47 protein-coding genes, 1 tRNA gene and 3 pseudogenes (1 of these 51 running past the window's edge) are annotated in these 57,671 nt (G+C 70.2%); 33 read left to right on the top strand and 18 right to left on the bottom strand.

Translation table 11 applies throughout. The features are described from left to right. Positions 1-118, top strand: the 3' portion of a protein-coding gene (locus tag KXC43_RS11960) for a hypothetical protein (protein WP_221376084.1). The gene continues 314 nt to the left of window position 1, outside the view; the window shows 118 of its 432 coding nt (coding positions 315-432); its start codon lies off the left edge, out of view; the stop codon is at positions 116-118. 245 nt (positions 119-363) lie between these two features. Here the strand turns inward: KXC43_RS11960 and KXC43_RS11955 are convergent. The 3 genes and pseudogenes from KXC43_RS11955 to KXC43_RS11945 form a co-directional block, all read right to left on the bottom strand. After that, positions 364-1,604 (bottom strand): annotated as a pseudogene (locus KXC43_RS11955) (IS3 family transposase). 588 nt (positions 1,605-2,192) lie between these two features. Next, entirely contained in the window at positions 2,193-3,407 is a 1,215-nt protein-coding gene (locus tag KXC43_RS11950) for an MFS transporter (RefSeq protein ID WP_221376083.1), read from the bottom strand. Positions 3,408-3,694: 287 nt separating this feature from the next. Continuing rightward, positions 3,695-4,840, bottom strand: coding sequence for a S8 family peptidase (locus tag KXC43_RS11945; RefSeq protein WP_221376082.1), 1,146 nt, complete (start codon positions 4,838-4,840; stop codon positions 3,695-3,697). A gap of 118 nt (positions 4,841-4,958) precedes the next feature. Here KXC43_RS11945 and pdxR point away from each other — a divergent pair, with 118 nt between their 5' ends. Beyond that, positions 4,959-6,365, top strand: a complete 1,407-nt coding sequence (gene pdxR / locus KXC43_RS11940; protein WP_221376081.1) for a MocR-like pyridoxine biosynthesis transcription factor PdxR — start codon at positions 4,959-4,961, stop codon at positions 6,363-6,365. Here pdxR and KXC43_RS11935 read toward each other — a convergent pair. Next, positions 6,251-7,544 (bottom strand): annotated as a pseudogene (locus tag KXC43_RS11935) (amino acid permease). The gene pdxR and the pseudogene KXC43_RS11935 sit on opposite strands and share 115 nt — an antisense overlap. Positions 7,545-7,609: 65 nt before the next feature. Continuing rightward, on the bottom strand, positions 7,610-8,221 hold the full coding sequence (locus tag KXC43_RS11930) for a TIGR03085 family metal-binding protein (RefSeq protein WP_221376080.1): 612 nt from the start codon (positions 8,219-8,221) through the stop codon (positions 7,610-7,612). A 111-nt stretch (positions 8,222-8,332) separates the two neighbouring features. Between KXC43_RS11930 and KXC43_RS11925 the strand changes: the two genes are divergently transcribed. Continuing rightward, positions 8,333-10,132 (top strand): ABC transporter ATP-binding protein, encoded by a 1,800-nt coding sequence (locus KXC43_RS11925; RefSeq protein ID WP_221376079.1) that lies wholly within the window; start codon positions 8,333-8,335, stop codon positions 10,130-10,132. Beyond that, entirely contained in the window at positions 10,129-11,886 is a 1,758-nt protein-coding gene (locus KXC43_RS11920) for an ABC transporter ATP-binding protein (RefSeq protein ID WP_221376078.1), read from the top strand. The genes KXC43_RS11925 and KXC43_RS11920 overlap by 4 nt, the downstream gene beginning before the upstream one ends. 320 nt (positions 11,887-12,206) lie before the next feature. Here KXC43_RS11920 and rpsD read toward each other — a convergent pair whose 3' ends face one another. Next, complete coding sequence (gene rpsD / locus KXC43_RS11915) at positions 12,207-12,815, bottom strand: 30S ribosomal protein S4 (RefSeq protein WP_221376077.1); 609 nt, start codon at positions 12,813-12,815, stop codon at positions 12,207-12,209. A gap of 92 nt (positions 12,816-12,907) precedes the next feature. On the opposite strand from rpsD, the gene KXC43_RS11910 reads away from it, so the two are divergent. Further along, entirely contained in the window at positions 12,908-13,633 is a 726-nt protein-coding gene (locus tag KXC43_RS11910) for a DUF2470 domain-containing protein (protein ID WP_221376076.1), read from the top strand. A 218-nt stretch (positions 13,634-13,851) separates the two neighbouring features. On the opposite strand, the gene KXC43_RS11905 is transcribed toward KXC43_RS11910, so the two are convergent. From KXC43_RS11905 to KXC43_RS11890, 4 genes are all read right to left on the bottom strand, one after another. After that, complete coding sequence (locus tag KXC43_RS11905) at positions 13,852-14,463, bottom strand: TetR/AcrR family transcriptional regulator (protein WP_221376075.1); 612 nt, start codon at positions 14,461-14,463, stop codon at positions 13,852-13,854. A gap of 10 nt (positions 14,464-14,473) precedes the next feature. Further along, positions 14,474-15,211 carry an ABC transporter permease gene (locus tag KXC43_RS11900; protein WP_221376074.1) on the bottom strand — a complete coding sequence of 246 codons (738 nt, stop codon included), beginning with the start codon at positions 15,209-15,211 and terminating at the stop codon, positions 14,474-14,476. 46 nt (positions 15,212-15,257) lie between these two features. Continuing rightward, entirely contained in the window at positions 15,258-15,980 is a 723-nt protein-coding gene (locus KXC43_RS11895; RefSeq protein WP_221376290.1) for an ABC transporter ATP-binding protein, read from the bottom strand. A 111-nt stretch (positions 15,981-16,091) separates the two neighbouring features. After that, positions 16,092-17,609 carry a hypothetical protein gene (locus KXC43_RS11890; RefSeq protein WP_221376073.1) on the bottom strand — a complete coding sequence of 506 codons (1,518 nt, stop codon included), beginning with the start codon at positions 17,607-17,609 and terminating at the stop codon, positions 16,092-16,094. A gap of 358 nt (positions 17,610-17,967) precedes the next feature. Here KXC43_RS11890 and KXC43_RS11885 point away from each other — a divergent pair, with 358 nt between their 5' ends. The 4 genes and pseudogenes from KXC43_RS11885 (at position 17,968) to KXC43_RS11870 (ending at position 22,272) form a co-directional block, all read left to right on the top strand. Continuing rightward, positions 17,968-18,387 (top strand): hypothetical protein, encoded by a 420-nt coding sequence (locus KXC43_RS11885; RefSeq protein ID WP_221376072.1) that lies wholly within the window; start codon positions 17,968-17,970, stop codon positions 18,385-18,387. A gap of 1,250 nt (positions 18,388-19,637) precedes the next feature. Continuing rightward, positions 19,638-20,084: pseudogene (gene hisI, locus KXC43_RS11880) on the top strand (phosphoribosyl-AMP cyclohydrolase); the annotation flags it as partial. 107 nt (positions 20,085-20,191) lie between these two features. Beyond that, positions 20,192-21,724, top strand: a complete 1,533-nt coding sequence (locus KXC43_RS11875) for an anthranilate synthase component I (protein ID WP_221376071.1) — start codon at positions 20,192-20,194, stop codon at positions 21,722-21,724. After that, entirely contained in the window at positions 21,721-22,272 is a 552-nt protein-coding gene (locus KXC43_RS11870) for a Trp biosynthesis-associated membrane protein (protein ID WP_221376070.1), read from the top strand. The genes KXC43_RS11875 and KXC43_RS11870 overlap by 4 nt, the downstream gene beginning before the upstream one ends. Before the next feature lie 14 nt (positions 22,273-22,286). Here the strand turns inward: KXC43_RS11870 and KXC43_RS11865 are convergent, their stop codons facing one another. After that, the gene (locus tag KXC43_RS11865) at positions 22,287-22,538 is read right to left on the bottom strand and encodes a hypothetical protein (RefSeq protein WP_308129053.1); all 252 of its coding nucleotides are present in this window, start codon (positions 22,536-22,538) and stop codon (positions 22,287-22,289) included. Between the two features lie 371 nt (positions 22,539-22,909). Here KXC43_RS11865 and trpC point away from each other — a divergent pair, with 371 nt between their 5' ends. The 8 genes from trpC to KXC43_RS11825 are packed head-to-tail and all read left to right on the top strand — an operon-like array spanning position 22,910 to position 29,160. Next, complete coding sequence (gene trpC / locus KXC43_RS11860; RefSeq protein ID WP_221376288.1) at positions 22,910-23,713, top strand: indole-3-glycerol phosphate synthase TrpC; 804 nt, start codon at positions 22,910-22,912, stop codon at positions 23,711-23,713. After that, positions 23,710-24,951 carry a tryptophan synthase subunit beta gene (gene trpB / locus KXC43_RS11855; protein ID WP_221376068.1) on the top strand — a complete coding sequence of 414 codons (1,242 nt, stop codon included), beginning with the start codon at positions 23,710-23,712 and terminating at the stop codon, positions 24,949-24,951. Before trpC ends, trpB begins: the two co-directional genes overlap by 4 nt. Beyond that, positions 24,948-25,757, top strand: a complete 810-nt coding sequence (gene trpA, locus KXC43_RS11850; RefSeq protein ID WP_221376067.1) for a tryptophan synthase subunit alpha — start codon at positions 24,948-24,950, stop codon at positions 25,755-25,757. The genes trpB and trpA overlap by 4 nt, the downstream gene beginning before the upstream one ends. A gap of 59 nt (positions 25,758-25,816) precedes the next feature. Further along, entirely contained in the window at positions 25,817-26,986 is a 1,170-nt protein-coding gene (lgt, locus tag KXC43_RS11845; RefSeq protein ID WP_308129052.1) for a prolipoprotein diacylglyceryl transferase, read from the top strand. Between the two features lie 5 nt (positions 26,987-26,991). Next, the gene (locus KXC43_RS11840; protein WP_221376066.1) at positions 26,992-28,164 is read left to right on the top strand and encodes an FAD-dependent oxidoreductase; all 1,173 of its coding nucleotides are present in this window, start codon (positions 26,992-26,994) and stop codon (positions 28,162-28,164) included. 44 nt (positions 28,165-28,208) lie between these two features. Beyond that, on the top strand, positions 28,209-28,520 hold the full coding sequence (locus KXC43_RS11835; RefSeq protein WP_221376065.1) for a hypothetical protein: 312 nt from the start codon (positions 28,209-28,211) through the stop codon (positions 28,518-28,520). Next, positions 28,490-28,810, top strand: a complete 321-nt coding sequence (locus tag KXC43_RS11830) for a hypothetical protein (protein ID WP_221376064.1) — start codon at positions 28,490-28,492, stop codon at positions 28,808-28,810. The genes KXC43_RS11835 and KXC43_RS11830 overlap by 31 nt, the downstream gene beginning before the upstream one ends. Beyond that, positions 28,744-29,160 carry a hypothetical protein gene (locus KXC43_RS11825; protein ID WP_221376063.1) on the top strand — a complete coding sequence of 139 codons (417 nt, stop codon included), beginning with the start codon at positions 28,744-28,746 and terminating at the stop codon, positions 29,158-29,160. The genes KXC43_RS11830 and KXC43_RS11825 overlap by 67 nt, the downstream gene beginning before the upstream one ends. Here KXC43_RS11825 and KXC43_RS11820 read toward each other — a convergent pair. Further along, entirely contained in the window at positions 29,155-30,021 is an 867-nt protein-coding gene (locus KXC43_RS11820; RefSeq protein ID WP_221376062.1) for a GNAT family N-acetyltransferase, read from the bottom strand. The two genes, KXC43_RS11825 and KXC43_RS11820, sit on opposite strands and share 6 nt — an antisense overlap. 192 nt (positions 30,022-30,213) lie before the next feature. Here KXC43_RS11820 and gltB point away from each other — a divergent pair, with 192 nt between their 5' ends. Next, positions 30,214-34,764 (top strand): glutamate synthase large subunit, encoded by a 4,551-nt coding sequence (gene gltB, locus KXC43_RS11815; RefSeq protein ID WP_308129051.1) that lies wholly within the window; start codon positions 30,214-30,216, stop codon positions 34,762-34,764. Continuing rightward, a complete protein-coding gene (locus KXC43_RS11810; protein ID WP_221376060.1) occupies positions 34,757-36,229 on the top strand; it encodes a glutamate synthase subunit beta in 1,473 nt (490 codons plus the stop codon). Before gltB ends, KXC43_RS11810 begins: the two co-directional genes overlap by 8 nt. 27 nt (positions 36,230-36,256) lie before the next feature. On the opposite strand, the gene KXC43_RS11805 is transcribed toward KXC43_RS11810, so the two are convergent. From KXC43_RS11805 to KXC43_RS11795, 3 genes are read right to left on the bottom strand one after another with little or no spacing between them, the layout of a single operon-like run. Next, positions 36,257-36,685 carry an NUDIX domain-containing protein gene (locus KXC43_RS11805; RefSeq protein ID WP_255643934.1) on the bottom strand — a complete coding sequence of 143 codons (429 nt, stop codon included), beginning with the start codon at positions 36,683-36,685 and terminating at the stop codon, positions 36,257-36,259. Next, positions 36,682-37,152, bottom strand: coding sequence for a hypothetical protein (locus KXC43_RS11800; protein ID WP_221376058.1), 471 nt, complete (start codon positions 37,150-37,152; stop codon positions 36,682-36,684). The genes KXC43_RS11805 and KXC43_RS11800 overlap by 4 nt, the downstream gene beginning before the upstream one ends. Next, positions 37,149-40,235: an HD domain-containing protein gene (locus KXC43_RS11795; RefSeq protein ID WP_221376057.1), complete on the bottom strand. Its 3,087-nt coding sequence runs from the start codon at positions 40,233-40,235 to the stop codon at positions 37,149-37,151. Before KXC43_RS11795 ends, KXC43_RS11800 begins: the two co-directional genes overlap by 4 nt. 282 nt (positions 40,236-40,517) lie before the next feature. Between KXC43_RS11795 and pyk the strand changes: the two genes are divergently transcribed. Next, positions 40,518-41,957 carry a pyruvate kinase gene (gene pyk, locus KXC43_RS11790; protein ID WP_221376056.1) on the top strand — a complete coding sequence of 480 codons (1,440 nt, stop codon included), beginning with the start codon at positions 40,518-40,520 and terminating at the stop codon, positions 41,955-41,957. After that, complete coding sequence (locus KXC43_RS11785; RefSeq protein ID WP_221376055.1) at positions 41,954-42,838, top strand: acyl-CoA thioesterase; 885 nt, start codon at positions 41,954-41,956, stop codon at positions 42,836-42,838. Before pyk ends, KXC43_RS11785 begins: the two co-directional genes overlap by 4 nt. A gap of 81 nt (positions 42,839-42,919) precedes the next feature. On the opposite strand, the gene KXC43_RS11780 is transcribed toward KXC43_RS11785, so the two are convergent. Continuing rightward, entirely contained in the window at positions 42,920-43,603 is a 684-nt protein-coding gene (locus KXC43_RS11780; protein ID WP_255643933.1) for a DUF308 domain-containing protein, read from the bottom strand. A gap of 115 nt (positions 43,604-43,718) precedes the next feature. Here KXC43_RS11780 and KXC43_RS11775 point away from each other — a divergent pair, with 115 nt between their 5' ends. Next, positions 43,719-44,261 (top strand): RNA polymerase sigma factor, encoded by a 543-nt coding sequence (locus tag KXC43_RS11775; protein ID WP_221376054.1) that lies wholly within the window; start codon positions 43,719-43,721, stop codon positions 44,259-44,261. A gap of 4 nt (positions 44,262-44,265) precedes the next feature. Further along, positions 44,266-45,171: a hypothetical protein gene (locus KXC43_RS11770; RefSeq protein ID WP_221376053.1), complete on the top strand. Its 906-nt coding sequence runs from the start codon at positions 44,266-44,268 to the stop codon at positions 45,169-45,171. 84 nt (positions 45,172-45,255) lie between these two features. Here KXC43_RS11770 and KXC43_RS11765 read toward each other — a convergent pair whose 3' ends face one another. Together KXC43_RS11765 and KXC43_RS11760 are read right to left on the bottom strand one after the other, a co-directional pair. After that, complete coding sequence (locus KXC43_RS11765) at positions 45,256-46,014, bottom strand: helix-turn-helix domain-containing protein (protein ID WP_221376052.1); 759 nt, start codon at positions 46,012-46,014, stop codon at positions 45,256-45,258. A gap of 37 nt (positions 46,015-46,051) precedes the next feature. Then, positions 46,052-46,138: transfer RNA gene (locus KXC43_RS11760), tRNA-Leu, on the bottom strand. A 126-nt stretch (positions 46,139-46,264) separates the two neighbouring features. Here KXC43_RS11760 and KXC43_RS11755 point away from each other — a divergent pair. The 10 genes from KXC43_RS11755 to polA all read left to right on the top strand — a co-directional run bounded on the left by KXC43_RS11755 (position 46,265) and on the right by polA (position 57,567). Next, complete coding sequence (locus KXC43_RS11755; protein WP_221376051.1) at positions 46,265-46,888, top strand: ANTAR domain-containing response regulator; 624 nt, start codon at positions 46,265-46,267, stop codon at positions 46,886-46,888. 208 nt (positions 46,889-47,096) lie between these two features. Beyond that, positions 47,097-48,263, top strand: coding sequence for a branched-chain amino acid ABC transporter substrate-binding protein (locus KXC43_RS11750; protein ID WP_221376050.1), 1,167 nt, complete (start codon positions 47,097-47,099; stop codon positions 48,261-48,263). 82 nt (positions 48,264-48,345) lie between these two features. Next, positions 48,346-49,296 (top strand): branched-chain amino acid ABC transporter permease, encoded by a 951-nt coding sequence (locus tag KXC43_RS11745; protein ID WP_221376049.1) that lies wholly within the window; start codon positions 48,346-48,348, stop codon positions 49,294-49,296. Then, on the top strand, positions 49,293-50,399 hold the full coding sequence (locus KXC43_RS11740) for a branched-chain amino acid ABC transporter permease (RefSeq protein WP_221376048.1): 1,107 nt from the start codon (positions 49,293-49,295) through the stop codon (positions 50,397-50,399). Before KXC43_RS11745 ends, KXC43_RS11740 begins: the two co-directional genes overlap by 4 nt. A 73-nt stretch (positions 50,400-50,472) precedes the next feature. Continuing rightward, on the top strand, positions 50,473-51,366 hold the full coding sequence (locus KXC43_RS11735; RefSeq protein WP_255643932.1) for an ABC transporter ATP-binding protein: 894 nt from the start codon (positions 50,473-50,475) through the stop codon (positions 51,364-51,366). Then, positions 51,356-52,066, top strand: a complete 711-nt coding sequence (locus tag KXC43_RS11730) for an ABC transporter ATP-binding protein (RefSeq protein WP_221376047.1) — start codon at positions 51,356-51,358, stop codon at positions 52,064-52,066. Before KXC43_RS11735 ends, KXC43_RS11730 begins: the two co-directional genes overlap by 11 nt. Positions 52,067-52,093: 27 nt before the next feature. After that, a complete protein-coding gene (locus KXC43_RS11725) occupies positions 52,094-52,999 on the top strand; it encodes an ABC transporter substrate-binding protein (RefSeq protein WP_221376046.1) in 906 nt (301 codons plus the stop codon). 7 nt (positions 53,000-53,006) lie between these two features. Then, on the top strand, positions 53,007-54,011 hold the full coding sequence (locus KXC43_RS11720; protein WP_221376045.1) for an amino acid ABC transporter permease: 1,005 nt from the start codon (positions 53,007-53,009) through the stop codon (positions 54,009-54,011). Beyond that, positions 54,008-54,772 (top strand): amino acid ABC transporter ATP-binding protein, encoded by a 765-nt coding sequence (locus tag KXC43_RS11715; RefSeq protein ID WP_304522855.1) that lies wholly within the window; start codon positions 54,008-54,010, stop codon positions 54,770-54,772. The genes KXC43_RS11720 and KXC43_RS11715 overlap by 4 nt, the downstream gene beginning before the upstream one ends. A gap of 98 nt (positions 54,773-54,870) precedes the next feature. Beyond that, positions 54,871-57,567 (top strand): DNA polymerase I, encoded by a 2,697-nt coding sequence (polA, locus tag KXC43_RS11710; protein ID WP_221376044.1) that lies wholly within the window; start codon positions 54,871-54,873, stop codon positions 57,565-57,567. Positions 57,568-57,671 lie beyond the last annotated feature (104 nt).

Below are 57,671 nucleotides of genomic sequence, written 5' to 3'. Positions count from 1 at the left end.
GCAGACCCAGCTCAACCGAAGCGCCGGCGCACCCGGCGACGCCGACTGGGCGCTCGACGAGCAGGCGTACGCCCAGGCCGTACGCGAATATCGCCACCGCCTCGCCGACGACCGCTGACCCTGCCGTCCGCTCGGCCGCGCCGTCCGCAGGCCACCGTTCGCTTGGCAATGCCGCACGCCCCCAGCCTTCGTTTGGCCGTGCCCGTGCGTGCCCGCTGTTCGTTTTGGTCGTGTCGCGCGCACCCCGCTGTTCGTTTGGCCGTGTCGCGCGCACCCTGCCGTTCGCTTGGTCGTGTCGCGCGCACCCCGCTGTTCGTTTGGCCGTGTCGCGCGCACCCTGAACCGCCCCGGGTTTAGTAGCGGCTAGGTGGGTTGGGACATCGCCCTGGTCGGGCGGGGTTTGGTGGGTTGGTGCAGGGTTTCGAAGTCGGCTGGTGATAGGTCGGCTGCGCCGCTGTGCAGGCGGCGGTGGTTGTACCAGTCGACGTATTCCAGAGTGGCGATCTCGACCTGGTCGCAGGTCTTCCACGGGCCTCGGGGTTTGATCAGTTCGGTTTTGAACAGGCCGATGGTGGACTCGGCCAAGGCGTTGTCGTAGGCGTCGGCGACCGTGCCGACGGACGAGTCCGCACCGGCTTGGGTGAGGCGGTCGGTGAACGCGATCGAGGTGTATTGGCTGCCGGCGTCGTTGTGGTGGACCAGCCCGGACAGGTCGGTGGCCCCGTGCCGTCCACGGGCCCAGATCGCCATTTCGAGGGCGTCCAGGACCAGGGCGGTTTTCATGCTGGTCGCGGCCCGCCAGCCCAGGATCCGGCGGGAGTAGACGTCGATCACGAAGGCGACATAGGCGGTGCCGGTCCAGGTCGGCACGTAGGTGAAATCAGCGACCCACAACCGGTTCGGCCGATCAGCGGTGAACCGGCGCTGCACCAGATCCGCCGATCGGGCCGCCCGCTGGTCAGCGATCGTGGTCCGGCGGGTCCGGCCGCGCACCACACCGCGCAGCCCGGCCTGACGCATGAGCCGTTCGACGGTGCACCGGGCCACCTCGACACCCGCCCGGTTCAGGGCCAGCCATATCTTGCGGGCCCCGTAGACACCGTAGTTGTCCGCGTGGACCTGCCGGATCTTCTCGGTCAGCCAGGCATCACGCCGGGCCCGGGCTGAGGGCAGCCGGCGGCACGCGGCCCGGTAGGTGCTGGACGCGATCGGCCACCCGGACGAGGTCAGGGTCCGGCAGATCGGCTCGACGCCGAACTGGTGCTTGTGCTCGTCGATGTAGTTCACGAGCGTCGCTGTGGCCGGTCGAGCTCGGCCGCGAAGAAAGCCGACTTCAGGATCTCGTTGGCCCGGCGCAGCTCGGCGTTCTCCTGACGCAGCCGTTTCAACTCGGCCGTCTCGTCACTGGTGGTCCCGGCCCGCGAGCCGTTGTCGATCTGGTCCTGGCGGACCCATTTACGCAGCGTCTCCGCGGTGCCGATCCCGAGTTTCTGCGCGACCGCGACGATCGCGGCGTACTCCGACTCGTAACTGGGCCGCACCTCGGCGACCATCCGCACCGCCCGCTCACGAAGTTCCGCAGGGTACGGCGAAGGGCGTGACATGACTCGATCCTCCAAGAGATCGGGCCGATATCAAACCCGGGGCGGTTCACCCTGCCGTTCGTTTGGTCGTGTCGCGCGCACCCTGCCGTTCGCTTGGCTGTGCCGTCCGTACCCCACCGATCGACGTTGCGGACGGTCGCTCAGATTGCCGCCCAGGGTTGAGGATGGCCCGACTTCTCTATCTGGCTTTCCTTTCGGCCGCGCTTCCGAGGCAGTCGGTGGATCTTCATTTGCTCCGTGCTGACTGCGAGACGAAGGGGCCGCACTTCAGATCCGGCCGCATTGCAAGACGAACAGGCCGTGTCCGGCCGCGTTTCCGAGGCGGCGGAGGACCCCATTCTGCTGCGCGCTGACTGCGAGACGAAGGGGCCGCACTTCAGATCCGGCCGCATTGCAAGACGAACGGGCCGCGTCCGACCGCGCCGCCGAGGCTGCCGCATTGCGAGACGAACAGGTCGCTTCCGGCCGCGCCGCCGAGGCTGCCGCATTGCGAGACGAACAGGCCGCGCCCGGCGCGCTACCGAGGCGGCCGCTGGATCTTGTTCTGCACCGCGCTGGTGGCGAGACGAAGAGGACATGATGGTCGCGTCAGGGCGTCAGGGTCTCGATGGGCTTCATGTCGCGGATCGCGGGCGCGACGGTAGCGGTCAGCGCCGACACCGAGACCGTGGCGGCGAACAGCGCGATGCTGACCGGCGCGCTCCAGGCCGTGACGAAGACCCCGGCCAGCAGCGGCGCCACGGTTGCGGCCGACATGGCGAACAGGAAGATGACGCTCAGCACGCGGCCCTGCAGGTGGTCGGGTGTGATGGCCGCCTGGTAGCCGAAGAGCGCCGCGTTGCAGGCGGGCCCGACGAAGATCGCCAGCGCGATCGGGGCGGCCGCGGCGACGCTGGTGGTGAAGAAGGCGCTGACCGCCAGGAACAGGGTCGCCGCCCAGCAGAGGCCGCGGATCAGGACGGCGAACGACAGCCAGCGCTGCAGAGTGGGCGCGACCAGGGCGCCCATCAGCCCGCCGGCGCCGACGATGGTCTCGGTCAGGCCGATCACGCCGGGCTGAACGCCGTGCCCCTGAAGGGTGACGATGATCGTGAACATCGAGCCGTAGAGCGCCAGGTTCAAGGGGGCGGCGACGATGAGCACGGTCCGCAGGAACGGGTTGCGGAAGACGAATCGCAGGCCCTCCAGCAGGGCGGCACGGTGTCCCGGATGGTCGTGCTCGCGCTCGGCCTGCAACGGCTTGCGGATCAGGGCGATGCCGATGAGCGAGGCCAGATAGGACAGCGCGTTCCCGACGAACGGCAGCGCCGCCGTGATGCCGAACAGGACGCCACCGAGCGGCGGCCCGGCCAGCGCGGTGCCGTAACTGCGGGCCTCGTTGCGGGCCACGGCCGCCGGCAGCTGGGTGGTCGGCACGATGCTGCGCAGGGCCGCGTGTTCCGTCGTGTTGAACAGCGACCCGCAGGCGGCGTCGATGATGGCCACCGCGATGATCTCGGTCAGCCCCGCGCGCCCGGTGGCCACGGCCACGGCCAGCGCCACGAACGCGACCAGTCGGATCACGTCGCAGGTCAGCATCGCCCGCCGCCGGTTGAGCTGATCGGCCAGCACGCCCGACGGGAGCCGGCAGAGCAGCTTGGCCACCTGGGCCGCCGTGCCGACCGCACCGGCCTGGACCGCCGAGCCGGTCACGTCGAGAACGAGCAGCGGGATCGCCAGCATGGCGATCGCGCCACCCAGATCCGACAGGCTCTGGCTTGTCCACAGCAGAGTGAACTCACGGTTGCGCCACAACGTGCTCACGGCGCGACTCCGGACCAGAACACGTTCCGCAATCTCATGGTCACGCCATGGAGAATATGTACTGCATTCGCAATCCGCCGTCCACAGGCATCGATCCGGCTGACTCCTGGCCCTGTGGACAACCCGGTCCGTCCGGCTTGACGGCGGCGTAGCTTCAACCGCATCGCCCCTGGAGGGAGGGGGTTAGGGATGGCTGGACGAGGGCGGGGGAGCGATCTTGAGGATTTCGCGAAGCGGGCAGCGCGACGCCCGGCCCGCGTGTGCGGAACCGGGCGCCGGGCGATCGGTTACTGGACCACGAAGAGCAGGCGGTTCGGGGAACCCGTGCCGGCGCTGGTCACGACGCCGGTGGTGGCATCGTTGACCAGGCTGTCGCGCACCTGGGCCGGGCTGTAGCCGGTGTTGCGGGAGAGCACCAGCGCGGCCGCGCCGGCGACGTGGGGGCTGGCCATCGACGTGCCGCTGATGGAGTTGGTCGCGGTGTTCGAGTTGTACCAGGCCGACGTGATCGCGGAGCCGGGGGCGAAGATGTCCAGGCAGGTGCCGTAGTTGGAGTAGCTCGCCTTGGCGTCCGTGCTGGTGGTGGCGCCGACCGTGATGGCGTTGGCCACGCGGGCGGGCGACGAGTTGCAGGCGTTGGCGGTCGAGTTGCCGGCCGCGAGGGCGAACGTGATGCCCTTCGAGATGGCCGTGTTGACCGCGTTGTCCAGGGTGGAGCTGACGCCGCCGCCGAGGCTCATGTTGGCCACCGCGGGGCGGGCGGTCTGGTTGCCGACCCAGTTGACGCCCGCGATGACTCCGGCTGTGGTGCCGCTGCCGGAGCAGTTCAGCACGCGCACGCCGACCAGCCGCACGGCCTTGGCCACGCCGTACGTCGCGCCGCCGACCGTGCCCGCCACGTGGGTGCCGTGGCCGTTGCAGTCGACCGCGCCGGTGCCGACCGCGTCGTAGCCGGCCGTGGCCCGTCCGCCGAACTGGTTGTGCGTGTAGCGGATGCCGGTGTCGATGATGTACGCGGTGACGTTCGAGGCCGTGACGGGATAGGTGTACGTCGTGCTCAGCGGCCGGGCGCGCTGGTCGATGCGGTCGATGCCCCATGTCGCGTTCGTCTGCGTGGCGTTCAGGGAGATCGTCTGGTTCTGCTCCACGTAGGCGACCCCGGAGCTGGCCGCGAGCCGCTTGGCCTGCGCCGCGGTCATGGTCGCCTCGTAACCGTTGATGATGCCCAGCTGCTGCCGGACCTGCCCGCCCACGCTGCTGGCCTGCGTCTTGGCGCCGGGCTTGAGCACCACGATGTAGCTGTCGGGAATCGCGGTTGCGGCGTCGGCCATCCGGAGGTCCCCCGTGGGGGCGGCGGCAGCGGGGGTGCCCACCGCGACGGCGGCGGTGACCGCGGCGAGCAGGCCGGCGGCCAAGGTGCGTCGAGTCGCCATACTGTTCCTCTCCCGGAGCTTCTTGAATTGACGTTTGTCACTTCAATAAGGAGAGCGTAGGCGCGCCGGTCCTCGATCGCCGCCATACCGATTGGGCCATAGTGCGGAGAATGAGCGGGTGGACCTGATCATTCGGCTGGACGGGACGGACGGGAAGACCGCTGCGGTCTACCGGGCGTTGCGCACGGCAATCGTGGACGGGCGGCTCCCGGCGGGCGAGCGGCTGCCCGCGACCCGGGCGCTCGCGGCCGATCTCGGCGTGGCGCGGGGGAGTGTCGCCGCCGCCTACGAGCGGCTGGCTGCGGAGGGCTATCTGTCGTCCCGCGTGGGCGCCGGCACCTTCGTGGCCGCGGTGTCCCGGGGCCGGTCGCGACGGCGTGCCGCCTCCGATCCGCTGCGGCCCCGCGAGGACTGGTCGTGGGAGCCGCTCGAGACCAGCGGCGCGGTCCGCCCGCCGCGCTACGACTTCCGCACCGGCATTCCCGACGCGGGCCTGTTCCCGTTCGACTCGTGGCGGCGCCTGGTCACCGCCGAGCTGCGGCTGCGGGCGAACAACCCCGGCACGTACGGGGATCCGGCCGGCCACCCCGGCCTGCGCGAGGCGATAGCGCGTTACCTGGGCGTCTCGCGCGGGGTGCGGACGACCGCGGCCGACGTGGTGGTCACCAACGGCGCCCAGCACGCGTTCGACCTGCTGGCGCGGGTGCTGGTGAAGCCGGGCGACGTGGTCGCGGTCGAGGAGCCGGGCTACCCGCCGGCCCGCCGGATCCTGGCCGCGCTCGGCGCCCGGGTGAGTCTCGTGCCGGTCGACGATCAGGGGCTCGTCGTCGCCGATCTGCCCGCCCACTGCCGGCTGGTCTACACCACGCCGTCCCACCAGTTCCCACTCGGCCGCGCGATGAGCCTGACCCGCCGCCGCGAGTTGCTCGACTGGGCCCGCTGCCGTCCGGCGGCGATCGTCGAGGACGACTACGACAGCGAGTTCCGTTTCTCGGCGCGCCCGCTGGAACCGCTGCACAGTCTCGACTCGGCGGGGCGGGTGCTCTATGTCGGCACGTTCTCCAAAAGCATGCTCCCGGCCGTGCGCACCGGCTTCGTGCTGGCGACCCCGGGCCTGCGGGATGCCCTGATCGCGGCGCGCCAGCTCGGTGACGGCTACGGGCAGCCGGCTGTGCAGGCGGCGCTGGCCCGCTTCCTCGACGAGGGGCTGCTCGCCCGGCACGTCCGGAAGGGCGGGAAGGCGTACGGGGAAAGACACGCCCGCATCGTGGCCGCGCTGGCCGGAATGCCGGAGCTGACGATCGTCCCCAGCGCCGCCGGCCTGCACGTCGCCGCCCTGACCGAGGTGAACTCGACAGCCGTGGTGGCCGCGGCCGCGAAGCGAGGGCTGGCGCTCGACGATCTGCTCGACTACTCCGGCTCGCCGACCAGGCACGGCTTCGTGTTCGGGTTCGGGGCGGCCGACCCGGCGCTGATCGACGAGGGGATGGCGATCTTCGCCGGCCTCCTGGCCCGCCACGACTGATAGGCGAGCGACGCGGCGACGATCACGAGGCTGAGCAACGCCGGCGGCCCGTTGAGCCAGAGCAGCCCGAGCACCGAGACCAGCCCGATCGCGGCCACGGCCCGGGAGCCGCCGCGCGGCAGCAGGCGCAGTGCGGCCGCCGTGCCGATCACGTAGACCAGCGTGAAGCATCCGGTGACCAGCAGCAGCATGGTGTGCAGATCGATCGGCAGCGCCGCCGAGGCGAGGCTGCCCCCGAAGATCAGCAGCAGCGACTTGCGGGGTGAGCCGGCGAACCGCGCGGGCAGCGCTCCGTCGCGGGCCAGTGCCGCCCCGAGCTGCGAGGCCCCGGCTAGGTACGCGTTGACCGCGCCCACGGTGAGCAGGACCGCCACGACCGCGGTGATCACGCGGACCGGGCCGCCGAAGCCGGACGCCAGCAGGTCGGCCAGGGGCGCCTCGCTGCTGCCCAGCGCCGGGCCCAGCACGAGCACGCTGACCGCTGCGACCCCGAGATACAGGGCGCCCACCACGACGACGGCGATCGCGGTCGCCCGGGGCACGTCCCGGCGTGGGTTGCGGTAGGAGCCGGCGAGCGACGAGACCGCCTCCCACCCGGCGAACCCCCACACCAGCACGGCCGCCGCCGGTCCGACGGCCGACCAGCCGTGCGGCGCGAACGGGGTGAGGTTGTCCCAGCGGCAGCGCGGCCACCACGGTGACCAGCAGCAGCGCTGCCAGCACGCCCGTGAGCGCGAGCTGGACGCGCCCCGTGACGCGCAGCCCGAACCAGTTCATGACGAAGACCGCGCCGACGACGGCCAGGAAGGTGAGCAGCACCGTGGTGCGGCCGCCGCCGACCACGTCGGCCACGTAACCGCCGGCGAAGGCGGTCGCAGCCGGCGCCCCGAGCGGCACCGCGAAGAAGAAGCACCAGCCCACAGCCGCGCCGAGGCGGGGGCCGAACGCCAGCCGGACGTAGGTGGACACCCCGCCGCCGTCCGGGTGCCGGGCGCCCAGCGCCGCGAAGGTCAGGGCCAGCGGAGCCGAGAGGACGATCAGGCCGATCCAGGCGACCAGGGAGGCGGGGCCGGCGACCTCAGCCGCCAGGGCCGGCATGGAGATCACGCCGGTGCCGAGAACGGCGCCCACGCAGAGTGCGGCCCCTTGGGCGAGGGAGAGTCCGGAGTTCTGTGCCATGCGCCCACGCTAGGGCCGCATTGGCTCGCGTTTTGGTCCAATCAAGGGCGGATCAATTGGGCCAATCAGAGGCCCAGCCGAGCGTCCCGCAGGCCGTCGCCCTCGATCGTGACGCGGGCGTGGTCCCGGCGGCCGGTGAGGAACATGGCGAGCTCGCCCGGTGGGCCGGTCAGCGTGGTCGCCGGGTTGTCGCCCACCGTGAAGGATCCGTACCCTCCGGCTCTGACCTCGACCGCCGCGCCGGACCGCCGCAGGACCAGCCGGCCGGTGAGCTTCACGTTCCGCCACAGGGCGGCCTCGAGGCCGGGATCGAGCTCGCGCGGCGCCCAGTCCGGTTGCGCGCGGCGCGCGTCCTCGTGGTGCACGAAGAACTCGATCGTGTTGGCCGCCTCGTCGACCAGGCGATTGCTCACCGGGCTCCACCACGGTGGCGTGCGCACCTCGTGCACGACGTCGGCGTAAGGGCGGGCGGCCGTCCGCAGCCGCACACGCTCGCCATGGCTCCGGAGCGGGCCGATCATGGCGCCGGCCGCGGCGTCGGGGCGGCGGTCGCGGACGACCAGGTGCGCCGCGAGGTCACGGGTGCTCCACCCCTCGCAGAGCGTCGGCTCGTCCGGGCCGAGCCGGAGGAGCAGGTCGGCGAGCAGGCGTCGTTCACGCTGGGCATAGGCGGTCACAAACGTGATCGTAGACACATGTTACGAAGGTGAACTGCGGCGACCCCGTTCGGCAGGATGGGTATGTAAGGCCGGAACCGCCGGCAAACACTTACCAGTCAGGTAGGAATTTTGAGCACCAGGTCCAGCCGCGATGTGCTGGTACGGGGACTAGGGGTGCTGGGCCAGGCGATTCGCACCGAGCCGCGCCTGTTCACGGTCGGCGTGGCCGGCAGCAGTCTCTTCGGCCTGCTCGTCATCGCGAACTCGTACGTGGTCGGCGCCGTCATCGGCCGTGTCGTCGTGCCCGCCTTCAGCACCGGCTCCACCGGCGCCGGCACGCTCGCCCTGATCGCCGCCGTCTTCCTCGGCCTCAGCGCGCTGCGCGTCCTGACCATCTTCGGCCGTCGCCTCGGCGCGGGCTACATGCAGTTCCGCCTGCAGGCCCGCTACCGCCGCGCGGTGACCCGGCGCTACCTGTCGCTGCCCCCGGCCTGGCACCAGCAGCACGCCACCGGCAGCCTGCTGTCCAACGCCAACTCCGACGTCGAGGCGGCCTTCGTGCCGATCGCGCCGCTGCCGTTCGCGGTCGGCACGATCGTGATGATCCTGGCCGCCGTCGTGGCGCTGTTCCTCACCGACTGGGTGCTCGCGATGGTCGGCGTCGTCCTCTTCCCGGTCCTGTTCGCCCTGAACACCTTCTACGCGCGGCGCATGTCTCCGCGGCAGATCAGGGCGCAGCAGATGCGCGCGAAGGTCAGCGCCGTCGCGCACGAGAGCTTCGACGGCGCGCTGGTGGTCAAGACCATGGGCCGCGAGGAGGACGAGTCCCGCCGCTTCAAGGTCTTCGTCGACGAGCTGCGCGACTCGCTGATCTCGGTCGGCCGGCTGCGCGGCCTGTTCGACCCGATCATGGACGCGTTGCCCAGCGTCGGCACCCTCGCGGTGCTGCTGCTCGGCGCCTGGCGGCTGCAGAACGGCGCGATCAGCGTGACCGAGCTGGTCACCGTCGCCTTCCTGTTCACCGTGCTGGCGTTCCCGGTGCGCGCGATCGGCTGGGTGCTCGGCGAACTGCCGCGCAGCGTCGCGGGCTGGGACAGGGTGCAGTCCGTGCTGGCGGCCGAGGGCGATCTCGCCTACGGCTCGGCCACCACGTCCGCGAGCGGTCCGGCCACGCTGCGTTTCGACAAGGTCGATTTCGCGTACGGCGACGGTCCGCTGGTCCTGCGGGACGTGTCGTTCCGCGTGCCCCCGGGCAAGACGGTCGCCCTGGTCGGCGCGACCGGCTCCGGCAAGTCGACGATCGCGTCGCTCGCCGTGCGGCTCGTCGACCCCGGCGCGGGCCGGGTCAGCCTGGACGACACGCCCCTGCCCGAGCTCAGTGAGGCCGGCCTGACCAGCGCGTCCGCCCTCGTACCGCAGCTGCCGTTCATCTTCGACGACACCGTGCGGGGCAACATCACGCTCGAACGGGAGGGCGTCGACGACGAGGCCGTCTGGGCCGCGCTGCGCCTGGCCGAGGCCGACGGTTTCGTGGCGAAGTTGCCCGAGGGGCTCGACACGGCGGTCGGCGAACGCGGCACCTCGCTCTCGGGCGGGCAGCGGCAGCGCCTCACGCTGGCTCGCGCCCTGGCTGGAGCTCCCCGGTTGCTGGTGCTCGACGACGCGACGAGCGCCGTCGACCCGCGGGTGGAGGCGGCGATCCTGGCCTCGCTGCGCGGCGGTGACGCGGGCGCGTCGATCCTGGTGGTGGCGTACCGCCGGGCCACGATCGCGCTGGCCGACGAGGTCGTCTATCTGGAGCAGGGCAAGGTCGTGGCCACCGGCACCCACACCGAGCTGCTGGCCACCCACGCGGGCTACGTCGATCTCGTGACCGCTTACGAAAAGGCCGAGATCGAAAAGGCCGACGCCGAAAGGGTCGAGGCATGAGCGTCGGCACGTACGCAACGATCAAGCGCGGCCTTGCCCTCTCGCCCGAGCTGCGTCCCGGTCTGGGCGGCACGATCGCCCTGGCCGTGGTGCAGATGTCGGGCCGGGTGGCGGTGCCGATCGCCGTGCAGCAGGGCATCGACCACGGCATCCGCGGCGCCGGCGGCCCCGACCTGATGTTCGTGACCGAGGTCGTGGCGTTCACCTTCGTGGCGCTGATGATCTCGACGGTGGCCGGCTACCTGATGACCCGGCGCCTGTTCACCGTCAGCGAGACCGCCCTGGGCGCGCTGCGCTCGCGCACGTTCCGGCACATCCACGACCTGTCGATGCTGCATCAGCAGTCCGAGCGGCGCGGCACGATGGTGTCCCGGGTGACCAGCGACGTCGACCAGATCTCGCTGTTCCTGCAGACCGGTGGCGTGCAATTGCTGCTCGCCAGCGGTCAGCTGCTCGTCTCGACAATCGTGATGTTCGTCTACTCCTGGCAGCTCACGATCGTGGTGCTGCTCGCCTTCGGCCCGGCCGTGGCCGTCATCCGGCTGTTTCAGAAGAGGCTGGCCGCCGTCTACGGCGCGGTCCGCGAGCGGACCGGCGTCATGCTGGGCGTCATCGCCGAGAGCGTCGTCGGGGCCGTGGTCATTCGGGCGTACGGCGTGGCCGGGCGCACCGGCAAGCGGCTCGACAGCTCGATCGAGCGGCTCGAGGTGTCCCAGCGCAAGGCCATGCGCACCAGCGTGACCAGCTTCAGCAGCGGCGAGATCGGGGCCGGCCTGGCCCTGGCCGGGGTCGTGGTGGTCGGCGTGCTCATCGGGGTGGACGGTGGCCTGACCGTGGGCCGGCTCACCGCGTTCCTGTTCCTGGTGACGCTGTTCATCCAGCCCGTGCAGATCGCCACCGACATGCTCAACGAGGCCCAGAACGCGGTGGCCGGTTGGCGGCGCGTGCTCGACGTGCTCGACCTGGAACCCGACGTCAAGGACCCCGACGAGGTAGGCGTAGACCTGCCGGCCGGCCCGCTCTCGGTGCAATTCGCAGATGTGTCGTTCCGCTACCCCGGCGGCCCGATCGTGCTCGCAGACGTAGACCTCGAGATTCAGCCGCGTACGAAGGTGGCTGTGGTCGGCGAGACCGGAAGCGGCAAGACCACGTTCGCCAAGCTGCTCACCCGCCTGATGGACCCGGCAGAGGGCGAAGTGCTGCTCTCCGGAACGCCACTGAGAAACGTAAGGTTCTCGGCCCTGCGCTCACGCGTGGTGATGGTGCCTCAGGACGGCTTCCTGTTCGACGCCACGATCGCCGAGAACATCCGCTTCGCCGACCCCACCCTGACCGACGGCCACTTGGCAACGGCGTTCACCGAACTGGGCCTGTCAGACTGGCTGGCCACCCTCCCGAACGGCATGGAAACCCCGGTAGGAGAGCGCGGCGAGGCACTGAGCGTAGGCGAGCGTCAGCTGGTAGCACTGGTACGCGCATACGTAGCCGACCCCGACCTGCTGGTACTCGACGAGGCCACAAGCGCGGTAGACCCAGCCACCGAGGTACGCCTGCAACGGGCCCTGGACACAGTCACCCGGGGCCGGACGACCGTCGCCATCGCGCACCGGTTGTCCACAGCCCAGGCCGCCGACGAGGTCATAGTCGTGGATGCGGGCCGCGTCGTCCAACGCGGCCCGCATTCGGAACTGATCACAGACGTGGATTCGATCTACGCCAAGCTTTACGCGAGCTGGTTGGAACAAACCCGCTAGTTCTCCTGCGCCCCACTTGTGTGATTCGACCCCGCGACACCCTATTTTTCTCGTGCGCCCCACCAGTGTGAGCAACCCGCGATCGCCCCGCTGGTGAGGAGGCAGGCGGTTTTCCGACGCCGCGGGGTTTGCGGCGGCGGAAAACCGACTGCCTCCTCACCAGCTAAAAGGGGCGATCGCCGCGGCGCGAAGCGACGCCATAAGCACAGTGGGGCTAGTCACGCCACGGCACCACCCACGCAAAACCAGCCCACCCAGATCTGGCGCCGGGAAAACCAGCCCACCCAGATCTGGCGCCGGGGAAACCAGCCCACCTACATCTAGCGCGCGTAAAACTCCACCACGAGCTGCTCGTCACAAGTCACGCGGATCTCCGAGCGCTCCGGCAGCCGAATCAAGGTGGTGCGCAACTCCTCAAGCACAGTCGAGAGGTAGGGCGCCGTAGGCCCGTCAAGGTGAGCCCCGGTAGCCGCGATCTGGAACGGCGGCTTCTGCCGGCTGCTTTCGCGGACCTCGACGACCTGGCCCGGCTTGAGCCGGTAGGCCGGCCGGTCGACCTTCTTGCCGTCGACCGTGAAGTGGCCGTGCACGACGAGCTGGCGCGCCTGGTAGATGGTGCGGGCCAGACCCGCGCGCACCACGGTGGCGTCGAGGCGGCGCTCGAGCAGGGTGACCATCGTCTCGCCGGTCTTGCCCTCGGCGCGGTGGGCGTCGTCGTACGCCCGCCGCATCTGGGACTCGCTGATGTTGTACTGGTGCCGCAGGCGCTGCTTCTCGAGCAGCCGGACCTGGTAGTCCGAGGCCTTGCGGCGGGAACGTCCGTGCACACCCGGCGGGAACGGCCGCTTCTCGAAGTACTTCACGCACTTCGGCGTCAGCGGGATGCCGAGCGCCCGGGAGAGCTTGGCCTTGGGTCGGGAGTTGTTCATGAAGTCTCCGAGTCAACTTGCGCTCGAGGCCGGTGTTACGGTTAGCCTCACCTTACTAAGGCAAGCCTAACGTAGGCCCGGAGGTCGTCACCATGCAGCCCACCCACGCCGAGATCGCGCGTACGCTCGCCGCCGGTCACCTCCCCGGCGTCGCGCACGTCGCCTGCCGCCCGGGGCCGCTCCCCGTGCGGCACGTCACGGACGCGAACGGCCGGGTGCTCCTGCTCTCGCCCAGCGACGGCGCGTTCGCCGCCGCACTTCGCCCTCAGGAGGGCACCGACGACACCGCGATGGTGCTCGACATCTCCGACGTGCCGCCGATGGCCGGCTCGCCCGCGCTCGGCCGCGTGTGGATCTCGGGCTGGGCCACCGTGCTCGAGGGCGACGAGGCCCGGGCCGCGGCGCTCGACTACGCCGAGGTCGATGCCTCGGGCGACCTGCTCGACGTCGGCGAGGGCCAGGTGCTGCACCGCATGGACGTCGCCGAGGTGCGTTACGAGCGCAACGAGAACCTGCACGACGTCGATGTCGACGAGTTCGCCGAGTCGACGCCCGACCCGCTCTGCCGCATCGAGTTCGACTTGATCGCCGACCTGCTCGACCACCACGAGGCCGAGATGAGCGCCTATGTGCGCCGCCAGCTCGGCAAGACGTTCCAGCCGGTCGCCGAGCCCCGCGTCGTCCGCATGGACCGGTACGGCTTCATGGTCCGGCTCGACGACAAGCTGGCCCGCCTCGCCTTCCCGCGCCCGGTGACCGACCGCCACGATCTGGCCCACCTGCTGCACCCGGTGCTCTGCCACCGCTGCACCGACTGAGCGCCGGCGGGCGGGGCCGCGCTCAGAGCGCGGTGCCGCCCGAGGCGTCGAGAAGCGCCTGACGACCGCTCGGGACAAGGGCGAGATCCCGGCGACCGCCGACCCCCGGAAGCTGGCCGCGTAGTTCACCACTGTCATGCACGGCATGTCCCAGCGGGCCCGGGACGGCGCCACCGCGGCGGACACCGACACCGCGGATCTGGCCATGGCCGCCTGGCCTAGGACTGCTTGAAGACCTCGGGCATCGGCTCGGTCAGGAAGCGCTGGATGTTGGGGCCGACGGCCGCCGCGATGGTGTCGACGTCGGCGCTGGCCAGCGGCTCGATCCTGAGGACGTAGCGGGCCACCATCGTGCCTGCCATCTGCGTGGCTACCAACGCCGTACGCATCGGGGCCTCGGCCTGGTCCTCGATGATCTCGCCGACCGCGCGGCGCAGGATCTGGGTCACCACGAACTCGCGCAGCAGGCGAGCGGTCCACTCGTTGCTCAGCGCCGAGCGGAAGACGGCCAGCGCCGCCGTGCCGGCGGGTGAGTCCCACACGCCGATCGCGAGCCGGATCAGCCGTTCGCCGGCATGCTCGCGCGGGCCCTCCAGCGCCTGGGGGATCAGCTCGCCGGGGTTGATCGGCGCGTCCATCACGGCCAGGAAGAGCTTCTCCTTGGTCCCGAAATAGTGGTGCACCAGCGCCGGATCGACGCCGGCGTCACCAGCGATGGCACGGATCGACGCCTTGTCGTACCCCTTCTCGGCGAAGCTCGCCCGGGCGGCCTCCAGGATGGACGTACGGGTGTCCTGGTTGCCGGGACGCCGCCCGCTGCGCCTGACCAATCCGAACTCCTCAGGGGGTGCGCCGGCGCAGGGTCGCGGCGGCGAGCACGAGCGCTATCACCGTCGCCCCGGCCACGATCACCAGGTCGCGCCACATCGTGGCGGTCGTGTCGGCCGAGATGCCCACCTGGGCGAGCGCCTCGATCGCGTAGGTCAGCGGCAACGCGTTGCTGATGCCCTCGAGCCAGCCGACCATCTGCTCGCGCGGCACGAACAACCCGCACAGCAGGATCTGCGGCACCACGACCACCGGGAGAAACTGTACGGCCTGGAATTCCGTACGGGCGAAAGCGCTGCAGAACAGGCCGAGCGCCACCCCGAGCACGGCGTTGACGACCGCGATGAGCACGACCAGTCCGGCGTTCCCGGTCGTCTGCAGACCGAGCAGCCAGTACGCGGCCCCGGTGGCGACCGCCCCCTGCAGCGCGGCCGCCAGACCGAACGCGAGGCCGTACCCGAACAGCAGGTCGAGCTTGCCGAGCGGGGTGGTGAGCAGCCGTTCCAGGGTGCCGGAGGTGCGCTCGCGGAGCATGGCGATGCTGGTCACCAGAAACATGATCACGAACGGGAAGATGCCGAGCATGATCAGGGCGATCCGGTCGAACGTCGCGCCCGACCCGTCGTACATGAAATAGAGCAGCGTCAGCAGGAGCGCCGGCACGACCAGGAGCAGCGCGACCGTACGCCGGTCGTGCCGCAGCTGTCGCAGGATGCGCCCGGCGGTAGCCAGAGTGATGTGCGGGCTCATGCTGTTCCTCCTGTGTCGTGCGCTCGTGGTCCTGCGGTTGCCTCGCTCACGCCGCCACCTCGTCGAGCCGGCGGATCAGCCGCAGGAAGGCTTCCTCGAGGTCGTCGGTGCCGGACCGCGCGCGGATCGCGGCCGGGGTGTCGTCGCCGATCAGCCGGCCCTCGCGGACGAGCAGCAGGCGGTCGCAGCGGCCGGCCTCGTCCATCACGTGGCTCGAGACCAGCAGCGTGGCGCCGGCCGCGGCCAGCTCGTGGAAGCGCGTCCACAGGTCGGCCCGCAGCACGGGGTCCTGTCCGACGGTCGGCTCGTCGAGCACCAGCAGCTTCGGGTCGCCGATGAGCGCGCAGGCCAGCGACGCCCGGCTGCGCTGGCCGCCGGAAAGGTTGCCGACCAGTTGGTTGCGCGCGCCGGCCAGTCCCACGTCGGTGATCGCGCGGTCGGCCTCGACGGATCCGAGGCCGCGCAGGGCGGCGAAGTAACGGGCGTTCTCTCGTACGGAAAGGTCGGCGTACACGCTCGGGGCCTGGGTGACATAGCCCAGCTCGCGCCGCAGGGGAGCGCTGCCCGCGGGACGGCCGAGCACCGTCACCGTGCCCGACCGGACGATCTGGACGCCGACGATCGCCCGGATCAGGGTGGTCTTGCCGCTGCCGCTGGGGCCGAGCAGGCCCGTCACGCTGCCGGCCGGGATGTCGCACGAGATGCCGTTCAGCACCGTCCTCTTCCCGCGCTCGACGACGAGAGTGCGCACCTCTATCGCGTTGTCCATCGTTTCCTCCAGAAAATTCATCGAGCAATGAATTCAACGCTAGATGAATTCCTCGGGCAGAAAAAGACCCCCGACCCTTTCGTACGGGTACGGGGGTTCTTCTCTACCGGCTCAGAGGGCCAGGATCCGGTCCAGGAACTCCCGGTAGCCGCGCATCGCCATCCGCATGCTCTCGGTGTCGGGCGTGCCGCTGCCCCGCAACGGGTCGAGCTCGTCGCGCTCGGCCAGCAACGCCTCGGTGAGCTCGTTGACCGCGTCCGTGAGCAGGTCGTGGGCCCGGGTCAGAGCCGTCTCGGGATCGTCGACGAACTCCGCCTTGACCTCGTGCCAGGCCGCTCGGAAGTGACGGACCGCGTCGTCGTCCCAGAACGCGATGTGACCGGCCGCGACATCGCCCGGGCGCAGCGGGGCGTCGTCGGCCTCCGGCCCGTCCGGGGCAGCCCGCCGGCCGCGGCGCACCGGCTCGGCGTCCTCGAGGCTGGCCGACCGGCGCTTGTCCGTCTCGTCGCCCAGCACGTCGCCGAAGCTGATGCTGACCGAGGGCTTCTCGTCGGCCGGCTGAGGCTGCGGCTTGGCCACCGGCACCGGGATGCTGACCGCGGCCCGGGGCGCCGGAACGCCCGACACGGGCCCGGCCGCCGGATCAGGCAGGGCGGGGGTGTACGACGGGGGCTGGCCGAACGTGGCGCCGAAGACCGGCCCGCCGGACACGGGCGAGGCCGAGACCGGCGCGCTCGAGATCGGCGCACCGGAAACCGGCGCACCCGAGGACGGCGGGGCCGAGACCGGCGGGGCCGAGGTCGGCCCGACGATCGGATGAGTCGAGGTCGGCACCGAGGCCCACCCGGCGGCGGCCCGGCGCGGGTCGTCCTCGGGAATGCTGCGGCGGCCCGGGGCCTCCTCGTCGACACCGAAGGCGCGCCGACCGGTCGGCGCGTCAGCTTCCGGAGCCCCGAAGGCCGGGCGCCCCGCGTCGTCGGCCCCGAGACCCGGGGCGGCCCGGCGGCCGGTGGGCTCGCCGGTCTCGCGACGGCTGGGCCGGTCGTCGGTTCCGGCGCCCGGCCCGGAGATCGGCGCCGCCGGTCCGGCGCCGGAGGTCGGAACACCGGAGAATCCGGCCCGTCCGTTCATGTCATCACGCCCGTTCTCGTCTCGCGGTTCCCGTTGCCCGGGCCCCTCCCCGTGGCCGGCGCCCGGCAGGCCCGGACTTGCGGCCCAGCCGTTCACTTCGCCGTGCCCGGCGCCCGGCAGGTCCGGGCCCGCGGCCCGGTCGTTGACCTCGCCGCGCCCGGTGCCCAGCAGATCCGAGCCCGTAGACCGGCCGTTCAGTTCGCCGTGCCCGGCGCCCGGCAGATCCGAGCCCACGGACCGGCCGTTCGCTTCGCCGTGCCCGGCGCCCGGCAGATCCGGACCTGCGGACCGGCCGTTGACCTCGCCGTGCCCGTGCCCGTTGAGGCCGGGCCGTGGCTCGGCCGTGTTGCGTCCGCCGAACAGGAACCGGCTGTTGCGCCCGCCCAGCCCGAAGCCCCCGAACTCGCGGTCCCAAGGGTTGCCCAGCCCGGACTCTACGGCCGCCCGTTCCCCGCCGCCGTTCCCAGAAGCGGGGGAGTGATCAGAATCGCGGTCCACCGGCCCGTGGACCGCCGGCGGTGCACTGACCTGCCCCGGAGGAGTACTGACCGGCCCCGGCGCCGTACCGGCCCGCGTCGGCACGCCGCTTACGGGCGATGACGGCCCGTCCACGGCTTCGAACGACCTGCTTTCCGCTTCGGGTGGCGCGATCCCGGCTTCGGGCTGCCAGCTTGAGGCTTCGGACGGCGTGCTCCCGGCTTCGGGCTGCCAGCTTGAGGCTTCGGGCGGCGTGTTCCCGGTTTCGGATGGCCAGCGCGGGGCTTCGGATGGCGCGCTCCCGGCTTCGGGCCGCCTGGTCGAGGCCTCGGATGGCGTGCTCGACGCTTCCGCCGGCGTGCTTGCGGATTCCGATGGCATGCTCACGGGGCCGGATCGCCTGGTCAAGGCCTCGGACGGCGTGCTCGCGGGTTCCGACGTCCTGCTTCCGGACGAGGGAAGGCCGCTCACCGGCCCGGACGGCCTGTTCCAGGACGCGGGTGGCCCGCTCACGGAACTGGGCGCCCCGCTGACCGGGCCGGGCGCATGCGCGCCGGTGCCCTGCTGCGGCACACCGAAGGCGCCATCGGCGCTGAACGGGCTTCGCTCGTCGTCCGAGCCGTTCCGATCGGGCGAGCCGCTACTACCGGCGTTCCCGCGGCCGGAGGTGTTCTCGCCGAGAGTGCTGTGCTCACTGGTCGGCCCGAACCCGTCCCACGTGCCGCGCGACCCGAGCTCGCCGAACGGGCTACGCCCGCCGCTCCGAGCCGAGCGGTCGCCCCCGAACGCCCCGTTGTGACCGCGCGAGCCGATCGGATCCCCGCCGCGAGCCGCATCGTTGCCCCCGATCGGGCCGTCGGAGGTCGGTGGGTCATCGGAACCGAGCGAACCATCGGCGCCGCGCCGGACGTCACCGCGGCCGGAATCGTTACTGCCGAGCTGTCCGGCGTCGCCGAGCGACCTGTCGGTGCCCAGGGGATCATCGCTCCGCCCGGGGTCACTACTGCCGAACGGACGGTCAGCGCCCTGCCCGCTGTCGGGGCCGAGCCGATCTTTGCTGCGACCTGGGCCCGTGCCGGTGCCGGGCCCGGTGAGCGCGTCGTTGCCGTGAGCCGAACCGGTGCCGCCACCAGGTCCACCGATGGGCGTCAGCCCTCCGGCCGAGCTGTTGGCCGGTCCCGGGCCGGCGGTCGGTTGGGGGCCGCCGGAAGCGGGTCCGCCGAACTCGTACGCCGCTGAAGGGCTGCTTTGACCGTAAGTTCCCGCCGCGAACGGCAGCCGTGGCCCGACGGGCCCGCTCTCCACCGTCGTCGGCCGGCTGATGCCGGGCGGCCCGCTGACCGGGCCCTCCACGCCGAGCCCGTCCGAATTCCGCCGCGAGCCCAGCGCCACCATCTCGGTTTCACCCGAAAGTGTGCCCGGCATCGCGGACGAATCGGACGCTTCCGCTTCGCCTTCGCCGTCGCGGCTCACCGGCCAGAATCGGGCCAGCCCCCGCGTCGACCGAGCGTTGTCGGGGTTGGACGTCGGCTCCATCGGTTTGAGACTCCCGTCGCTGCGGCTCCGCCACCCGCTCTTCTGAGCTGCGGGAACCCTCTCGGGAGGCGGTCATGAGCACCCCTGGCTGGGTGCAACGCACGACGACGGTACCGAACAGCCGGTCCAACGGCACTACCCGTGCCCGGATCGTGGGCCTTCCGCGGACCGCCCCGCGGCTTGCACACAGGGCTACCACGCTGCCCACGCCCGGGGCCGGCGCGCCGGGATCACTCCGCTGTGCGCACAGGACAGGCTCACGACTGTGGATGACCGACTCCGCCGGCCAACGAAAAGTCGTAGAGTCCGCCACCCTGGGCGGGTGGGCTGGGTGGGGGGCGTAGACGGCGGCTGCTCCCGATACGGATCTTCGGCCGGCCTCACCGGGCGCGCAGGACGGCTCGGGCGCCGCCGGGCGTGCAGGACGGCTCGGGCGCCGCCGAGCGCGCAGGACGGCTCGGGCGCCGCCGGCCGGGGTGGGACGGCTCGGGGTGACGTAAACGGCAAGCCCGGATCGCGGGGGCCGAGTTCGCAGCGCGCGACCCGCCCGAGCCGGGGCGTCGGGCGGACTCGGGTGACTTCGGGCGATGGGGGAGAATTGATCGCGTGGCAGTCAAGACCGAATTGGATCCGGCCATCGCGGCCCGGCTCAAGCGCACCCCCGAGGGGCTTGTCGCGGCGATCGTGCGGGAGCACGGCAGCGGCGACGTGCTGATGCTGGCCTGGATGGACGACGAGGCGTTGCACCGCACGCTCACCACCGGGCGGGCGACCTATTGGTCGCGCAGCCGGCAGGAGTACTGGGTGAAGGGCGCGACCTCCGGTCACCACCAGCACGTGCGTGGCGTCGCCCTCGACTGTGACGGCGACGCTCTGCTGGTCACCGTCGATCAGACCGGCGCCGCCTGCCACACCGGCAAGCACACCTGCTTCTTCGACGAGCTGCCCCTGACGAACGGCGACGAGCTGCCCCTGACGAACGGCGACGAGCTGCCCCTGACGAACGGCGACGAGCTGCCCCAGGCGAAAGACGGCGAGCTGCACCCGGCGAGAAACGCGGAGCAGTCGTGACCACCGGCGCCGTCTTCCCCGACGAGGCGGAGTTCCTGCGGCAGCGCCGCCGGGTCGTGCCGGTCACCCGCCGGCTGCTGGCCGACGGCGAGACCCCGGTCGGCGTCTACACGAAGCTGGCCGGCGGCCCGGGCACCTTCCTGCTCGAGTCGGCCGAGCAGGGCGCGGGCCCGTCCGGGGCGGCCTGGTCGCGGTATTCGTTCGTCGGGGTGCGCAGCGCGGCCACGCTGGTCGAGCGGGACGGCGAGGCGCATTGGCTGGGCGCGCCGCCCGCGGGCGTGCCGCTCGGCGGCGACCCCGTGGTGGCGCTGCGCGAGACCGTGGCCGCGCTCGCCGACGGTCCGGCACCGGACGATCTGCCCCCGCTGACCGGCGGCATGGTCGGCTATCTCAGCTATGACCTCGTACGCCGTTTCGAGCGCCTGCCGCAGTCGGCCACCGACGACCTGGCCCTGCCCGAGCTGGGCATGATGCTCGCCACCGACCTGGTTGTGCTCGACCACTACGACGGCTCGGCGATCCTGGTCGCCAACGCGGTGCTGGCCGAGGACGCCGACGAGCGGGCCAAGCTCGCCGCGTATCACAACGCGGTCGGCCGGCTGGACGCGATGACCACGGCGTTGTCGCGGCCCACGCCACCGATGATCTCCATGGTGGAGCGCCGGCGGGCCGGTGAGCCGGTGAGCCGTACGGCGCCGGGCGAATATCAAAAGGCGGTCGACGAGGCCAAGGAGGCGATCCGGGCCGGCGAGTGTTTCCAGATCGTCGTCGCGCAGCGTTTCGAGCGGCCCACCGACGCCGACCCGCTCGACGTCTACCGCGTGCTGCGGGCGACGAACCCCAGCCCGTACATGTATCTCCTGCGATTCGACGACTTCGACATCGTCGGGTCCTCGCCCGAGGCGCACCTGAAGGTCAGCGCCGACGAGGGGGGCACCCGCCGCGCCCTGCTGCACCCGATCGCCGGCACCCGCTGGCGCGGCGCCACCCCGGAGCAGGACAACGCCCTGGCCGCCGAGCTGCTGGCCGACCCGAAGGAACGTTCCGAGCACGTCATGCTGGTCGACCTGGGCCGCAACGACCTGGGCCGGGTGTGCCGGGCCGGGTCGGTCGAGGTGCCCGAGTTCGCCCGCATCGAGCGCTACAGCCATGTCATGCACATCGTCTCGACGGTGACCGGCGAGCTGCGCGACGACCGGTCGGCGTTCGACGCGCTGGCGGCGACGTTCCCGGCGGGCACGTTGTCGGGTGCGCCGAAGGTACGCGCCATGGAGATCATCGAGGGACTCGAGCCGACCCGCCGTGGCCTCTACGGCGGCACGGTCGGCTACTTCGGTTTCGCGGGCGACATGGACATGGCGATCGCGATCCGCACCGCCCTGCTCAAGGACGGCGTCGCCTACGTAGGCGCCGGGGCGGGCATCGTGGCCGACTCCGATCCGGCGGCCGAGGAGCAGGAGACCCGCAACAAGGCGGCGGCTGTCCTGGCCGCGATCGCCTCGGCGGAGACCCTGCGCGCCGCCCGATGAACCGACGTTCGTACCTCTTGTCCTTGCTGGCCTGTCTGGCCGGGGCCGGCCTGGCGGCGTACGGCGCCACCCGCACCTGGTCCGTGCAGGTGACCCCGCGGCCGGGTCTGTCCGACCTGCGGACGGTCGCGACCGGCACCGACATCGCGCCGTGGCTGATCGGCCTGGCGCTGGTCGGCCTGGCCGGCACGGGAGCGTTGCTCGCCACGCACGGCTGGCTGCGCCGCGGCCTGGGCGGCCTGCTCGTGCTGGTGGGTGCCGGGGTGGCTGTCGCCGCGATCGCCGGCCGCGCCGGTCTCGACACCGGCGAGGCGGGTGCGGGCGGCACCGTGTGGCCGGTGGCCTGCGCCTTCGGCGGCGCGATCATCGCGCTGGGTGGGCTCACGGCCGCGCGTCAGGGACATCTGTGGCCGCGCATGTCGGCCCGGTACGACCGGAAGCCCTCGGCCCCGGCCGAAGCGCCCGCGCCCGCCGGCCTCAACACCAAGCCGGTCGACAACCGTGCGGCCTGGGACTCCCTGGACCGCGGGGACGATCCGACCGACTAGACGATCCGACCGAGCTAGCGGGCCCGCACCAGGCTGCGGCGGGCGACCATGGCCGCGACCTCGCGGGTCAGCTCGGCCTGGGCCTCGTGCTGGGCACGATTCTCCAGAGTCGCCGCCCAGGCGTTGTCGCGGGCGGTGCGTACCTTGTCGTCGCCCACCACCCGGCGCTGCACGCCGATGACGAGGTCGGCGGCGACGGAGACGAGGGCGCGGGAGACATTCGCGAATCCGACGGGCTCGGTCGGAGCGGTCCGGATGGCGGCCACGGGAAACTCCACATCGATCGCTCTGGGCTGGCCGGCGTGCGTGACGCCTCGACCAGTCTGCCTGGGACTCATCATGAACGGTCCGTATTTCCGGTGAGTGACGGTCGCGTTTACGCGCGGTGGGGGTCCACCGATCAGATGAGGTGCCCCTGCACAACGCGCCGGCGGGCCTGTGGCTGCTGTGACAGAAGAGACAGCGCGCACCCGGGCAGGCGGCATTATGCCCCAGGCCACCTGGTGAGGCGCGCCATACCCCGGGGGGTCTTGTGCGACCGCGACCTCCTAGCATCGGTCGGAGGACACCCGGAGAGGGGAGTCGTTTCGTGACATCCGAACAGCAGGCGGAAGCGGGTTCTGGCGGACCGCAGAACGTGCTGGAGGAGATCCTCGCCGGTGTGCGCGAGGACGTGGCGGCCCGGCAGGAGCAGGTGCCGCTCGAGCAGGTTCGTGAGCTGGCGGCGGCAGCGCCACCGGCCATCGACGCCTACGCGGCGTTGCGCAAGCCCGGCGTGGCCGTGATCGCCGAGGTGAAGCGGTCGTCGCCGTCCAAGGGCGCGCTGGCCGACATCCCCGACCCGGCCGAACTGGCGGGGGAGTACGCGGCGGGCGGCGCCCGCTGCATCAGCGTGCTCACCGAGGGCCGATGGTTCGGCGGTTCGCTCGACGATCTGAAGGCCGTGCGCGCCTCGGTGCAGATTCCGGTGCTGCGCAAGGATTTCGTGGTCTCCAGCTATCAGGTGCACGAGGCCCGCGCCCACGGCGCCGACCTGGTGCTGCTCATCGTGGCCGCGCTCGAGCAGAACGTGCTCATGGGCCTGCTCGAGCGGATCGAGTCGCTCGGCATGACGGCGCTGGTCGAGGTCCACAACGAGGAGGAGGCGGACCGCGCCCTCGAGGCGAACGCGAAGGTCATCGGGGTCAACGCCCGCGACCTGCGCACGCTCGAGGTCGACCGGTCGGTCTTCGAGCGGATCGCGCCCGGGCTGCCCAACAACGTCGTGAAGATCGCCGAGTCGGGTGTGCGCGGGCCGCACGACCTGATCCGGTACGCGTCGGCCGGCGCCGACGCCGTGCTGGTCGGCGAGGGGCTGGTGACCCAGAAGTCGCCCCGCGACGCCGTGGCCGAGCTGGTCAACGCGGGCAACCACCCGGCGACGCCGCGGCCGGTCCGGTGAGCGCGCCGACGCTGCCCGACCTGTCCGGGCATTTCGGCCGGTACGGCGGCCGGTTCGTTCCGGAGGCCCTCGTCCGGGCGCTGGACGAGCTCGACGCCGCGTACCGGTCGGCCAAGACCGACCCGGTCTTCCAGGCCGAGTTCGAGAGCCTGCTGGTCAACTACGCGGGGACCCCGTCGCTGCTCTACCGGGCGGAGCGGCTCTCCGAACGGCTCGGCGCCGAGATCCTGCTCAAGCGGGAGGACCTGAACCACACGGGCGCCCACAAGGTGCGCAACGTGCTGGGCCAGGCCCTGCTGGCCAAGCGGATGGGCAAGCCCCGGGTGATCGCGGAGACCGGCGCCGGCCAGCACGGCGTCGCCTCGGCCACCGCGGCCGCCCTGCTCGACCTCGAGTGTGTCGTCTACATGGGCGAGATGGACACCGAGCGGCAGGCGCTCAACGTGGCCCGGATGCGCATGCTCGGCGCCACGGTCGTGCCGGTCACCAACGGCTCGCGCACCCTGAAGGACGCGCTGAACGAGGCGCTGCGCGACTGGGTGGCCAGCGTCGACACCACGCACTACCTGCTGGGCACGGCGGCCGGCCCGCACCCGTTCCCCGAGATCGTGCGCGACTTCGTGGGCGGTATCGGCATCGAGGCCCGGGCCCAGTGCCTGGCCCAGCTCGGCCGGCTGCCCGACGTGGTGGCCGCGTGCGTGGGCGGCGGATCCAACGCGATCGGCATCTTCCACGCGTTCGTCCCCGACGAGTCCGTGCAGCTGTACGGGTTCGAGGCGGGCGGCGAGGGCGTGGCCACCGGCCGGCACGCGGCGTCGATCACCGGCGGCTCGTCCGGCGTGCTGCACGGCGCTCGCACGTACGTCCTGCAGGACTCCGACGGGCAGACCGTCGAGTCGCACTCGATCTCGGCCGGCCTCGACTACCCGGGGGTCGGGCCCGAGCACGCCTGGCTGCACGACACCGGGCGGGCCGAGTACGAGCCGGTGACCGACGACGAGGCGATGGCCGCGTTCCAGCTCCTCTGCCTCACCGAGGGCATCATCCCGGCCATCGAGAGCGCGCACGCGCTGGCCGGCGCCGCCCGCATCGTGCCGCAGCTGCGGGCCGAGCTGGGCCGCACGCCGACGATCCTGGTCAACCTGTCCGGCCGCGGCGACAAGGACGTCCACACCGCGGGCGCCTACTTCGGCATCCTCGACCCGGTCGAGGCGATCGTCCCGGGGGAGAACGCGTGAGCATCGCCGAGGTCTTCCACAAGGCCAAGGCCGAAGATCGGGCCGTGCTGGTCGGCTGCATGCCGGCCGGCTTCCCGACCGTGGACGACAGCATCGCCTCGATGATCGCGATGCACGAGGCCGGCTGCGACGTCATCGAGGTCGAGCTGCCCTACTCCGACCCGGTGATGGACGGCCCGGTGATCCAGCGGGCCAGCGACATCGCGCTCAGCCGGGGCGTGCGCACCCGCGACACGCTGCGGATCATCGACGCGGTCGCGAGCGCCGGGGCCACGGTCGTGCTCATGACCTACTGGAACCCGATCGAGAAGTACGGTGTGAACGCGTTCGCCCGCGATCTGGCGGCGGCCGGCGCCACCGGCATGATCACGCCCGACCTGATCCCGGACGAGGCGGCCGAGTGGATCGCCGCCGCCGACGAGCACCGTCTCGACCGTACGTTCCTGGTGTCGCCGTCCTCGACCGACGAACGCCTCGCGATGACCGTCGCCCACTGCCGCGGCTTCGTCTACGCCACCGCATTGATGGGCGTCACGGGCGCGCGCACCTCGGTGTCCTCGCAGGCGCCGGAGCTGGTCGATCGGGTGCGCCACACCAACCCGGACATGCCCGTGGGTGTCGGTCTGGGCGTCGGCACCGGCGCCCAGGCGGCCGAGGTGGCCGGCTTCGCCGACGGGGTGATCGTCGGCAGCGCGCTCATCCGCTGTGTGCTCGAGGCGCCCGACCGCGCCACCGGCCTGTCGCGGCTTCGCGCGCTGAGCGCGGAACTGGCCGAGGGCGTGCGCAACCCGGCGAAGGCGCGCTGAGCGCGGAACTGGCTGAGGGTGTGCGTAACCCGGCGAAGTAAAACCGGTAGCCTGCACCCGTGGACCTCGCCGCAATCCCCAGTCCGACAATCTCCGTCTGGCACCTGCTCGGCCTGCCCGTGCGGGCGTATGCGATCTGCATCGTCCTGGGCATCGTCGCCGCCTGCCTGATCATGGAATATCGGATGCGCAGCCGGGGTGTCGCCCGCTGGGCCTCCCTCGACATCGCGGTGTGGGCGGTGCCGTTCGGCATCGTCGGCGCCCGGCTCTACCACCTGGCCACCTCGCCGCAGGATTATTTCGGCGCCGGTGGCGACCCGGTCCGTGCCCTCTACATCTGGGAGGGCGGCCTCGGCATCTGGGGCGCGGTGCTCGGCGGTGCGGTCGGCGCCTGGCTCGGCGCCCGCCAGCTGGGGCTGACCCTCGGCCTGGTCGCCGACGCGCTGGCCCCGGGCCTCGCCGTGGCGCAGGCGATCGGCCGGGTCGGCAACTGGTTCAACAACGAGCTGTACGGCAAGGTCACCACGCTGCCGTGGGGTCTCGAGGTCCACGACATGGACAGGTCGAACCCCGGCCACGCCACCCGCATCGACGGGCAGGCGGTGACGCTGCCCGACCTCTACCACCCGACGTTCCTCTACGAGTTGCTCTGGAACCTGGGTGTGGCGCTGCTGGTGTGGCTGGCCGACCGCAAGTACAAGTTCGGCCGCGGCCGGGCCTTCGCGCTGTACGTGATGGCCTACACGGTGGGCCGGGTGTGGATCGAGATGCTGCGTGTCGACGAGGCGAACCGCCTGTTCGGCGTGCGGCTCAACGTGGTCACCTCGGTCGTCGTCTTCCTGGGCGCGCTCATCTACTTCCTGATCGTCCGCGGCCCGCGCGCCTATGTGGTGCCCGACGACGCGCCCGAGGTCGAGCCCGAGCCGTCCGCGGCGAGCGACGTCTCCCAGGTCGACGTGACGGCGGCCGAGTCGACGCGCGATGCCACGCCCAAGGGTTACCAGGTGGTCAGCGAGGCGAGGTTCCAGGCCTACCGCCGTACGGGAATCCTGCCGCCCGACACCCCGGCCGACATGGCCGAGGAGATCGCCGCCGGCGGCCACCCGGCCGAGCGTGACCCGGCCGGCCCCGCGGGCAACGGCGCCGCCCTGCTCGCCACCGGCCACGCCGCCGGCGCCGGTCGGGAAGGCGGCGACGCCGAGCCGGAGTCCCGCAGCGACGAACACTGACCCGGGTGCGCACCGCGGTCGTCGTCGGCGCGGGCCTGGCCGGACTGGCCACCGCGGGTGCCCTGTCCCGTAGCGGCTGGCACGTCGTGCTGCTGGAACGGGGCGAGCGGGTGGCCGCGCCGCCCACCGCGCTGGTGCTGTGGCCCAACGGCCGTCGCGCGCTCGAGTCCCTCGACGCCGAGGGCGGCTGGTCGGCGATCGCCTGCCCGCTGCCCGACGGCGGCGTGCGCCGCCCCGACGGCCAGTGGCTGGTCACGCCGCGTTCCGGCGGCGCCGGTCCGGCTCCCGGCGCCGTACACCTGGAAGATCTCTACGACGCCCTGATGGCCGGCCTCGGCGACCTGGTCGAGATCCGGACGGGATTCGCGGTCACGACGATCCGCACCGGTCCGGGCCTGCGGCCGGTGATCGGCGACGGCCGCACCGAGATCGAGGCCGACCTGGTGGTCGCGGCCGACGGCATCGACAGCACGCTGCGCCGCACGCTCGCCCCCGAGTCGGCCGCGGTCGGCTCCGGTTTCGCCGCGTGGCAGGCCGTCATCCCGGGCTACCGGGTGCCGCCGGCCGGCCAGTCCGCCGGCGGCGAGACCCTGGGCGCCGGCTACCGGTTCGTGTCGATCCCGCTGGGCGAACGGGCCGCGGGCCAGGGCGGCGTCTACTGGGTCGCCACGGCGGCCGGCGCGCCCCGCCCCGAATCGCCGGCCACCCAGCTCGAGCTGCTGCGCCGCTGGTTCGCCGACTGGCATCCGCCGGTGGGTGAGCTGCTGGCCGCCACTCACGCCGACGAGCTGGTCCCGCAAGAGGTCCGCGAACTGCGTCCCCTTCCCCGGTCGTACGCCTTCCCGTCCGGCCCGGGCGGGGTCGTCCTGCTCGGCGACGCCGCCCACGCCATGCCGCACCACCTCGGCCAGGGCGCCTGCCTCGCCTTCGAGGACGCCGCCACCCTGCGCGCGCTGGCCGGCGAGGCCGCGCCGGGCCCCGCGCTGACCGCCGCCCTCGAGGCCTACAGCCGCCTGCGCCAGCCCCGCGCGACGACAGTCGTCCGCCAGACCCGCCGCATGTCGGCCGTGGTGCAGGCCCGCGGACGCCTGGCCCTGCGCGCCCGCGACGCGGCGCTCAACCACATGCGTCCTCGGATCCTCAGCGCGCCGTTCGCGGATTGGCGCCCTCCGGATTAGCCGAGCGGGTCGCCACGGAGCCGTGGCGTCGTTACGATCCGCCCGTGCTCGCCAACCTCGCGGCCGTGCTGGCCACGATCCCCGCTCCGGTGGCCCTGGCGCCCACCGAGCCCGCGCCCACCGATGTGCAGCTCGCCTGGGCCTCGGCCGAGCACCGCAACTTCGCGGTCACCTGGGACGAGGCGGGCGACTACCGCAACCGGATCGACATCGAGCCGGTGGACGGCGAACCGGCGAACCTGGCCGGTCAGTTCACCGAACCCGGGCAGCCGAACCGGGTCGTGCTGGACACGGGCCTGTTCGACGTCGACTACCGGATCCGGGGGTGGTGGTCGACGCGGACGGCAACGAGCTGAGCGAGCCGGCCTTCTCGCCGGAGTTCGACACCGACCGTACGGTGCCGGCCCGGATCACCAGTGCCGTGCCTCAGATCGACGGCTCGGTCCGGTTCTGGTGGGTGCCGGGCGCGTACATCGACTCCAATCCGGGTGACCCGCTCGACCTGCCGGCCGAGGACCCGTCGCGCTATCAGCCGGTCGTCACCCAGCCCGTCTCGCCCGAACGGGCAAGGCGACCGAGTTGTTGCGCAGCTGCGACCTGGCCGCCTGTGAGGACGCCGAGTGGCCGACCGCGGACCGGGCTCTGAAGCTGCAGGGGCGCGTCTCCGCGAGCAGCGCCTGGCAGACGATCGCGACGGCGAAGAGCCGGGCCGACGGCACCTACTCGGTCACCGTCGCCGTTGCCGGCACGCGGGAGTACCGGGTCATCGTCCCGCCGGTGCCGTGGGTGTCGGGTGATCAGGCTCTCGCGTACGCCGAGACACCGGCCCGGAAGGTGAACGTGGTCACCGAGCCGGCGGACGGCGACGGCGGTCAGGGCGGCGGGCTGCCCATCACGGGCACGCCGGTGATGTGGATCGCACTGGCCGGCGGGCTGCTCGTCGTGCTGGGTGTTGTGTTCGCCACCCTCGGGCGGGGCCGCCGGCGCCGGTCATAGTGTCGCCGCAGCCGGCTCGCCGATGCAGGCGGTGCCGATTCGCCGGAATCCCACCTTGGTGTAGAGCCGGGCGACATCGTCGTCACCGGCCGACAGGAACACCAGAGCGGCCCCGTCGGCCAGCGAGCGGCGGGCCAGCGCAGCGGTCAGCTGAGAGGCGTAGCCGCGCCGCCGGGCCGCCGGCAGGGTCGCCACGCCGGCGACCTCGGCCACGTCGCCCGACCGCATGACGGCGCCGGTGGCGAGGATGCCGTCGGGGGAGTCGACCACGGCCGTGTGGTAGTCGCCCGACGCGCTGCGTTCCTGCTGGCTGGCGATCAGAGCGGCGCTGAGCTCGGGCGTGGCGGCGTCCCGCTCGGCCGGCCCGGCCGGGACAGTCAGCAGCGCCCCCTCCAGCGGCGACCCGGCCGTGGCGGGCGCGCCGAAGGCCAGCTGTGCCACCGCCCGCGAGGCGGCCAGGTCGGCGGCGAAGGTGGACGCGGCCGGGTCGAGGAAGCGGATCGTGCCGCCCTGCACCGGCAGATCGGGCACGAGCGCGGCCGGGTCGAGCGTCAGCAGCGGCGCGAGCAGCACGTCGAGGCCGGCCGAGCGGGCCACGGCGAGCAGGTCGGGGGTGGTCTCGTGGACCCATTCGAAAGCCTCGGGCAGGCCCAGCTCTCGTTGCCGCTGCCGAGCGGCAGTAACATCAGCGGCAGAGGGAGTGCCTGCCCCGATCCGGGGGCGGGCGTAGTAAGGCCAGCCTTCGCCCTCGCGGACGAAGAGCACCAGCCCGCCGAACTCCTCGGCCCGTGCGTAGGGCCGGGGCAGGGCGTCGTAAAACCGCTCGAGCCTGACGAAGACGTCGGTATCCTGTTGCGCCACCGCGCGAGACTATCCAACGCAGGCGGATGTTCGGCTACCCCATTTTGCCGTGAAGGTCGATGAGCGCCCGATTCAAGTGTGATCCATCTGAACTGGCGGAGATCGGCACCTACTAACGTAGACTTCAGAGACTTTGCAGGGCCGACGTCGTCCCGACCTTGAAGTGAAACACCAGTGACGACAGGAGGCCCGGTGGCTTTTCCGCACCCTCAGGGGCTTTACGACCCGTCTCAGGAGCGCGACGCCTGTGGTGTCGCCTTCGTAGCGGATTTGTACGGCCGGCGTTCCCACGATGTGGTCGCCAAGGGCCTGTCGGCGCTCATCCGCCTCGACCACCGGGGCGCGCGCGGCGCTGAGTACAACACCGGTGACGGCGCCGGAATCATGATTCAGGTCCCGGACGAGTTCTACCGCGCCGTGGCCGGCTTCGAGCTGCCCCCTGCCGGTCACTACGCCACCGGTCTGGTCTTCCTGCCGGGCGACGACGGCGAGCGCGCCCGCGCCATCAAGATTGTCGAGAAGTACGCCCTGGTCGAGGGGGGCGACGTCCTCGGTTGGCGCGAGGTGCCGGTACGCCCGGACGGGCTGGGCCAGACGGCCGAGGACGCCCGCCCGGTCATCATGCAGGTCTTCCTGGCCGCGCACCGGCTCACCGGCGGCGCCGCGGGCCCGGCCGGCGAGCAGCTCGGCGGCATCGAGCTCGACCGGGTGGCGTTCACCATCCGCAAGCAGGCCGAGCGCGAGACGTCCCAGCGCGACGTGGCGGCGTACTTCCCGTCGCTGTCCTCGCGGACCGTCACCTACAAGGGCATGCTCACGCCCGACCAGCTGCCCGCGTTCTTCCCCGACCTGGTCGACGAGCGCGTGTCGAGCGCGATCGCCCTGGTCCACTCGCGGTTCGCGACCAACACGTTCCCGGCCTGGAGCCTGGCCCACCCGTACCGGTTCATCGCCCACAACGGCGAGATCAACACGATCCGCGGCAACAAGAACTGGATGGCCGCCCGCGAGGCGCTGCTGCAGTCCAAGACGCTGCCCGGCAACATCAAGCGGCTCTTCCCGATCAACACGCCCGACGCGTCCGACTCGGCCGGCTTCGACGAGGTGCTCGAACTGCTGCACCTGTCCGGGCGCAGCCTGCCGCACGCCATGCTGATGATGATCCCCGAGGCGTGGGAGAACGACCCCGGCATGGAGCCGAAGCGGCGAGCGTTCTACCGCTTCCATGCCAGCCTGATGGAGCCGTGGGACGGCCCGGCCAGCGTGGCGTTCACCGACGGCTCGATGATCGGCGCGGTCCTCGACCGCAACGGGCTGCGCCCCGGCCGCTGGTGGCACACCTCCGACGGCCTGGTCGTGCTGGGTTCCGAGGCGGGCGTGCTCGACCTCGACCCGGCCACCGTGGTCGCCAAGGGCCGCCTCCAGCCCGGCAAGATGTTCCTGGTCGACACCGCGGCCGGCCGCATCGTGCACGACGACGAGATCAAGGCCGAGCTGGCCGCGGCCGAGCCGTACGACGAGTGGTTGCACGCCGGGCTGATCCAGCTCGACGACCTGCCCCCGCGCGAGCACGTCATCTACACCCACGACTCGGTGCTGCGCCGTCAGCAGATCTTCGGCTACTCCGAGGAGGAGCTGAAGATCCTCATCGGACCGATGGCCCGCACCGGCGCGGAACCGCTGGGGTCGATGGGTACGGACACCCCCATCTCGCCGCTGTCGAAGCGGCCGCGGCTGCTGTTCGACTACTTCCATCAGCTGTTCGCCCAGGTCACCAACCCGCCGCTGGACGCCATCCGCGAGGAGCTGGTCACCAGCCTGGCGACCACCATCGGGCCCGAGGCCAACCTGCTCGACCCGGGGCCGGCCTCGTGCCGGCAGATCGTGTTGCCGTACCCGATCATCGACAACGACGAGCTGGCCAAGCTGCTGTCGATCGACGAGGACGGCGACCTGCCCGGCTTCAAGGCCGTGCGTGTCTCCGGTCTCTACCCGTTGCGCGACGGCGCGGCCGGCATCAAGGCCCGCCTCACCCAGATCTGCCGGCACGTGTCCGAGGCGATCGAGGACGGCGTGCGCATCCTCGTGCTCAGCGACCGCGACTCCAACGCCGACCTCGCGCCGATCCCGTCGCTGCTGCTCACGGCGGCCGTTCACCAGCATCTGGTGCGCGAGCAGACCCGTACGCAGGTCGCGCTGGTCGTCGAGTCGGGCGACTGTCGCGAGGTGCACCACGCGGCCGTGCTCATCGGCTACGGCGCCGCGGCGGTCAACCCGTACCTCGCCTTCGAGTCGGTCGACGACCTGATCGCCACCGGCTCGCTGGCCGGGCTCGACCCGAAGACCGCTGTGCGCAACTACGTCAAGGCGCTCGGCAAGGGCGTCCTCAAGATCATGTCCAAGATGGGCATCTCGACGGTGTCCTCGTACTGCGGTGCCCAGGTGTTCGAGGCCGTGGGTCTCGACAACCGGCTGCTGCAGCGTTACTTCGCCGGCACCAACGGGCGGATCGGCGGCTCGGGGCTGGCCGACATCCACGCCGAGGTGAAGGCGCGGCACGAGAAGGCGTACCCGGCCAACCCGGCGGAACGCACCCACCGCCGCCTCGAGGTCGGTGGCGAGTACCAGTGGCGCCGCGAGGGCGAGGTGCACCTGTTCAACCCCGAGACGGTGTTCCTGCTGCAGCACGCGACGCGGTCCCGGCAGTACGACGTCTTCCGCCAGTACACGTCCAAGGTGGACGGTCTGGCCGCCGAGGCCGGCTCGCTGCGCGGGCTCTTCAGCTTCAAGGACCGGACGCCCGTCCCGCTGGACGAGGTCGAGCCCGCGTCCGAGATCGTGAAGCGCTTCGCCACCGGCGCCATGTCGTACGGGTCGATCTCCGCCGAGTCGCACGAGACCCTGGCCATCGCCATGAACAACCTCGGCGGCAAGTCGAACACCGGCGAGGGCGGCGAGGACGTCGAGCGCCTCTACGACCCGCAGCGCCGCTCCGCGGTCAAGCAGATCGCCTCCGGCCGCTTCGGCGTCACCAGCGAATACCTGGTCAACGCGGACGACCTGCAGATCAAGATGGCGCAGGGCGCGAAGCCGGGCGAGGGCGGCCAGCTGCCCGGCAACAAGGTGTGGCCGTGGATCGCCAAGACCCGCCATGCCACCCCCGGTGTCGGCCTCATCTCGCCGCCGCCGCACCACGACATCTACTCCATCGAAGACCTGGCGCAGCTGGTCCACGACCTCAAGAACGTCAACCCGATGTCGCGGGTGCACGTCAAGCTGGTCAGCGAGATCGGCGTCGGTACGGTCGCGGCCGGCGTGGCCAAGCTCAAGGCCGACGTCATCCTGATCTCCGGCCACGACGGCGGCACCGGCGCGTCCCCGCTGAACTCGCTCAAGCACGCCGGCTCCCCGTGGGAGCTGGGCCTGGCCGAGGCGCAGCAGACGCTGCTGCTCAACAAGCTGCGCGACCGGGTCACCGTCCAGGTCGACGGCCAGCTCAAGACCGGCCGCGACGTGATCGTGGCCGCCCTGCTGGGCGCCGAGGAGTTCGGCTTCGCCACCGCGCCGCTGATCGTGAGCGGCTGCATCATGATGCGGGTCTGTCACCTCGACACGTGCCCGGTCGGCATCGCCACCCAGAACCCGGTGCTGCGCGAGCGGTACACCGGCAAGCCCGAGTTCGTCGAGAACTTCTTCCTGTTCCTCGCCGAAGAGGTCCGCGGATACCTGGCCGAGCTCGGCTTCCGCAGCATCGACGAGGCGATCGGCCACGCCGAGGTGCTCGACGTGCGGCCCGCGGTCAACCACTGGAAGGCCCAGGGCCTCGACCTGTCGCCGATCCTCTACGTGCCCGAGCTGCCCGAGGGCGCCTCCCGGCGCGGCGTGGTGGCCCAGGACCACGGCTTGGAGAAGGCGCTCGACAACAAGCTGATCGAGCTGGCTCAGCCGGCCCTGACCGACGGTGGCCCGGTGCACGCCGAGGTCGTGATCCGCAACGACAACCGCAGTGTGGGCGCCATGCTGGGCGGCGAGGTGACCCGTCGTTACGGCGGCGCCGGCCTGCCCGACGACACGATCTCGTTCACCCTGCGCGGCACCGGCGGCCAGTCGTTCGGCGCTTTCCTGCCCAAGGGCGTCACCCTGCGCCTGATCGGCGACACGAACGACTACGTGGCCAAGGGCCTGTCGGGCGGCCGCGTCATCGTGCGGCCGGACGACAACGCGCCGTTCGTCGCCGAGGACAACATCATCGCGGGCAACACCATTCTGTACGGGGCCACGAGCGGCGAACTGTTCCTGCGGGGCCGCGCCGGCGAGCGGTTCGCGGTGCGCAACTCCGGCGGCCAGGCGGTCGTCGAAGGCCTCGGCGACCACGGCTGCGAGTACATGACCGGCGGCACCGTGGTGGTGCTCGGCCCGACCGGCCGCAACTTCGCCGCCGGCATGAGCGGCGGCACCGCGTTCGTCCTCGACCTGTCGCCCACCCGGGTCAACCCGGAACTGGTCGACCTGACCCCGCTCACCGACGAGGAGCAGGAGCAGCTGCGCGGCCTCGTCGAGAAGCACGCCACCGAGACCGGCTCGGCCGTCGCCGAACGCCTGCTCAAGGACTGGCCCGCGGCCGTGGAACGGTTCACCGCCGTGGTGCCGCGCGACTACAAGCGCGTGATGGAACTGATCAGGACCGCCGAAGCCGCCGGTCGCAACGTCGACGAGGCGGTCATGGGGGTTAAAAGTGCCTGACCCGAACGGTTTCCTTCGCTACGAGCGGCAGCTGCCCAAGCGCCGCCCGGTCCCGGTCCGCATTCAGGACTGGCGCGAGGTCTACCCGCCCGCGGGCGAGGAGCTCATCCGCGACCAGGCGACGAGGTGCATGGACTGCGGCATCCCGTTCTGTCACGAGGGCTGCCCGCTCGGCAACCGCATCCCCGACTGGAACGACCTGGTGCGTACGGGCGCCTGGGAGTCGGCGGCCGAGTCGCTGCACGCCACCAACAACTTCCCGGAGTTCACGGGACGGCTGTGCCCCGCTCCCTGCGAGGCGGCGTGTGTGCTCGGCATCGCCGACGACCCGGTGACCATCAAGCAGGTCGAGGTCGAGATCGCCAACCATGCGTTCGACCTGGGGTACGTACGCCCCCAGCCCGCCCCCGTGTCCACCGGCAAGAAGGTCGCAGTGGTCGGCTCCGGCCCCGCCGGCCTGGCCGCGGCCCAGCAACTGGCCCGTGCCGGCCACGCCGTGACGGTCTACGAGCGCGACGACCGCATCGGCGGCCTGCTCCGCTACGGCATCCCCGACTTCAAGATCGAGAAGAGCGTGGTCGACGCCCGCCTGGCCCAGATGGAGGCCGAGGGCGTTGTCTTCGAGACCGGCGTCGAGGTCGGGGTCGACGTCACCGCCGACGACCTGCGTGACCGCTTCGACGCCGTTCTGCTGGCCGCCGGAGCGCTCGCGGGCCGCGACGCCTCCGACACCCCCGGCCGCGACCTCGACGGCGTCCACCTCGCGATGGAGCACCTGGTCCCGGCCAACCGGGTCGTGGCCGGCCTGCAGGACGGCACCCCCATCGACGCCGCCGGCAAGCACGTGGTCATCATCGGCGGCGGCGACACCGGCGCCGACTGCCTGGGCGTGGCCCACCGCCAGGGAGCGGCCAACGTGATCCAGCTCGACCAGTACCCGCTGCCCCCGTCGTCCCGCGCCGCCGAGCAGCACCCGTGGCCCACGTGGCCGGTCATCCTGCGCAACTACCCCGCGCACGAGGAGGGCGGCGAGCGCGTCTTCGGCGTGGCCGTCCAGGAGTTCGTCGACAACGGCCAGGGCCAGGTCAAAGCCGTCCGCATCGCCGACGTCACGGTCGAACGCGTCAACGGTGTCCGCACGGTCACCCTCACCCCCGGCTCGGAGCGAGACCTCCCCGCCGACCTGGTGCTGCTGGCCATCGGCTTCGAAGGCACCGAGAAGCAGCCGCTGCTCGACCAGTTCGGCATCGAACGAAACCGCCGGGGCGTCCTGGACGCCGACAACACGTGGCAGACATCGGCCCCCGGAGTCTTCGTAGCCGGCGACATGCACCGGGGCGCCTCGCTCATCGTCTGGGCCATCGCCGAGGGCCGCTCAGCCGCGGCCGCGATCCACGACTACCTGGGCGCCGCCGGCGAACTACCGGCACCCGTCCAGTCCTCGGCCCAGCCGATCGGCGTCTGACCCTTTATTGCGAGGGCCCGCCTGTTTTCAGGCGGGCCCTTTCTTTCTGTACGCGGCCAGGGTGTCCCGGCTGGCCAGGGTCAACTGCTCAGGGAGCTCCGCGAGCTGGAACCACCCGATCTCGGTGCACTTCTCGGGCTCCCGGATCCGCGGGACGCCCCCGACATGCCGCGCAGTGAATGACGGCGACACCCAGTGCTGCCCCTCCGCCGGAAGAATGTGGTCGGAGACCCCGATCAGCCCGGTGACCTCGACCGCCATCCCGTACTCCTCGTCGAACTCCCGCACGACGGCCGCGGCGAGCGTCTCCCCGAAATCCACCATGCCGCCCGGAAACTCCCACAGCCCCGCTTCGTTGCGAGCCTTCGCCCCGCGCTTGGCGAGAAACACCCGCCCCTCGTCGTCGAAGACCATCGCCCCGACACCGACCCCGACGAAGTCGTGCCCCGGCCTCATGACATCGCCGGCAACAACACGAAGCCGGTCCCCAACCACATGATCGCCACCGATCCACCGATGAACAGCACGATGTAGGTCTCGTACCACCGCCAGAAGTTCCGCAACTCGGGCGGCTTGCGATACCCGGGCCGGACAGCCTCCTCAGTAAGCTCGCACTCCTCCTCGCGATAGTCCAGCCAGGTCAGCACCCCCACCACAATGAGCCCGACCGTGAACGCCGCGATGACCGTGACCACCACAATGATCGACACCACCCCGAGCTGGGCGACGTAGGGCTCGATCTTCCACTCGTCCCACCGCACGAAGAGCGCGAGAGCCGCCCCGACCAGCACGGTCGCCAAGGTCTGATAGATCGCCAGGAACCGGTAGACGTTCTCGTTGACGGTGTGCACCTGCTGAAGCAGATACTTGTACCGCTCGACCTCGAACGCCTGAGCCCGGTCGATCTGCGGAGGCTGAGTCACCGCGACCACCACCACCCGTTCTCGTCCTGTCGTAAGTAGGCCCCGTCGGGTGGGGCGATCGTCGAGGCCCGGCGCGCAACAAGCCTGAGCGCGTCATTGATCCGCTCGACATCGTCGATCTCTGTTGTGGCCCGCCGGAAAACTCGTTCGAACGGTGCCGGAAAGTGAGTGGCGAGATAGTCGGCATTGTCCAGGAGCCATCGGGTCAACGGGTGGCGGGCATTCAGATGCTCGCCCGCTCTCGCCAAACTCTCCTCTGCTTTGTAGTCGACGGCGAACAGCGGTCGGAAGAGACCACTGCCGTCTCTAGGGACGGGAGGTCTTGCCGACCGAACCTTCAATTTCCCGTACCCGGGCCCCTGCGGCTCCCACTCCAGGTCGACGAAGAAGTGCAGGAGGCCGGCGGACAGAACTTCGTAGAATCGGAGCCAGGCCTTCGGCCTCCAATGCTGGTAAGTCGATGGGACTTCGATGAAGTGCCCCGTCAGTGCAGCCGATCTCAGATCGTCAACGCTGATCGTCTGCCGGCCATATCGGATCACTGGCTCGGCATTCCATCGCCCCAGCCGCAGTATGTCGTCGACTTCCATGACTGCTGCGGTCAGGGGTTCCTGCGGTGCGACGTCGACGATTACCAAGTTGTTCAGGAGCCTCGTCACCGCTTGCAGCTTGCTGTCCGATCCGATCGCGGCGCTCGCTGCCCGCCGGAGCGCGAACTGCAGGGCGGAGTGGATCCTCCAGGGCACGGCCCGGACATGTGAGCGCGAGACGGTGAGGTCAGGGCGCAGCTGTCCGGACAGCCGCACTACTCCACTCAAGAGAGATCCGTCCCGTGTGCCTTCCACTGAGACGTCCTGGTCGGATCTGGTCGGTAGAGCAATGCCATTGTAGGACCAGCGCAGCTCATCGCTGTCCTCAGCCAGGATGTCGTCGCGCAGCTTGGCCGTCGAAGGAGCGCGGTATGAGGCGTAAAGGCTTTTACCCTCAGCAAGTTTCGCCAATGCGGATTCGAGGTCGGGGGCATGGGTCTCGAACGAGTCCGGATCCGCGTCCGCCTCGGCCGACGGGACCCAGGACCGCACGGCGATTTCGAGATGGGTGGTGCCGTGTGGTTCACCAGTCGTTCCGATGTCGATTTCGTGAGACAGATCCTGCCGCCTGTACGGCCCGATTCTTTCCTCGTCATCTGCGCCAACGGGAGCGGAATCATCATTAGCGTCCGGGACGAAAGGCACATAGGCCAGTAGGTGGCCTTGGACGTCAGGGCATTCCGGCGTCCCGGCCAAGTCCAACGGGACGACTGCGATGCCGATTCGTTCCACTCCGGGCAGGAATTCGTTGTCGAGATTTCCTATCAATTTTTCCAGGTCGAACGAGGTGACCGTGGGAGAGGCCGCGAACGCCTGATGCATTCGGCTCGGCCTCCAGCTCTCGCAAGGTGTGTCGTTCACCGACACCGAGACGGGTGGGTCAAGGACATACTGCTTGACCTTGTCTACGGCTGTGGCCAGGTCTACGGGCGCGCGGCTCGGATCGATCCGGACGGCGATCCGGGTGCCCGGTTCGTCGAGGAAGGCGTCGTCCTCGGGGCGTCCGGGCATGGGCTTGGCCTTGTCACCCTCCTCCAGGAAGACGAAGTAATCGTCGCGTCGATTGATCGACAGCCGGATCCCTTTGTTCGTCGTCCCCGGTGCGGCCGCGCGCAGGCTGGTCAGCTCCAACCGGTCGCCGACCATGAAGCACGAGAGCACCCCGATGCCGAACTGGCTGATCGCTCCGAACGATCCGTTGGACATGCCGCGCCGGGCGACTTCCGCCTTGAACTCGGCTGACTGGTAGTAGGACTTTCCGATACGCAGGAAATAGTTCTCCAACATCGCCTGATCCATTCCGATGCCGTCGTCGTCTACCCGCACCCACACATAGCCGGATTCGTCGTCCCAACAGTGGACCCGGATGCCCGACGACCGGTGGCCGTCGCGGAAGTGGTGACGGGCGCTCACGGCGTCGAAGGCGTTCTGCAAAAGCTCCCGGACGAAGGCGTAAGGATCGTCGTAAAGCTGCTCGCCGGTGAAGAGGCCGAGCGCCGCCTCCCGATCGAGCTCGAAGCGGAAGGAACCGTACCGATAGCCTTGACTGGTGATAGCGGAATCATCGATCTCGGCGGGCAGGGGCAGGTCGCGCCACCGGTCGTTGCATTCGTCGGCCACGGCCCGGCATTCGCTCAATTCCTCGGTCACCACCCCCAGAAATGTGCGCAGCATGTGCTCGACGCCCGGGTCCTCGGGATCCGCCACGAACTGGAGTGCGTAGTTGCGCGGCGGGTCCTGCTTGAAGTCGAAGCCGCCGGCGGCCAGGTGCTTCCTCCATTCGGCATCGCTGGCCGCCGCCTCGGCGGTGCGGTGCCTGCCGAGCTTCAGATGTTGGTAGACGGCCTCCGGCGCCCGGCTGCGATCGAGGTCGAGGATGTCGGCGAGTCGCAGCATGATCGCGCAGAAGCGAAGGTCCGCCCCCCGGAAGTCTTTGGCGAACTCGGAACCGCGCAGCGCGCGTGCGGGAAGGCCATGGCTGCGGCAGATCAGCTCCAGCGGCCGGATAATCGAGCCGCCGTCCCACCGTAGCCAGTCCGGATCAATCTGCTGCAGGTGCTCCCGCACCCGCTCGGCATGCCGGGATCGGCAATATCGTTCGATGACACCGGGCGGTGGGGTGCCGCCGCGGGACCGGGTGGCGAGAAAGGCTTCGTCGTCGTTCTCGATGAACGCCCGGAAATCCCGCTTGCCGAGCAGGCGGGTCAGGTCGTCTGCCGAGTAGACCATCCCGATGTCGTGGTAGTAGGCCGCGAGGATCAGCAGCGCCGCCTCGAGCGGCCGCATAACCTCGATGTGGCGGCCCACCAGCAATCCGATCAACCTGATGACGTTCCGGGCGTGCGTGTCGTCGTGCAGCGTGTACGTCGGAAAGGTGTCCGGAACCCTGGCCAGCAAACTCTTCGCTCGGTCGACCAGCCTTTCGACGGTGGCCAGGTCCTCCTTCGCGGCCCCGGTGTTCAGCACCTCGCCCAGCGGGCCCCAATCGGTCACGACACTCCTTCCGGGCATGAACACGGCGATACGGACTGTAGTTGTCGTATTGCTCGTGGGCGATGGCCGAACGGGGGACAGGGGTACGGCAGGGCGTTGGGCGAAGCCCGCGCGGGCGGGCCGATAAGCTGGGGGCGCGGTCGTTGAAGCCCGCCAGGTCACAGCGCAGCGCGCCGGTTCTTGCTGAGGGAGCCCAGGCAGCCTCGCCGTCGCCCGACAGACGCAGTTCACCCCTATGACGGGGGTCGGCCGCCTGGCCGATGAAGAAGAGAGACTAGCCTGATGGCCGTGACACGCCGCGTAAAGATTGTCTGCACCATGGGGCCCGCGACCGCCTCCCCCGAGCGCATGCTCGGGCTCGTCGAGGCCGGCATGGACGTGGCCCGCCTGAACTTCAGCCACGGCAGCCACGAGGACCACGAGAAGATGTACCATCTCGTGCGCTCCACCAGTGAGCAGGCCGATCGGGCCGTCGCCGTCCTCGCCGACCTGCAGGGGCCGAAGATCCGCCTCGGCAAGTTCGCCGACGGGCCGCACGTGTGGAACACCGGCGACCTGGTCACCATCACCAGCGACGACATCCTCGGCACCCGCGAGCGGGTCTCCTGCACCTACACCAAGCTGCCGCAGGAGGTGAAGCCCGGCGATCGCCTGCTCATCGACGACGGCAAGGTCGCCGTCGAGGTCACCGCCGTCGACAACCACACCGACATCCGCTGCCTCGTCGTCGAGGGCGGGCCGGTCAGCAACAACAAGGGTGTCTCGCTGCCCAACGTCGCCGTCAGCGTTCCCGCGCTCAGCGAGAAGGACGCCGAAGACCTGCGCTTCGCCCTCGGGCTGGGCTGCGACATCATCGCCCTGTCCTTCGTGCGCTCGCCCGACGACATCAAGCTCGTCCACGAGATCATGGCCGAGGAGGGCCGGATCGTCCCGGTCATCGCCAAGGTCGAGAAGCCCGAGGCGGTCGAGCACCTCGAGGCGATCGTCCTCGCGTTCGACGGTGTCATGGTGGCCCGCGGCGACCTCGGCGTCGAGCTCCCGCTCGACCAGGTGCCGCTGGTGCAGAAGCGCGCCGTGCAGTTGTGCCGCGAGAACGCCAAGCCGGTCATCGTGGCCACCCAGATGCTCGACTCGATGATCGAGAACTCGCGGCCGACCCGCGCCGAGGCGTCCGACGTCGCCAACGCCGTGCTCGACGGCACCGACGCCGTGATGCTGTCCGGCGAGACCTCGGTCGGCAAGTACCCGGTGCTCACCGTCAGCACCATGGCCAAGATCGTCAGCACCACCGAGGGCGGTTCCATCCCGGTGCCGCGGCTGCAGCACGACCCGCGCACCCACGGCGGCGCTCTCACCGTCGCGGCGTCGCAGATCGCGCGCAACATCGGCGCCAAGGCTCTCGTCGCGTTCTCGCAGACCGGCGACACCGTGCGCCGGCTGTCCCGCCTGCACTGCGAGCTCCCGCTCTACGCGTTCACCCCGGTTCCCGAGGTACGCAACCAGCTCGCCGTCGCCTGGGGCGTCGAAACGTTCCTGACCGACTTCGTCCAGCACACCGACGACATGTTCCGTCAGGTCGACGCCAAGATGCTCGGCCTCGGCCTGGCCAAGCCCGGCGACTACGTCGTCGTCGTGGCCGGCTCCCCGCCCAACGCGCCCGGCTCCACCAACACCCTGCGCGTGCACCGGCTCGGCGACCTCGTCGACCCCGCCTCGCTGTGACCGAGCCCCTCAGCGGGCAAGCCGCCGTCGACCAGCTGCTCGAGGTCCTCGACCTCAAGCAGCTGGACCCGGCGACCTTCGTGGGGGAGAGCCCGCAGACCGGCGCCCAGCGCGTCTTCGGCGGCCAGGTCGCCGGTCAGGCCCTGGTCGCCGCCGGCCGCACCGTCGATCCGGAACGGCTCGTCCACTCTCTGCACGGCTACTTCGTACGACCGGGCGACCCGACCGAGCCCATCCAGTTCTCCGTCGAGACCATCCGCGACGGACGCTCCTTCTCGGTGCGCCGGTCCACCGCCCAGCAGCACGGCAAGACGATCTTCTTCATGTCGGCCTCGTTCCAGGTCCTCGAGGTCGGCCTCGACCACCACACCCCGGCCCCCGAAGGCGTCCCCGGGCCCGACGAGGTGCAGACCATGGCCGACTGGGTGCGCAGATACCCCAGCCGGCGGGCCGCCTTCAACGCCGCGCCGCGCGCCGTCGACGTCCGCTATGTCAACGACCCCGGCTGGGTGCCGCCGGGCGACCGCAACGCCAGCGACCAGCAGCGCGTCTGGATGCGCGTCAACGGCACGCTGCCCGACGACCCGCTCATCCACGCCTGCGCCCTGACCTACGCGAGCGACCTGTCCCTGCTCGACTCGGTCCTGTCCGTCCACGGCGAGAGCTGGGGGCCCGGCGGCGTCATCGGCGCCAGCCTCGACCACGCCCTCTGGTTCCACCGGCCGTTCCGGGCCGACGACTGGTTCCTGTACGACTGCACCAGCCCGTCCGCCAGCGGCAGCCGCGGCCTGGCCAGCGGCCGCATGTACACCGAGGACGGCCGGCACATCGCCAGCGCCGTCCAGGAAGGCCTGCTCCGGCGGGTCGGCGAGCGCAAATAAAGGCCCCGCCGGGCCCGGGATCCCGGCCCGGCGACTGACCGACAGCGGATCCCGGCCCGACGGGGCAGGGGAGATCAAGCCCTAGCGTTCCACCACGTCGGTCTCCGCGATCGTCTCCGCACGGTGGCGGGCCGGCGGCTGCGAATCGTAGTCCGCCAGCCCCGCCGAATAGCCGGCTACCCCGGCCTCCCGCTCCGGCGACAACCGCAACACGTCCGTCCGGGCCGCCGCCACCTCCCGCAACCGCAACCCGGTGACCAGATCGGCGATCGCCCGCAACACACCGAGCGCGCCCAGCGTCACGATCACCGGATCGGCCGCCCGGGCCAGCGGACCGGCGGCATAGAAACCCAGCGCGGCCTGCGCGACGCCCAAGGTGACGAACAGTCCCCACGTACGGTCGGAACCCCGATTCATCGTGGCCACCGCGACATCCACCGCGCCCCGAACCAGCAGGAACCACCCGACCAGCGCGGCGGGCGTCGCATAGGTGGAATCCTGATCGAGCAGCACCACCACGCCGGTCGCCGCGAACAACACCGCCATCGACGCGTTGATCCACCACGTTCTCGTCCCGGCCAGCGCCCGCACCACCTCGCACAGGGCCGCGAACAGAATCACCGGACCGGCCACCGCCACCACGTCGGCCGGCTCCAGCCGCAGGACACTCCACCCGACCGCGAGCCACGCCACCCCGGCGAACAGCAGAAAACCCCACATGCTCTCCCGCATCACGGACAGGGGTGAGGAACCGGACCACAGCATGAGGCCTCCAGCGAACGTGTCCCTGCCATGACAACATCAAGCCGACCGGCGAACCCGAGGTTCGGGCAGATTCACAGCCGGGTACCAGACCACCGCCCCCAACCCCGGAGCGGACGTGCCCGACGACGAACTGACCGACGCCCTGCGCGCCGCCCAGCACGGCGACGACGCCGGCTTCGCGCTGCTGTGGCGCACCCACCACCCCTCAGTGCTGCGCTACCTGCGGGTCGTCGCCGGCGACCACGCCGAGGACGCCGCCAGTGAGACCTGGTTGCACGTCATCCGTGACCTGCACCGATTCCACGGCGACCACGACAACTTCCGGGGCTGGCTCTTCCGCATAGCCCGGCACCGCGGCATCGACGAACAACGGCGCCGATCCCGTACGCGGGAAACCGCGACCCCGCCCACCCGGAACGCGCCCGACGCCGCCGCCGAAGCCGCCGAAGGCGCCGCCACCAGCTGGGCCCTCGCCGTGATCGCGGACCTCCCGGCCGACCAGGCCGAAGCCGTCATGCTCCGCGTCGTCATCGGCCTCGACGTCGCCACCACCGCCGGCATCCTCGGCAAGAAACCGGGCGCCGTCCGCATCGCCACCATGCGTGGTCTGCGCCGCCTGGCCACCCACCCCCAGATCCGCACCAGAGAGGGGGTGTAACAGGATGCGCTCCCTGAACGCTCTCCTCCGTGCACTGCGCACGCGACGCAACAAGCACGGTGGGAACGGCACGATCGCCGAAAGCGGTCACCCCGGCCTCGCCGACCTCCTCGAAGCCGCCCGCGCCCCCGCCACCCCGGAGGAACTGGCCGGCGAGAAAGAAGTGGTAGCCGCGTTCGTCGCCCACCGCAGGCGTGCTGCCCGAAGCAGCCGGCGACACCGCACCAAGGCGAAAATCCGGGCCGTGCTCGTGCCTGTCACGGCCGGTCTGGCTCTCCTCATTTTCGCCGGCACCGGCGTCGCCGCCCGCACCGGCAACCTGCCCCAGGAAGCCCAGCAGCGCGCGCACCGCCTGTTCTCGGCGCTGGGCGTACCTGCGCCGAGAACAGGCAACCCCGTCACACCGTCCCCCTCCCCGACCCTGCCCGGGCCCCGCCCCTCCCTCGACGTCACGGCGCTGACCTGGTGCCAGGCCTGGAGCGGGCCCCCGACCCTCAGCCGCGAGGACCGCCGCAAACTCAGCGCGGCGGCCGGTGGCGAGGACGGCATCGACGAGTACTGCCGCGCTCTGCACCGATCCGCCTCGGCCCAGCCACCGGACGCCCCCTCGCCCGCACCGTCGCCAGCGGCTCCGCCGTCGGTGGAACCGCCGTCCGCCGAACCGCAGCCGTCCGGCGTACCGACCACACCCGGCCCGGCAGCCACCAGAGAACCGGGCCGGCCGACCCAGCCCGGTCGCGCGCCCACGGCGCCGCCCTCCAGGAAACCGCCCAAGCCCACCCACACCGGCAAGCCGACCGGCACCCCGGGCGAAGGCCGGAAAGCACGCCCCAACGCCGCGAACCAAACGGCCTCACCGAGCGTCGCCGCGACCCCCACCGCAGAAGCACAAAGTGACCCCCACGAGTGACCGGCGCACCTGCCCGGGGTGCGCCGGTCACAGAAAGCGGTCAGCCGTCGTGCCCGTTCGTAGCCGTGGCGCATGGGCGAACGGTCACCACTTGGGCCCGACAAATTCGTCCAGCCGAGCCACCGCCTCCCGCCGCGCCACCGACAACATGTTCCGGCGGCACATTCGCCACGAGATGCTCAGCCGATCGAGCGACTGCTGACAGAGCCCCATGATGTCGGCCGACTCATTGGAGAAGTTGTAACGCGGGTATTCATAGGCCTTGTCGCCACGCCTTATCCGATTGGTCACGCGGCACCCATCGGAATGGAACAGGCCGCGAAGAAGTGACCCCGGATGCTCATCGATGATCGGTTGTTGCCAGCCGGCCAGGAATATCGGTCTGTGGTGCTTGTGGCCGGGTCCGTGCTGAGGCAGCAGACAGGGCCAGTGCTTGGAGTAACTCTGGACGCCGACGCAGCCCTGTTTCTGCACGCGCTGTACGCGTCGCGCGAGGACATTTGTCATGGCGGCCGCGCACTCGTCGATCAGCCCCGGCCACGCGTCGGCGCAGAAGACGCGCAGCACCGGTACCCGGGCCCTGGTCACCATATGCCCGTCGCCGAGATAGAGGCCGAGAAGGTAGGCGTAGGACGGTGGATCGTCGGGTGGCCGCGGAGGCTTGTCGCACCGAGGGCACCGGGACCGCTCCGCGTCCAGTTCGGCCCGGTGGCGGGCGCGGTCACCGTAGAACCAGTGACCGACCGTATTTTTGGACAGGCCCAGCCGGCGACAGATTTCACCGAATGAAACACCTTGGGCACGAAGTTGCAATGCTTTGTCGCGAAGGTGAGGGGGATGCATACCCTGCATCTTCGAACATAGGTATGACAGTTTTCTGTGGTGCCGGGGACGGGATTCGAACCCGCATGTCCTCTCGGACAAATGATTTTGAGTCATCCGCGTCAGCCGATTGCGCCACCCCGGCATGCCTGGCTCGTCGCGACAAGGTCACGCTGACCCAAGCAGGAGACAGCGTACCCACTAGGCTTAGGGCGGCGACACCCGCATACCGGGGTGTCGCGACTTCGGGAACGTTGGGGGTAGGGGTTCCGTGGCCGACTCGCAGGCTGGTGCCGAGCGCAAGCGGGTGTTGATCGCCGAGGACGAGGCGCTCATCCGTCTGGACCTGGCCGAGATGCTCGTCGAGGAGGGCTACGACGTCGTGGGTGAGGCGGGCGACGGGGAGACCGCCGTGCGCCTGGCCGAGGAGCTGCGCCCCGACCTCGTCATCCTCGACATCAAGATGCCGATCATGGATGGGCTGGCCGCGGCCGAGCGGATCGCCGGCGGCCGGATCGCGCCCGTGGTCATTCTGACCGCGTTCAGCCAGCGCGACCTCGTCGAGCGCGCCCGCGCGGCCGGCGCGATGGCGTACCTGGTGAAGCCGTTCCAGAAGTCCGATCTGGTGCCGGCGGTCGAGATCGCCCTGTCGCGCTACTCGGAGATCGCCGTTCTGGAGGCCGAGGTCGCCGGTCTGACCGATCGGCTGGAGACGCGCAAGTCGGTGGAGCGCGCCAAGGGCGAGCTGATGACCAAGTATCAGATGACCGAGCCGCAGGCGTTCAAGTGGATTCAGCGCACGGCGATGGATCACCGGATGACGATGCGTGAGGTGGCCGATCGGATCCTGGCGGAGGGTCAGGACGCGGACGGCGCGCAACCCGCCACAAGTTGATCTTGCGGTAGCCCTGTTGTAACACCGACCCCAGCCATCAGGTCACCGGACGTAACGGTTCGGTGAAAGCCCGAGTGAAGTCTTTTGGCAGGCCGCGAACCTGGGATAACGTCCCGCCCCATAACGGGGCGCTTGTGGTCGCCGGCACAGCAAGTGCCAATCGGCTGTCAGTGGCTCGGTGGGTTCGGTATGGAGGAGGGTTCAAACCTTGAGGCAGGTTCTCGCACGAGCCATCGGCGGAGTGGCCATCATCGGGCTCATCGCCGGTGCCGCTGCTTGCAATAGCGGTTCTAGCAGCGACGACACCGCGAGCGAGGGGAACTGCGGCTACAAGCTGGCGTTCTTCGGCGCTCTGACCGGCTCGGCCGCCAACCTCGGTGTGAACATCGAGCAGGGCTTCGAGCTGGCGATCGATCAGTACAACAAGTCCAAGGGTTCCACGTGTATCGAGGTGGCGAAGTTCGACTCGCAGGGTGAGGCTTCGGTCGCGCCCGGTGTCGCTCGCAGCCTGGTTGCGGACAAGAAGATCCTCGGCATCGTCGGCCCGCCGTTCTCCGGCGAGTCCGAGGCCGCTGACCCGATCTTCGAGTCGGCCGGCATCCCGACGATCACGCCGTCGGCGACGCGGGTGTCGCTGTCGTCGAAGGGCTGGAAGGTCTTCCACCGCGCGGTCGCCAACGACGACGCGCAGGGCCCGGCGGCTGCGGCGTACATCAAGGACAACCTGAAGGCCACCAAGGTCTTCGTGGCGGACGACCAGTCGGCGTACGGCGCCGGTCTGGCCGAGGTCGTCAAGACGAAGCTGGGCGCGCTGGTCGTGGCCACCGACAAGACCGAGGGTGACGGCAAGCAGGCCGACTTCTCGGCTCTGGTGCAGAAGGTGCAGTCGAGCGGCGCCACGGCGCTGTTCTACGGCGGCTACTACACGAACGCCGGCATCATCCGTAAGCAGCTCACGGCGGCTGGTTGGAAGGGCACGCTGCTGGGCGGCGACGGCATGAAGGACCCGGGCCTGTCCAAGGCGTCGGGTGTTCAGGCCGCGGTCGGCACGGTCGTGACCTGCCCGTGTTCCCCGCCGGAGGCCGCGGGTGGCACCTTCGTCAACGACTACAAGGCGAAGTGGAACCAGGACGCGGGCACGTACTCGGACGTCGCGTTCGACGCCGCGAACATCTTCCTTCAGGGCATCGACGCGGGTAACAACACCACGACGAAGCTGAACGACTACCTGAAGACCGTGAACTACAAGGGCATTGCGAACACGTACAAGTTCACCGAGACCGGTGAGCTGGACCCGAACTTCATCAAGGTCTGGGCGTTCAAGTTCGACAGCTCCGGCGACGCGAAGGCCGACGTGGAGATCAAGACCTCCTGATCGCCTGAGCACTAACTTTCTGGTGGGCGGTGCGGCCGGATGATCTCCGGCCGCACCGGCCTCGTCGTTTTGGAGCCCCTCTGTGGATTTTTCCGGTCTGATCAATGATTTCGGGCCGCTCACCGTCACGGGTCTGGCTCAGGGCGCGATCATCGCGTTGTTCGCCCTGGGCTACACGCTGGTCTACGGTGTGCTGCGGCTCATCAACTTCGCCCATTCCGAGGTTTTCCTCCTGGGCACGTACGCCTGTCTGTTCGTCTGGGGCCTGTTCGGTCTCGACCAGAACTCGGCGACGCCGTCCGTCGGCCCGATGCTGCTCTACATGGTGATCGGTCTGATCGCGGCGATCGTCGTCTCGGGCGCGACCGCGCTGACGGTCGAGTTCGTGGCCTACCGGCCGCTGCGCCGGCGTAACGCGCCGCCGCTGGCCTTCCTGATCACCGCCATCGGCGCCTCGCTGTTCATCTCCGAGGTCGTGGGTGTGACGACGCACCGCAACCAGACGGGTGTGCCGCCGATCATCCAGGCCCGTCCGTTGTTCACCATCGGCGACACGACGGTGACGAACCTGCAGGTCCTCATCATCTTGCTGGCGCTGGTGATGATGTTCGCGCTGGATCGTTTCATCAACGGCTCGCGGCTGGGCCGGGGTGTCCGCGCGGTGGCGCAGAACCCGGACTCGGCGGCGCTGATGGGTGTCAACAAGTCGCGGGTGATCGCGCTGGTGTTCCTGCTGGGTGGTCTGATGGCGGGTATCGCGGCGGTCATGTACGACCTCAAGATCGGTGTGACGCGGTACGACGCGGGCTTCCTGCTCGGCATCGACGCGTTCACGGCCGCGGTGCTGGGTGGTATCGGCAACCTGCGGGGCGCCCTGCTGGGTGGTCTGCTGCTGGGTGTGCTTCAGAACTACGCGGCGGGCCTGTTCGGTTCGCAGTGGCTGCACGCGGCGTCGTTCGTGCTGCTGGTGGTCATCCTGCTGTTCCGCCCGACGGGTCTGCTGGGTGAGTCGCTGGGAAGGTCTCGAGCATGAGCGAGAAGGCGTCTTTCCGTACGAGCGGTGGTGTCCGGGGCTGGTTCGGCCGGCAGCCGTGGTACGTACGCGCTGTGCTGATCCTGTTCTTCACGGTGCTGGCGTACCTGTTGCCGTACGCCGGCGATGTGCCGCTGATCGGCCCACAGATCATCACCGAGGGCATCGACTGGCCGAGCGCCCTGTTCAACATGTCCTACTACGTGTTGCTGGCGCTGGGCCTCAACGTGGTGGTCGGCTACGCGGGTCTGCTCGACCTGGGCTACGTCGGCTTCTTCGCGGTCGGCGCCTACGGCACCGCGCTGCTGACCTCGCCCGACTCGGTGATCTACGCCGACACGGGCTGGAAGTGGCTGATGGCGGTGCCGGCCGCGCTGGTCCTGACCATGCTCGCGGGCGTGATCCTGGGCTGGCCGACGCTGCGGCTGCGCGGTGACTATCTGGCCATCGTGACGCTGGGCTTCGCCGAGATCATCCGGATCGTGGCGACGTCGACGACGACGCTGCGGGGTGACCGTGGTTTCGCGAGCATCCCGCATCCGCCGGGCAGCTGGAACGGCGAGCCGATCTTCGGCGTGACCGACGCGATCCCGTACTTCTGGCTCGGTCTGACGGTCATCATCCTGGTCATCCTGGGTGTGCGGAACCTGGACCGCAGCCGGGTCGGCCGGTCGTGGCTGGCGATCCGGGAGGACGAGGAAGCCGCCGAGGTCATGGGCGTGCGCACGTTCAAGTACAAGCTGTGGGCGTTCGCGATCGGCGCGTTCATCGGTGGTCTGGGCGGTGTGCTGTTCGCCGGTGAGCAGAGCTTCATCAACTCGCAGACGTTCGTGCTCCAGTTCTCGATCCTGGTGCTGGCGGGTGTGGTCATGGGTGGTTCCGGCAACATGGCCGGCGCGATCCTGGGTGGCGTGCTGATCTCGTACATCCCCGACCGCCTGCGCGGCCTGTCGTTCGGCGACACCGACCTGTACGAGTACCGGTTCGCGATCTTCGGCGCCGCGATCATCCTGATCATGGTGTTGCGTCCGCAGGGCCTGATCCCGAGCCGCCGCCGGGCGATGGAGCTCAAGGACCGCGAGAAGGAGGTGGCTCCGCTGTGACTGAGCGAAGCGAAGGCACCATGAACTCAGTGTCTGGCGAATGCCCTGCCCGGAGCGAAGCGGAGGGCTGGTCATGAGTGAGCCGCATCAGAAGACTCCGGAGGAGCTGGACCGGGAGAACGCACGTCCCGTGGATCAGCCCGCTCCGACGGGCGGGTCGGCGTCCGCGCCGGCTACGAGGTCCGTGTCGGGTGACGACGTTCTGCTCGAGGTCGACCACGTCACCCTGCGCTTCGGCGGCGTCGTGGCGCTCAACGACGTCAGCTTCTCGCTGCGCAAGGGTGAGATCTTCGGTCTGATCGGGCCCAACGGCGCCGGCAAGACGACCTGCTTCAACGCCATGACGGGCGTCTACCGGCCGACCGAGGGCGCGATCCGCTTCCAGGGCGAGTCGATCGTCGGGAAGAAGAAGCACCAGATCACCCGGGGTGGCATCGCCCGTACGTTCCAGAACGTGCGGTTGTTCCCCGAGATGACGGCGCTCGAGAACGTCATGGTGGGCGCGGACGCGCACCACAAGACGAGCGTGATCAGCGCGCTGTTCCGCCTGCCGCGGTTCTGGCGGGAGGAGAAGTCGGGCCGGGAGCGATCCCTGGAGCTGCTGCGTTTCGTCGGGATCGCGCACCGGGCCGGCGATGTCAGCCGTAATCTCTCGTACGGTGAGCAGCGTCGTCTCGAGATCGCCCGAGCGCTGGCCACGAATCCGACCCTGCTCTGCCTGGACGAGCCGGCCGCCGGCTTCAACCCGGCCGAGAAGGAGGATCTGCTCCAGCTCATCCGCCGGATCCGCGACACCGGGGTGACGGTCCTGCTCATCGAGCACGACATGCGCCTGGTCATGGGGGTCACCGACCGGATCGTCGTGCTGGAGTTCGGCAAGAAGATCGCCGAGGGCACGCCGGCCGAGGTGCGGGACAATCCGGCGGTCATCGCCGCGTATCTGGGGGTGCCCACCGATGCTGCTTGAGATCGACAACGTGACGCTGGCCTACGGGCGCATCCAGGCCCTGCACGGCATCAGCCTGACCGTCGGCGAGGGCGAGGTGGTCGCGCTGATCGGCGCCAACGGCGCCGGCAAGTCGACCACGATGCGGGCCGTCTCGGGTCTGCGGCCGGTGTCGCAGGGCACGATCCGCTTCGACGGCGAGGACATCACCAAGATGCGGGCCGACCTGCGGGTGGTCCGTGGCGTCTCCCAGTCGCCCGAGGGCCGGGGCATCTTCCCGGGCATGACGGTGCGGGAGAACCTGGAGATGGGCGCCTACACGCGGCGCAACCGGTCCGAGATCGACGAGGACATGGAACGCGCCTTCACCCTGTTCCCGCGGCTCAGGGAGCGGGAGAAGCAGGCCGGTGGCACGCTCTCCGGCGGTGAGCAGCAGATGCTGGCGGTGGGCCGGGCTCTGATGAGCCGGCCGAAGCTGCTGCTGCTCGACGAGCCGTCGATGGGTCTGGCGCCGATGCTGATCCAGCAGATCTTCGACATCATCGTGGAGATCAACCAGCAGGGTACGACCGTGCTGCTGGTGGAACAGAACGCCCAACAGGCTCTGTCCCGGGCGCACCGCGCGTACGTTCTGGAGACCGGGCGGATCGTCAAGGAAGGCACCGGTGCCGATCTCCTCAACGACCCGGCCGTCAAGGACGCCTACCTCGGCGTCGCGTAACACGATTTTCGACGACTAGGAGTCATCATGTTCCGCACCACCCCCGGCCGCCGGGCGATCCTCGGCCTGGCCGCCGCGGCGGCGCTGACGTTGTCGCTGGGCGCCTGCGGCTCGGAGTCGGACGACCCGGGCTCGAGCGGCGCCCCGGCGCCGAGCGCGTCCGCCGACACTGCTCTGGCCGACAAGGTTCCCGCCGACATCAAGAGCGCGGGCAAGCTCACCATCGGCACCGACTCGTCGTACGCGCCGAACGAGTACCTCGACAGCGACGGCAAGACGGTCATCGGCTTCGACGTCGACCTGTTCAACGCGGTCGCGCAGAAGCTGAACCTGACCACGGAGTGGACCTCGGCCACGTTCGACAGCATCATCCCGGGCGTGACCACCAAGAAGTACTCGGTCGGGGTCTCCTCGTTCACGATCAACGCGGACCGGATGAAGGAGGTCAACATGGTCTCCTACTTCTCGGCGGGCACCCAGTGGGCCGCCAAGACCGGCGTGACGATCAACCCGGACGACGTGTGCGGCAAGAAGGTCGCCGTGCAGACCGCGACCGTGCAGGTGGACGACCTGAAGGCCCGGTCCAAGAAGTGCACCGACGGCGGCAAGGCCGCGATCACGATCGACCAGTACCAGAAGCAGTCGGACGCCACCAACGCCGTGGTGACCGGCAAGGACGAGGCCATGCTGGCCGACTCGCCGATCGTGGCGTACGCGGTGAAGCAGACCAACGGTCAGCTGGCGCTGGTCGGCGAGATCTACGACGCGGCGCCGTACGGCTACGCGATCGCGAAGGACCAGACCGAGTTCGCCGGCGTGATCGGCGAGGCGGTGCAGGCCCTCATCGCGGACGGCACCTACAAGCAGATCCTCGACAAGTGGGGCGTGACCGCGGGCGCGATCACCACGCCCGAAGTGAACCCGTCGGTCTGACCCTCGCATGAGCGACAACACGACAACCGAGCGGGCACGGCCGGAAGCGATCAAGGCCGTGCCCGTCCGGCACCCCGGCCGGTGGGTGGCCCTGGGCGTCATCGCGATCCTGACCGCGATGTTCGTGCACCTGCTGGTGACCAACGACCGTTTCCGCTGGTCGTTCATCTTCCTGGAGTACCAGGACGGCAAGCGCGGGGTGATGTTCACCGAGCCGGTGCTCGAGGGCCTGCGCGGCACCATCCTGCTGACCGTCTCGTCGATGGCGATCGGCATCGGGCTCGGCATCGTCATCGCCATCATGCGGTTGTCGTCGAACCGGATCCTGTCGTCGGTGGCCTTCGTCTACACCTGGTTCTTCCGGGCGGTGCCGCGGCTGGTGCTGGCGGTGCTCTTCGGAAACCTGAACATCCTGTGGGAGCGGATCGGCTTCGGTCTGCCGTTCGGCACCCAGATCGGCAAGCTGTTCGGCCTGGACGGCTTCGACGGGCAGTTCTACAGCATCAAGGCCAGCGATCTGATCGCCGGCTTCGTCGCCGGCATGCTGGCGCTGGGCCTGTCCGAGGCCGCCTACATGGCCGAGATCGTCCGTGCCGGCATCCAGTCAATCGACCCCGGCCAGGCCGAGGCGGCAGTCGCGCTGGGCATGTCCCGCGGGCAGGTGCTGCGCCGCATCGTGCTGCCGCAGGCGATGCGGGTGATCGTGCCGCCGACCGGCAACGAGATCATCGCGATGGTCAAGGACACGTCGCTGGTGGCTTTCGTGCCGGTCACCTTCGAGTTGTGGTTCCAGCTGCAGCAGGTCTCGGCGCGGACCTTCGTGGTGCTGCCGGTCATCGTGGCCGCGCTGATCTGGTACCTGATCCTGTGCACCGTGCTGATGGTCGCGCAATATTTTGTGGAGCGGCATTTCAGCAAGGGGTACGGCGCGGCCGACAAGGCCCGGCAACGCCTGCGTGACATCCAGGTCGAGCAGGGCGGCCGGATCACCCGGACCGGGGAGGGAACATGACCACCGAGATGGTGCGGGCCGACAACGTGCACAAGTCGTTCGGCTCGCTCGAGGTGCTCAAGGGCATCGACCTGGTGGTCGGCTCGGGCCAGGTGTGCTGCGTGCTGGGGCCGTCCGGCTCCGGCAAGTCCACCTTCCTGCGCTGCATCAACCACCTGGAGAAGATCAACGCCGGCCGCATCTTCGTGGACGGCGACCTGGTCGGCTACCGCGAACGCGGCGGCAAGCTGCACGAGCTGGGGGAGCGGGACGTCGCGAAGCAACGCCAGTCGATCGGCATGGTGTTCCAGCGGTTCAACCTCTTCCCGCACATGACGGTGCTCGACAACGTCATGGAGGCGCCCTGCCGGGTCAAGCGGGAGCCGAAGGCCGAGGTGCGCGACCGCGCGCTGGCGATGCTCGAGCGGGTCGGCCTCGGCGCCAAGGTCGGCAACTACCCGGGTCAGCTCTCCGGCGGGCAGCAGCAGCGGGTCGCCATCGCCCGGGCGCTGGCCATGCGGCCCAAGCTGATGCTCTTCGACGAGCCGACCAGCGCGCTCGACCCGGAACTGGTCGGGGAGGTCCTCGACGTGATGAAGGGGCTCGCCCAGGACGGCATGACCATGGTCGTGGTCACCCACGAGATCGGCTTCGCCCGCGAGGTGGGCGACAACCTGATCTTCATGGACGGCGGTGTCGTGGTCGAGCAGGGCGCCCCCCGCGACGTCATCGGCAACCCGCAGCATGAGCGAACCAGGGCATTCCTCAGCAAGGTGCTCTAAGCAGACGGGGTGGTCCCGGTTTCTGACTCTGACATTCAGGCGGCTCTGCCGCACTGCGATGAGAAAGATGTCGGACCTCACGACTAGAGTTCTGCAACGTGAGCGACGACGCCCAGACCCCCCGTTTGCTGCTGCTCGACGGCCACTCCCTGGCCTACCGTGCGTTCCACGCGCTGCCCAAGGAGAACTTCAGCACGCAGACCGGTCAGCACACGAACGCCGTGTTCGGCTTCACCTCGATGCTGATCAACATGCTGCGCGACGAGAAGCCCACTCACATCGTGGTCGCGTTCGACGTCTCCCGCGTCTCCTTCCGCACCGAGAAATACCCGGAGTACAAGGCCGGCCGGTCGGCGACCCCGCCGGAGTTCCTGGGCCAGGTCAGCCTGGTCAAGGAGATCCTCGACGCGCTGCGCATCCCGTACGTCGAGAAGCCCGGCTTCGAGGCCGACGACGTCATCGCCACACTCGCCTGCCAGGCCCGCGACGCCGGCATGGAGGTGCTCATCTCCTCCGGCGACCGCGACGCCCTGCAACTGGTCGACGAGCACATCACGGTCCTCTACCCGAGCCGCGGCGTCTCCGAGGTCTGGCGGATGACCCCCGCGCTGGTCGAGGAGAAGCAGCTCGTCCCGCCGCATCTCTACCGCGACAAGGCCGCCCTGGTCGGCGAGACCAGCGACAACCTGATCGGCGTCCCCGGCGTCGGGCCCAAGACCGCGGCCAAGTGGATCACCGAGTTCGGGGGCATCGAGGGCGTCGTGGCCAACGCCGACAAGATCAAGGGCAAGGCCGGCGACAACCTGCGTGCCCACCTGTCGTCGGTGATCCTCAACTACGAGCTCAACGCCCTGCGCAAAGACCTCGAGCTCCCGTTGCGCCCCGAGGACGTCCGCTGGCACGGCTGGGACCGTGAGGCCGTCCACCAGGTCTTCGACGCGCTCGAGTTCCGGGTGCTGCGCGAACGGCTCTACTCCTACCTCGAAGCGGTCGAGCCCGAGGCCGAGTCCGGCTTCGACATCGACGGCCGCGTGCTGGGCGCGGGCGAGGTGGCCGGGTGGCTGGCCGCCCACGCCGCCGCGGCGCCGGTCGGGGTGGCCGTCACGGGCACGTTCGGCCGCGGCACGGGCTCGCTCACCGGCGTCGCCGTGGCGACCGGCGACGGCCCGGCCGCCTGGTTCGACCCGGCCGCGCTCGACGAGGCCGACGGCCGGGCCGTGGCCGACTGGCTCACCGACCCCGACCGGCCCAAGGTGCTGCACGACGCCAAGCCGGCCTCGCTGGCCATGCGCGCCCACGGCTGGAACCTGGCCGGCGTCCGGGTCGACACCGCGCTCGCGGCCTACCTGGCCAAGCCCGACCAGCGGGCCTACGACCTGACCGACCTCGCCCTGCGCTACCTCAAGCGCGAGCTGCGGGTCGAGGAGCCGGCGAGCGGCCAGCTCGACCTGCTCCAGGGCCTCGACGGCAGCGACGGCGCGGCCGAAGAGAACGTCATGCTGCGGGCCCGCGCCACGCTCGACCTGGCCGACGTGCTCACCGAGGAGCTGTCCCGCGACGGCGGCGAGTCCCAGACCCTGCTGGTAGAGGTCGAACAGCCGCTGTCCGAGGTGCTCGGCGAGATGGAACACCTCGGCATCGCGGCCGACACGGTCTACCTCTCCGAGCTCGAGGCCCACTTCGCGGCCGAGGTCAAGGCGGCCCAGCAGGCCGCGCACGCCGAGGTCGGGCGCGAGTTCAACCTGGGCTCGCCCAAGCAGCTGCAGGAGATCCTGTTCGTCGAGCGCAACCTGCCGAAAACCAAGAAGATCAAGTCGGGCTACACCACCGACGCCGACGCGCTGCAGAGCCTGTTCGCCCAGACCGCCGACCCGCTGCTCGAGCACCTGCTGCGCCACCGCGACGTCGCCAAGCTCAAGTCGACGGTCGACGGGCTGCTCAAGTCGGTCTCCGACGACGGGCGCATCCACACCACGTTCAACCAGACCGTCGCCGCGACCGGCCGCCTCTCGTCGACCGATCCCAACCTGCAGAACATCCCGATCCGCACCGAGGAGGGCCGCCGCATCCGGCGGGCGTTCGTCGTCGGCGAGGGCTTCGACGAGCTCATGACGGCCGACTACAGCCAGATCGAGATGCGCATCATGGCCCACCTGTCGGCCGACGAGGCGCTCGTCGCGGCGTTCAACTCGGCGTTCGACTTCCACGCGGCCACCGCCTCGTCGGTGTTCCACGTGCCGGTCGACCAGGTCGTGCCCGACCAGCGTCGCAAGATCAAGGCGATGAACTACGGCCTGGCCTACGGGCTGAGCGCGTTCGGCCTGTCCAACCAGCTCAGCATCCCCACCGACGAGGCCCGTGCCCTCATGGACGAGTACTTCGAACGGTTCGGCGGCATCCGGGACTATCTCGACAAGGTGGTGAGGCAGGCCGGCAAGGACGGCTACACCGCCACCATCCTCGGCCGGCGGCGCTACCTGCCCGACCTGTCCAGCGACAACCGCCAGCGCCGCGAGATGGCCGAGCGGATGGCCCTCAACGCCCCCATCCAGGGCTCCGCGGCCGACATCATCAAGATCGCGATGCTGCGGGTCGACAAGGCGCTCAAGGAGACCGGCCTCAAGTCCCGCATGCTGCTGCAGGTCCACGACGAGCTGGTCTTCGACGTGGCCACCGGCGAACGCGAACCGCTGGAGGAGCTGGTGCGCCGCGAGATGAGCGCGGCCTACCCGCTCTCCGTCCCACTCGACGTCTCGGTCGGCCACGGCCGCGACTGGAACGGCGCCGACCACTGACCTCAGCCTAGCTTGAGTTTTAACGTTTGGCTGGGGGTATCGACCCCGGTTGATCATGAGGACAGCCCTTGATCGATCATTTCTTCTTGTCTAGGGAAGAAAAA

Source organism: Paractinoplanes polyasparticus, assembly GCF_019710575.1.
Taxonomy (GTDB): Bacteria; Actinomycetota; Actinomycetes; order Mycobacteriales; family Micromonosporaceae; genus Actinoplanes; species Actinoplanes polyasparticus.
Note: the sequence above shows the minus strand (reverse complement) of the source record. Positions and strands in the feature narration are given on the sequence as shown.

What these genes read in the sequence shown, in the direction of transcription:
- KXC43_RS11945 (WP_221376082.1), bottom strand. Translation starts at nt 4,840, where the DNA reads ATGGCGACTCGACGCACCTTGGCCGCCGGCCTGCTCGCCGCGGTCACC.
- KXC43_RS11920 (WP_221376078.1), top strand. Translation starts at nt 10,129, where the DNA reads ATGAGCGTCGGCACGTACGCAACGATCAAGCGCGGCCTTGCCCTCTCG.
- rpsD (WP_221376077.1), bottom strand. Translation starts at nt 12,815, where the DNA reads ATGAACAACTCCCGACCCAAGGCCAAGCTCTCCCGGGCGCTCGGCATC.
- KXC43_RS11910 (WP_221376076.1), top strand. Translation starts at nt 12,908, where the DNA reads ATGCAGCCCACCCACGCCGAGATCGCGCGTACGCTCGCCGCCGGTCAC.
- KXC43_RS11900 (WP_221376074.1), bottom strand. Translation starts at nt 15,211, where the DNA reads ATGAGCCCGCACATCACTCTGGCTACCGCCGGGCGCATCCTGCGACAG.
- KXC43_RS11895 (WP_221376290.1), bottom strand. Translation starts at nt 15,980, where the DNA reads ATGGACAACGCGATAGAGGTGCGCACTCTCGTCGTCGAGCGCGGGAAG.
- KXC43_RS11885 (WP_221376072.1), top strand. Translation starts at nt 17,968, where the DNA reads ATGCTCACGGGGCCGGATCGCCTGGTCAAGGCCTCGGACGGCGTGCTC.
- KXC43_RS11870 (WP_221376070.1), top strand. Translation starts at nt 21,721, where the DNA reads ATGAACCGACGTTCGTACCTCTTGTCCTTGCTGGCCTGTCTGGCCGGG.
- KXC43_RS11805 (WP_255643934.1), bottom strand. Translation starts at nt 36,685, where the DNA reads ATGAGGCCGGGGCACGACTTCGTCGGGGTCGGTGTCGGGGCGATGGTC.
- pyk (WP_221376056.1), top strand. Translation starts at nt 40,518, where the DNA reads ATGGCCGTGACACGCCGCGTAAAGATTGTCTGCACCATGGGGCCCGCG.
- KXC43_RS11780 (WP_255643933.1), bottom strand. Translation starts at nt 43,603, where the DNA reads ATGCTGTGGTCCGGTTCCTCACCCCTGTCCGTGATGCGGGAGAGCATG.
- KXC43_RS11770 (WP_221376053.1), top strand. Translation starts at nt 44,266, where the DNA reads ATGCGCTCCCTGAACGCTCTCCTCCGTGCACTGCGCACGCGACGCAAC.
- KXC43_RS11765 (WP_221376052.1), bottom strand. Translation starts at nt 46,014, where the DNA reads ATGCATCCCCCTCACCTTCGCGACAAAGCATTGCAACTTCGTGCCCAA.
- KXC43_RS11740 (WP_221376048.1), top strand. Translation starts at nt 49,293, where the DNA reads ATGAGCGAGAAGGCGTCTTTCCGTACGAGCGGTGGTGTCCGGGGCTGG.
- KXC43_RS11735 (WP_255643932.1), top strand. Translation starts at nt 50,473, where the DNA reads ATGAGTGAGCCGCATCAGAAGACTCCGGAGGAGCTGGACCGGGAGAAC.
- KXC43_RS11730 (WP_221376047.1), top strand. Translation starts at nt 51,356, where the DNA reads ATGCTGCTTGAGATCGACAACGTGACGCTGGCCTACGGGCGCATCCAG.
- KXC43_RS11725 (WP_221376046.1), top strand. Translation starts at nt 52,094, where the DNA reads ATGTTCCGCACCACCCCCGGCCGCCGGGCGATCCTCGGCCTGGCCGCC.
- KXC43_RS11720 (WP_221376045.1), top strand. Translation starts at nt 53,007, where the DNA reads ATGAGCGACAACACGACAACCGAGCGGGCACGGCCGGAAGCGATCAAG.
- KXC43_RS11715 (WP_304522855.1), top strand. Translation starts at nt 54,008, where the DNA reads ATGACCACCGAGATGGTGCGGGCCGACAACGTGCACAAGTCGTTCGGC.